The organism is Bacillus cereus group sp. Bc061 (genome assembly GCF_027715825.1).
Taxonomy (GTDB): Bacteria; Bacillota; Bacilli; order Bacillales; family Bacillaceae_G; genus Bacillus_A; species Bacillus_A paranthracis.
Genome location: NZ_JAQFTZ010000013.1, coordinates 1 through 57671 on the forward strand (window position 1 = coordinate 1; position 57671 = coordinate 57671).

Below are 57671 nucleotides of genomic sequence, written 5' to 3' on the forward strand. Positions count from 1 at the left end.
AGCGTTCATCCTGAGCCAGGATCAAACTCTCCAATAAAGTTAGTTTGTCTAGCATCTAAAATAAAAATTGACGTTTCACGTTGTTTGTTTCGTTCAGTTTTCAAAGAACTAAAAGCGGGTGAAGAGAATCGAACTCTCGACCAGAGCTTGGAAGGCTCTTGTTTTACCACTAAACTACACCCGCGTGGTCGGGAAGACAGGATTTGAACCTGCGACCCCCTGGTCCCAAACCAGGTGCTCTACCAAGCTGAGCCACTTCCCGTAATTGGCGCGCCCGAGAGGAGTCGAACCCCTAACCTCTTGATCCGTAGTCAAACGCTCTATCCAATTGAGCTACGGGCGCTTATTCATGATGTTTTTTCGTCGTTGTGTTTTGGCGACTCAATTATCTTATCATACTACATTTTCAAATGCAAGTACTTTTTAAAAGATTTTTTCGATGCGGCCGAGAGGACTTGAACCTCCACGGGGTTTCCCCCACTAGGCCCTCAACCTAGCGCGTCTGCCGTTCCGCCACGACCGCGCGGAAAAAACAAAAGTGAGCCATGAAGGACTCGAACCTTCGACCCTCTGATTAAAAGTCAGATGCTCTACCAACTGAGCTAATGGCTCGTAAATGGCTGGGCTAGCTGGATTCGAACCAGCGCATGACGGAGTCAAAGTCCGTTGCCTTACCGCTTGGCTATAGCCCATCGAAATGCTTATCTTATTTTCAAAGACAAATGTTATTGTACCATAATGACCAATAAAAAACAACTGCCAATTAGCAGAAGTTAAAATGGCGGTCCCGACCGGGGTCGAACCGGCGATCTCCTGCGTGACAGGCAGGCATGTTAACCACTACACCACGGGACCATTTAATCTTTACATTAATGTCATTTTACTTTTCATTATAATATTATGGTGGAGGATGACGGGATCGAACCGCCGACCCCCTGCTTGTAAGGCAGGTGCTCTCCCAGCTGAGCTAATCCTCCGGAGTGGTGACCCGTACGGGATTCGAACCCGTGTTACCGCCGTGAAAGGGCGGTGTCTTAACCACTTGACCAACGGGCCAATATGAATGGCAGAGAAGAAGGGATTCGAACCCTCGCACCGCGTTCGCGATCTACTCCCTTAGCAGGGGAGCCCCTTGAGCCACTTGGGTACTTCTCTGTATGGCTCCGCAGGTAGGACTCGAACCTACGACCGATCGGTTAACAGCCGATAGCTCTACCACTGAGCTACTGCGGAATAATAAAGACAATTTGTATCTTATAAAAATTCTCATCGTAAGTCAAGAAGTTTTTTCACAACATCTTGTACAAACGTGACATGTTTATAATATACTGGATTGCGTTTTCACTGTCAAGATGTTTTCTTTATCAAGATTAGTTTCCCTTTACACTTTCCGCAGACATATCTTTTTGTATTTATTTGACGCCTCCTTACATATTGAAGTGAGCATTCCATACATTCATACATATAAACCTTTTTTCCCTTCTCTTCATTTATCATTCGTTTACAAAAGCGTGGTGCATCAACTGCCTTTAATAATTCTCGAAAATCCTTATCCCGATGCTTATACCCTCTTCCCGCAATATGTAAGTGATAATGACAAAGTTCATGTTTAACAATCCCAACTAATTCTTCTTTCCCATACATTTCATAATATCGATAATTCAGTTCAATATTATGTGTATTCAACAGATAACGTCCACCAGTTGTACGCAACCTACTATTAAACATTGCTTTATGTAAAAACGGCATTCCGAAATATTGTAGTGATACTTCTTCCACTAGCCGCTGTATTTCTTGCTCATCCATTTTCATTCCTCCTAAACAAAAAAATATTTTTACACTTTTCTCCTCTCTTATACATATATTAAATAGTACATATACCCATCCTCATTCAAGAAGCGTGGTTTCTAAAAACATAGCAAAAATAGAAATCCACTCACCAACCTCTCATCAATAGTACTTTACATTTATGAGAGTAGGATTAAACAAGGAGGGATTCCTATGCCTACATGGCTCAAAAAACAAATGCAACGCGCATATTTTGAAAAAAACCGGTATCAAATTAAATTACTAAATGAATGCTGGTTTTATTATAGCAAAATACATCAAAGTTCCTAATCCATTACACGTTTTATCCTATAAAAAAAGAGCAGTTTCATCTGCTCTCTTCTCTTACTATTCAATCGGCAACATCGATAATGCAACGCGACCTTTTTTCGTATCAATATCATCTACCCATACTTTGACGATTTGTCCGACAGATACAACATCTAACGGATGCTTCACGTATTGTTTGCTTAGTTTAGAAATATGTACTAAACCATCTTGTTTCACACCTACATCAACAAAAGCACCGAAATCAACAACGTTACGAACTGTTCCTTCCAGTTCCATACCACGTTTTAAATCTTCTAACTTCAAAATCCCTTTTTTCAGAAGCGGTTTAGGCAACTCATCCCTCATGTCTCGCTCTGGACTAATGAGTGCATCTATAATATCAACTAATGTTGGTTCTCCAACTCCCGTTTCTTGCGACAACTTAGAAATCTCTACTTCTTCTAAACTCTTTTGTAATTGCGGTTGCCCTACGTCATCTTTCGATAATCCTAGACTCTTCAATAACAATTCAACATTTTTATATTGTTCTGGATGAATACCTGTACGGTCTAACGGATTTGCCCCTTCTAATATACGTAAGAAACCTATACATTGTTCATATGTCTTCGCACCTAGACGTGGTATTTTCTTTAAGTCTGTTCGTTTTGTAAATTTCCCTTCTTCTTCACGCTTTGCTACAATATTTTTCGCAACAGTTTTTGATAAGCCTGAAACATATTGCAGCAACGCAACTGAAGCTGTATTTACATTCACACCGACCTGGTTAACTGCTGTCTCTACTACAAACGTTAATGATTCATTTAATCTTTTTTGAGACACATCATGTTGATATTGTCCAACCCCAACTGATTTAGGATCAATCTTTACAAGTTCAGCAAGTGGATCTTGCAGACGTCTACCGATAGAAACCGCACTTCTTTCTTCAACCTGTAAATCTGGGAATTCCTCGCGGGCTAAATCAGAAGCCGAATACACACTCGCACCAGCTTCGTTCACAATAATATAGAAGACTTCTCGTTTCACATTTTGTAATACATCAACTATAAATTCTTCCGATTCTCTAGAAGCTGTACCATTCCCAATCGCAATCATTTCAACTTGATATTTATCTATAATAGAAAGAACTTTCGCTTTTGCATCTTCATATTTACGCACTGGTGGATGCGGATAAATAACATCAATATATAGAACTTTCCCCGTATCGTCTACGATAGCTAATTTACAACCCGTTCTATATGCAGGGTCTACAGCTAACACAACCTTTCCTTTCATTGGAGGTTGTAATAACAAATTACGTAAGTTCTCAGAGAAAATATGTATTGCTTGTTCCTCAGCTGTTTCTGTTAATTCTTTTCGAATCTCCCTTTCAATAGAGGATTGAATTAATCGTTTATAACCATCCTCAATTGCTAACTTTACATACTGTGCACTTTTTGAATCGTTATCACGAATTACTTTCTTATATAAGAAAGTTACTATCTCATCTACTGGCGGAACAACAGAAACTCTCAATATATCTTCTTTCTCACCGCGATTCATCGCTAATACACGATGCGGCACGACTTTCTGCAACGGTTCTTCATAATCGTAATACATTTCATATATATTTTTTTCATCTTTCTCTTCATCTTTTACAGCCGAAGACATAACACCTTTTCTAAAAGTAACATTCCGAATCCAACTACGATATGCTGCTTCATCTGAAACGATTTCTGCAATAATGTCTTGAGCACCTTGTAATGCCTCTTCTGCAGATTGCACTTCTTTCTCGGCATTTATAAACTCCATTGCCTTCTGATTCGGATCTTCTTTTGTATATAACAATAACCATTCAGCTAATGGCTCTAGTCCTTTTTCTTTTGCAATCGTTGCTTTCGTTCTTCTCTTCTCTTTATATGGACGATATAAATCTTCTACTTCTTGCAACTTTGTAGCTTTCACAATTTGCTGACGTAATTCTCCTGTCAGTTTCCCCTTCTCATCAATAAGACGAAGAACCTCTTCTTTTCTATCTTCAAGCTGCATTATATATTGCCATCTCTCTAAAATTGTACGAATTTGCACTTCATCTAAAGAGCCTGTCCATTCTTTTCGGTAACGAGCAATAAATGGAACTGTGTTACCTTCTTCTGTTAATTGAATAACATGACGAACTTGCTTTTCGGTAAAGCCTAATTCCTTCACTAACATTTTCATTAACGCTTGTCGATTATCTACCATTTCCATATACAACCGCAACCTCCTCTATAATAAAAAAAGTTGCCCTTCAAAGAGAGCAACTTAAACTGCCGATTTAAAAATCTATTAGTCCTAAACTAATTTGTAGCGCTTCATCTACACGAATCATCATCACTTCATCTAAGTGAGTGATTTTGTCCGTTAAGCGCTGCTTATCGATTGTTCGAATCTGCTCAAGTAAAATAACAGAATCTCTCTCAAAACCGTACTTTTTCGCATCAATTTCCACATGAGTGGGTAATTTCGCTTTTTGAATCTGTGCAGTAATAGCCGCTACAATCACCGTTGGACTAAAACGATTTCCGATGTCATTTTGAATGACAAGAACCGGACGAACGCCTCCTTGCTCAGAACCAACAACTGGGGAAAGGTCTGCAAAATACACGTCGCCGCGTTTTACAATCAAAATATTACCCCCCGCTAACTAAGCGTTCTACTGTATGAGCTGCTTCATACTCTGCTAAGAAAGCTTCAGATGCAATACCAAGATTAATTTTTCCCATTTCAATGTACCCACGTCGCATTGATTCATGTTGGTAGCGTTTCTTCGTCTTATGTTGACGCAATAACAGTTGTGTTGCCTGGCAAATTAGTTCATGGCGATTCTTATTCTCTTGTTTTCCAATTCCGTCCAATTCCGTTACCATTTGCTTTGGCAACCGAACCACGATTTCAGTAGTTACACTTGATTCGGACACAAAAATACACCTCCACCGTCAACTACACACCCAAATATATATATGACACCTATTGTAATAATACCATTGTATGGAGCCTGTTGCAAAGACTTCCTTATTCCTTGCTTATGTTTTCCAATTCACAAACAAAACATTCATATTCTTTTATTTTTTATCTCATTACAACAAGAAACGGAAGAGTTTCCACGTTAAATTATGTTAAAAGTAATGATAAGTAAAAAGCTTCTCGTCAAAAAACGAACTTATTCTTAGCCAACGAAAAGTCCTCTCACATGACAAGAAGCAAATCATACTACCTTCTATATATCATTCAAATAATTGATTACTTCCACAACTTTACCGTTCCGTATAAATATTCTCGGCACACGGAAACTAATCGTTGTAATAATTTCATAATTAATAGTACCTGAATATTCCGCAACCTCTGTAGCGCTAATATATTCATCTCCTTGCCTTCCAATGAGTGTAACTTTCGTACCAAGAGGCACTTTACAAGGAAGGTGAATCATGAATTGATCCATTGTTACTCGCCCTACAATCGGTACCCTTTTACCATTTACAAGCACTTCAAATCCTTGTAATCTTCTAAGCCAGCCATCTGCATAACCAATTGCAACGGTCGCAATCCATTCTTCCGTCTTCGTTCGATAAGTGACGTTATAACTAATTCCATCCCCTTTAATCACCTCTTTAATATGAGCAACTTTCGTATGCAATGATAGCGCTGGTTCTAATTTAAACGGTAAAAAAGGGCGTATTTCTACAGATGGAGATAACCCATACATCGCAATACCAATTCGTACTGCATTAAATGTAATCCCTTGAAAACGTAGCGTTGCAGCACTATTAGCTGTATGAACAAACTTAGGTTCCACTCCGAATTCTTTCAACCAACTTAACTGCTCCAAAAATGTGTTATATTGCTTATCAAAGTAAGAAGTCTCCACCTCATCTGCCGTTGCAAAATGCGTATAAACTCCTTCCAATTCTAAGAATGGTGCACCTTCTAAGCTTTTTAAAAATCCTTTTAATTCTTTACGTTCACGTATTCCAATTCTCCCCATACCACTATCGAAATTAATATGGTATTTCATCGTAGACGAACCATCCCAAAGTTTGATTGCTTCATCTACCCATTCCTTTTGAAAAACAGTTAATGCTACATCATTTTCAGCAGCTACATTTATATCACGAGGAGGAGAAGGACCTAACACTAAAATCGGCGCAGTAATACCAGCTCTTCGAAGCACTAAAGCTTCATCTAAGAACGCAACTGCTAACCTTGTCGCCCCCGCTTCTAATGCTGTTTTAGCCACCGGTACATAATCGTGCCCATATGCATTCCCTTTAACAACGGCAAAAATTTCTACATCACTCGGGATAAATTCTTTAATATGTGTAACGTTGTTATAAATGGCATCTAAATCCACTTCCACCCAAGTGTCACGGTAAAATGGCGCTTCTTCCATAAACACACTTCCTTATACACGATATGCGAAGCTTATTCTTTTATATGCTTCTTTTATGAAATCCACCCTTCAAACTAAGAAAAGACGTGGTGCACATATATCACCACGTCTAAGAAGTTTACTTCACTTGCTTCTCTGTAACTGAACGAGCAACCATTAACAGCTCCTTCGGCTCTAAACCTTTAGACACGAGCATATATTCTACTCCGTTATGCGACCACGTTAAAGAGTCTTTCGTCAATGCTCCAATTGTAAAGCCAAGATCAACCAATTCCCCGCTCACACTTATCGCTGACGAAGCCTCTGCAACTTTTGCCTTTTCTTGTATTAAAGTAAAGGATTTCTTACTTCCAGTGTATGTGAGTATCGCACGCTTGCCACTGTCTGTCTTCAACTCTTTTTCATCTTTCAAAGTCATACCTTGCGGCGTATCACGCGGATACAAAATAGCAAATGGTTTGTCTTCTTTCGCTGTCGTTTGAACATCTACTTGCGCTCTAGACATATTTTGCTTCGTATCAAATGCACCTTTATCAAATTTCGCATCAAATTTCACTTTAGAGAAATCTACTTTCACAAGAACATTTTGATCATTATCCATTAACTTCACCGAAACTGGTGTTAAATCACTTTTCTTCAATGTAATCTCTTGTCTCGGCAACATGTTTTGATGCTGATAGTTTGTTTTTGTTTTAAAGATATAATACTTATCTGTTTTTTCAAAAGTAAGGTTTTTCTTATCCTGCAAAATATCCCTCACAAGAGATTCGTATAAATAAGCCTGGCTACTATTTTGCGGCCAATCACTTTGGAAACGGAAACTCTTATTAAGCGCTGGCGTTAATACAAATACACCTTCTTCATTCCTTAAAATAATTTGACTTTGGTCTTTTTTCGCATTCTGCAAATTCACACGATAAAAAGAAGGTTCCTTATGCCATATTTCTACCTTATACTCCTGAGGCTCATTCCCTGTTTTAATAGATAATTTCGCTTCAGCTTGATAGCTTTTCAACCCTTTTACTTTCGCTTCTAAATCTCTCACAACATCATCTTGTTTCTTTTCCATACAACCGGCCAACACAAAAACGGTTAATAAACCGACAAGAACTAAAAACAGACGCCTTTTCATCACTTCAGCCCCTTTGCCCCTATAAATGAATGGAAGATGTACCTTCCTTATCGCTACCACAAATATATGAGACAAAGATATAAAATATGCAGACTAGCGTGACGAGCTTTCTAAAACAACTTGAGCAACAGCAAATTCCTTACTATGACTAATTGATAAATGAACAATATGCTCTGTACTTGTAATAAGAATCGGCTTCCCTCTATCATCATTTCTTACTTCAATATCTAAAAAACTCACTTCTTTCCCGATACCAGTTCCTACCGCTTTTGAATACGCCTCTTTCGCTGCAAATCTTCCAGCTACAAACTCTGTAAGGCGGCTTCCCTTCAGCCCCTTAGCAACATTACGTTCACTTTCAGTTAAAATACGTTCCATAAATTTAAGCTTTCCATCTATCATTTTTTCAATTCGATTCAATTCAATAATATCGATTCCAATCCCTACAATCATTTCAAAATCCCCTTCTTCTATTTAGCTTTCTTTTTTCATATTGTAAGAATAACAGAGAATCTTTCTGATGCAAAAGGAGTGATACTCACAATATGCTAATACCATCCGCCCGCATTTCCTTACAACCAATCGTCATCGCTTTACTTCTCGTACAATTAATCATGATTATATTAGGCGATTTTTTCCTCTTTCCTATGGCAGCTTCTAATGAATATATCGCTAAAGGAGAATGGTGGCGTCTCATAACTTCCCTACTCGTACATGTAGACTTACCACATTTTCTTTCTAATAGTATTTGTTTATTCGTCCTTGGCTCTTCTATTGAAAAACAACTAGGCCACTTTTCTTTCATCATTATTTTTTTCCTTTCTGGCATTCTCGGAAATATTTTCTCTTATCTTATTATGCCCCATGAATATATTCATACCGGGGCATCTGGTGGTATCTTCGGATTGCTAGGTGCACAGTTATTTCTAATGTATAGCCGCTATCGTTCTTCCAATCCAAGAGACATCGCTATTTTTTCAATCATGATATGTATATTACTACTATTCACTTTCTTCAATCCCTCTGCCAACCCTATCAGCCATTTAACAGGATTGATCATTGGTGGTATTTGCACCCCTTTATTAATAAAAAAACTCGATGGTGCAGAGCTCATTTAATATAAAAGCTCGCACCATCGATAATTTCCACATCTGTTTGTTCACTTAAATCCCTCATGAGTTGAAATAAAGACTCATCCTTCATCTTCGCTTCAATCATACAATCAATTTGTGGAACACTTCCCTTTATCTTTTTTAAAAAAGATAAAAAAGTATCTACATCAATAAAGTCCGCATGTGCTCTCGGGTCTTTTCCCTCTCTAGGACTAGAAATGTGCATTTTCACTGGTAACAAAGACGATTCCCACGTATGTACGACACGCGCCCAATCTTCATGCCAATCTTCTCGATCATGATTCATCATATGGTGATGTAAATCAAATACAACGGGAATGTCCAATTTTTCTCCTAAATATAATGTGTCCTCGAGCGTAAAAGTTGTATCATCATTTTCTAACATAATCATTTCCTGAATACCTCTTGGGACATTAGACCAATTCTCTATAAAACGCTCTAATGCAAGCTCTTTATCTTTATATCCGCCACCAACATGCATTACACATCGTTGCTTATGTTCAATCCCCATACCTTTTAATAATTTTCTATGCATCTGTAACGTCTTTACAGATTGTTTAAAAATATTCTCCTCGGGTGAATTAAGTACAACAAAATGATCTGGATGAAAATCAATACGCATATTCATTCGAATAGCGTAATCACCTAGCACTTTTAAATTTTCTTTTAAAGGGCGAATATAATTCCAATCTAACAACTCCTCATGATTCGCTAAAGGAATCAGCTTGGAACTAAGTCGAAAGAACGATATGTCATGTCCTTTATTATGTTTTAATAATCGTAAACAGTTTTCCAAATTCGAATTAGCAATTCTTTCAAGTTTACGAATCGCCGCTTCCCGATCATCTATTTTTTGAAACTGCGCGTACGTCATCGTTTGAGATGGAGATGCATTTTTCAAATGTACACTCATCGCGACATAGCCAAGCCTTACAAGCATGCGGCACCTCATTTCTACATAAGTTATTATGTAGTATGTACAATTACAAAAATAAAAAAAGAGAATGCCGGCAAAGGGCATTCTCTTTTTCATTATTAAGCTTGTGGCTTACGGCTATGATGTTTTCTTTCGCCGCGTCCGTTTGAAGATCCTGGGCGTCCTTGACCTTCGCCACGACGACCACGGTTGCCGCCATCACGATTGCGATCACGGTTACCGTCACGATTACGACCATCGCGATTGCGGTCACGGTTACGACCATCGCCACCGCGTCCATCACGACTACGATTACGGTTACCATCACGGTATCCGCCTCCGTTACCGCCGCGTTTTTTAGAACCGCCACCTCTTGCAACAACTGGTGGTTCTGATGTTAAAGCGATTGGAGTTGTATCTGGCTCTTTTGTCATCATTTTTAAAGCAGCAGCTACTACTGTTACAGAGTCGTTCTCTTCTAACATTTCTTCCGCAATACGCTTGTAGTATGCTAAGTTTTCATTTTCAATTGTGTTTTGAAGTTTTTCAGCGATTAAACGTTGTTGACCTTCTAGTGCCTCGTCAAGTGTTGGTGCATCCATGCGGTCCATTTTACGTTTTGTTGTACGCTCGATATTTTTTAATTGTCCAGATTCACGTGGTGTTACAAATAGCATTGCAATACCTTTTTTACCTGCACGACCAGTACGGCCAATACGGTGAACGTATGATTCTGGATCTTGTGGAATATCGAAGTTGTATACGTGTGTTACACCCGAAATATCAAGACCACGTGCAGCAACGTCTGTTGCAACAAGAACTTCAATAGAACCTTCTTTGAACTTACGTAATACAGACATACGTTTCGCCTGAGTTAAATCACCATGGATACCTTCCGCAGCATAACCACGTAAATTTAATGCTTCTGATAATTCATCAACACGACGCTTTGTACGACCGAATACAATCGCAAGCTCTGGAGATTGAATGTCTAATAAGCGTGTCAATACATCAAACTTTTTCTTTTCTTGCACTTCTAAATAGAACTGCTGAATGTTTGGCATTGTTACTTCTTTTGCTTTTACTTTAATGTGTTGAGGCTCAGTCATGAAACGCTCAGCAATACGACGGATTGGATCCGGCATTGTCGCTGAGAATAGTAATGTTTGGTGTGTTTCTGGCACATCTGTTAAAATTGCTTCAATATCTTCAATGAAGCCCATGTTTAACATTTCATCCGCTTCGTCAAGAACAACTGTCTCTACGTTTTGTAAGCGAAGTGTTTTACGGTTAATATGATCTAAAATACGACCCGGCGTACCAACAATAATGTGTGGGTGTTTTTTTAGAGCACGAATTTGGCGGTTAATATCTTGACCACCGTAAATTGGTAAGATACGAACGCGTTTATGTTTACCAATTTTGTATAGCTCTTCTCCAACTTGAATTGCTAATTCACGCGTTGGCGCGATAACAATACCTTGAACCGATTCTTTATGTGTATCCACTTTATCTAATAGTGGTAATCCGAATGCTGCTGTTTTCCCTGTACCTGTTTGTGCTTGCCCAATAATATCCTTACCTTGCAATGCATGTGGAATTGTTTCAGCTTGAATTGGCGTAGCCTCTTCAAAGCCCATACTTTCAACAGATTGCAGTAAAGAATCACTTAATCCTAATTCTCGAAATGTTGTCAATGTTACTTCTCCTTTTCTATCCTATACTTATCATTTAAAAAAAGGCGTTTTCCGAATTTGCGGAAAAGCCCTTTTCCTGAATGCTCACGTATATAAACGGGCGTATATTCTTCACGAAAATACTTCTAAACGTTATTACACTTTATCAATTATAAGTTTTGTATGTGTAAAAAGCAAACCCAACTGTTACCTTATTTTCATATTAAGAGTTTTTTTCTTCACTTTTATTTTTTTATATTTACTGTAAGCGCTTATTATAAGTTTCTTCTTTTTTCGTTGCTATCATCCCTATTTATATACACCAATTATTTCAACATCGTAATTACTTCTTCCAATTTCATACCGCGAGATGCTTTGACTAATACAACATCTTTCGCATCGACTACTGCTTGCAACTCTTTTACTAACTCTTCTTTATTATCATAAGCCTTTACACGTTCGTTAGGGAAATTAATTTTCGCTCCTTCAGCAATTTGAGCTCCTAATTTACCATATGTGAACACATAGGAGATTTTTGCTGGATCGATTAATTTACCTACCTCATAATGAAACTGTACTTCTTGATCTCCAAGCTCTAACATATCGCCGAGAACAACAATTTTTTTAGAGAATCCATCTAAACCATTCATTAGGTGGAATGCTGCTTCCATAGCTGTTGGACTTGCATTATAAGCATCGTTGATAATTGTTAATCCACTATTTGTTTTTACAATTTCCATACGCATGCCTGTCATTTGAAGTGTTACTAAACCTTCTTTCATCTCTTCCCACGTTACACCAAAATGTTTCGCAATTGCCATAGAAGCAAGCGTATTATACACATTGTGTTTCCCTAATACCGGTAGATAGAATGAAATGTTTTCTTCTCTATTCATTTTAAAGTGTGTCCCAGTTGCTTGTAACGTTACAGTCGTTGGATAGTAATCATTTGCTCTAGCATCACCAAACGTAACTGTTTCAGCTATTAAATTCATTTCAGGAACACGATTCGTTAATAATGGCTCATCTCCGTTATATACGAACACTCCACCTTCTTGTAATCCTGTCACAATTTCTAATTTCGCTTCAGCAATTGCCTCGCGAGAGCCTAAGTCCATTAAATGCGCTTCACCAATGTTCGTAATGATAGCTGCATTTGGACGAGCTAACTTAGATAAGAATTCAATTTCCCCACGGCTTGACATTCCCATTTCTAATACAGCTACTTCTGTATTTTCTTCTAAGTTTAAAATAGTAAGAGGTAGCCCGATATGATTATTGAAGTTTCCTTCTGTTTTTTGAACTTTGAATTTAGTCGCAAGAAGACTTGTTACAATATCTTTTGTAGATGTTTTACCGTTACTACCTGTCACACCAATCACTTTAACATCCAATTGGTCGCGATAGTTTTTTGCTAACATTTGTAATGCTGATAGCGTGTCTTCTACAAAAATAACCGGAAGATTCTCAGGTGGATTTGCTACATCTTTCATCCATAATGTCGCCACAGCTCCATTTTCAACAGCTTTATCTACAAAAGCATGTCCATCGAAACGTTCACCTTGAATCGGAACATATAAGTTTCCTTTTTCGATTTTTCTCGTATCAATAGACACTCCTTGTATAGTAATTCCCTCATACTGCTGTGCTAATCCCGTACCATTTGTCATTTGTTCTACTTGTTTTAACGTTCGATTTATCATAAAAACACTCCTTACATAGAGGAAGCACTATTCCTTCGAATAGTGCCTCCTCCTTTTTTTGTTAGATTGTATATTTAATTTTTTGTTTTTCTTCGTGACGCTCCATTGCTAAACGAATTAGCTCTTCAATTAATTCCGGATACGGTAATCCAGTATGTTGCCATAGTAGAGGGAACATACTAAACGGCGTAAATCCTGGCATCGTATTCACTTCGTTAATATATACTTCTCCATCTTTCGTTAAGAAGAAATCAGCTCGCGTTAAGCCAGCACCATCTAACGATTGGAATGCAACAATCGCATCTCGCTTAATAACATTAGACTCTTCTTCTGTCATTTCAGCTGGAATAATTAACGCTGTATCACCATCGATGTATTTCGACTTATAATCATAGAAGTCTTTTTTAGGTACGATTTCACCTACAACTGAACATTTCGGTTCATCATTACCTAGTACACCAACTTCTACTTCACGTCCAACGATATTTTCTTCCACAATAATTTTACGGTCAAATTGGAATGCCTCTTCAAATGCATTCTCAAGTTCTTCACGATTTTTACACTTATTAATCCCAACACTTGAACCAAGGTTTGCTGGTTTTACGAAACAAGGGTATCCTAATACTTCTTCTACTTTTTCATATGCTGTTTCACGATCTTTTTCCCATCCGCTACGAATGAATGATGCATATTTCGCTTGTTTTAATCCAGCTTCTGCGAAAATGTTTTTCATAACAACTTTATCCATACCAGCAGCAGATGCTAGAACACCATTTCCTACATAAGGAATATTCATTAATTCTAATAATCCTTGTACCGTTCCATCTTCACCATTTGGTCCATGTAGTAATGGGAAAATAACGTCGATAGCATTTTCCTCAGCATTTGCAGATGGAATGATTTCTGTGCTTAATGATAGCGGAGAAATCGCATTTTCTGCACCGCTCATTTTTAGAACTTCAACATCTGTTACTTCACCTTCAATACGCTCACCGCGTACCCATTGACCTTGTTCTGTAATATAAATTGGATGAATCTCGAATTTATCTTGATTTAATGCTTTAATAGCAGCAAGAGCCGTTTGTAGCGAAACTTGATGCTCAGCTGATTTTCCACCATATAATAAACCTAATTTAATTTTTGTCACTGAAATCACCCTAACCAATTGTTTTCATTTTTCTATTTTAGCACTTTTTATAAAAATAGGTAGTTCCTATTTGAAATAAAATGCAACTTCCACAAATAATTAAATGACACCACTTATTGGTTTTCTATACTTTTTCCACTTAACTTTCTTGATAAATATATAAAGTGAAACTTTAATCAGTGGGGGGCTTCATCCCCTACTGATTATTAGTTGAACCAATCGGACTTTAATGGGCAGCCCGACCCCCACCTAAATTCCTTGCTTTCGCTGAATTTTGAGGTGGGGGTCTTACTGCCCATTAAAGTGGGATAAAATTGCAATCCAACCTAGTTATGTACCTAAAATATGTAGAAATCCCCTTTTTGTGTATGTCATCTAATTATTAAGAAGATTGTTTGGTTAGTGTGCTTTTTTGCCTTTGTTCAACGAGACGGTCTAAAGAAATATATACAATACCTGCAACTACACAACCGACAGCTAAAATTGTAAATAAAAAGTGGCCAAGTAATCGGTCTAATAAAAAACCTCCAAGAAGTGGGCCGAATGCACTTCCTGTAATCCACTGCAAACTTGCAGCTCCCATATAAGTCCCCCTCAAATGCTCAGGAGCCAAATTCGCTACAAACGTCATCTGTACAGGCGACATAATCATCTCACCTAACGTATATATGGCATATACAAACAGTAACGTTATTAAAATAATCGTAGCATTTGTATCAAGTCCTCCAAACCACTTCGGTAACCACCCTATAAAAAATAACCCAATCCCAAACAAACATGCACCATATAACATCGTCTTTCCAACAGGTTTATCTGTGACCCATTTTGAAATTTGAAATTGGAACAACACAACTAATAGTCCATTTAAAGCCATTAAATATGGATATGGATTGTTAGTTCCAAAAATACCTTTCATTTCATTGTCAAAGTGCAGTGGCAACATGCCTTCTGTTTGAGAAAATCCCATCGAAATAATGATACCTGCTAATAAATAAATCATGAGTGCCTTATCTCGCAATACAATTTTCCACACTGCTCCTGATTCTTTTTCTGTATCACCTTCTTTATTCGTACTCTTTGGCATTGTCTCTTGAATAAGGACGAATACAAGCAATGCATAAAATAACATCGTAGATGCGGCAATAATAAACACAAGGTTCTTCGATAACATAACTACTGAAGCCCCCATTATCGGACCAATTGCAGCACCTATATTGTGCCCCATTCGCAATAGACCATATGCTTCTGTTCTTTTTTCTGGCGCCGTTACATCCGCAACCATCGCTGATGCAGCTGGATGAAATAACGAATTACTTAATCCTAAAAAAACAGATAAAATCGCATATGGAATAAATCCTTCTATAAATAAAAAACCGAGCATGAATACTGCATTGCTCGCCATCGAAAATATCATAATCGGTTTTCTTCCATATATATCAGCAATTCTTCCCCCTATAATTGATCCAAAGCTGGCAGCAATTGGAGACAGTGCCATAATCACTCCGACCTGTAATAATGAATCTACCTTATCTTTTAAATATAATGCAAAAAAAGGCATCAACATCATCATTGCAATTCCATTTAACGTCTCACCAATAAATCGAATCCATACGTTACGGTCCATCTCCCTTAACTCACGCCACGTATTTTTCATTATTTCACCCCTTTTGTTCAACAATAATTATCTTATAACAAGTTCAGAAGAATGTAAATTTTCAAAATTAAAAATCCATTCTAACAGAATTAGAATGGATTTTTCTACTTATAAATTGGCTGCGTCGTCTTCTTCTTTACTATTATTTAAAGCACTATGTTTTCGGCTATATAAGAAGTAAACCGCAATACCGATAATCATCCATACACCAAAACTAATCCAAGCCGTCCCGGATAATTGAAGCATTAAGTATAAACAAAAAATTACCGTTAACGCTGGTAAAAATGGTACAAGCGGCGCCTTAAATGCTCTTGGTAAATCAGGATGCGTTCTTCTCATTACAATAACAGCTACAGCTACAAGTGCAAAGGCTGACAATGTCCCCATATTTACAAGATGCGCTAACACATTTAAATCTATTAATCCTGAAATAAGTGCTGCAATAATTCCCGTTGTCCACGTATTTAAAAACGGTGTTTTAAATTTCGGGTGAACTTTAGCAAGACGTTTCGGCAACAATCCATCTCTACTCATTGCATATGAAACTCGTACTTGCCCATACATCATAACTAACATTACTGTTGTGATTCCTGTAATTGCGCCTACTGAAATTACTCCCGCTAAACTATCTTGTCCAATAAATTGAAGTGCAAAAGCGACTGGATCTGATATATTCAACTGCCCGTATGGAACAATTCCTGTCAAAATAAGCGAAACGATAATATAAAGAGCCGTACAAATTAATAAAGATGCAATAATACCAATTGGTAAATCACGTTGTGGACGTTTCACTTCTTCTGCTGCCGTTGAAACTGCATCAAACCCTATAAATGCAAAGAACACTGTAGCAGCTCCAGCCATTACACCATCTAAGCCAAATGGCATAAAAGGCGTCCAGTTTTCAGGTTTCACATAATTAAAACCAGCAAAGATAAAAATAAGAACAACCGCTAGTTTAATAAATACCATAATATTATTTACACGTGCACTTTCACGAACACCTCTAGATAAAAGAACTGTCATCACTAAAATAATTAGAACTGCTGGCAAATCAATTATTCCACCCTTTCCTGTACCAGGGGCTGAGGAAAGAATGGTAGGAATATGAATTCCAAATCCCTTTAATAAAGATTGGAAGTACGCGGACCAACCATTTGCCACAGCAGAGGTTGCAAGTAAATACTCAAGCATTAAGTCCCATCCAATTAAAAATGCGAATACTTCTCCCATCGTCGCATATGTGTACGTGTACACACTGCCTGAGACAGGAACTGAAGAAGCAAATTCAGCATAACAAAATGCAGCAAAGGCACATGCTAACGCGGCTATCGCAAATGATAATATAATAGCTGGTCCAGAATGTTTCGCTGCTACCACGCCCGTTAGAACAAAAATACCCGTTCCAACAATTGCCCCGATTCCAAGCATCGTTAAATCTAGTGCGCCCAATGTTCTTGCTAACGTCTTTTGTTTACTCTCTTGCATTAACTTTGCAATAGGCTTCTTTTGAAAAATTTGCTTCATAGCATGCTCCTCCAAGTTTTAAATTTTCTGAAAATTTTTAATTCGCTTTTTCATTTTACTCATAGTACTTTTTCCAGTCAATACTTTTGTCGAAATAAGTAGAAACTCTTATGAATATGCACGATTTTTATCATTCTTTCTATATATCTTTCTATAACTTTTTTTGGTATTATTATACATGTCGATTCCATGAAAAAGGCATGCTCTGTTATTGAGCATGCCTTTTTTACTTATTTCACAGTATATGATCCCTCTTCAATCCAGCTATACATATATTTTTCATCTTCTGTTTCATGTGCTTGTTTTACAATACGAAGCGGACGGAATGTGTCTATCATAACAGCTAATTCAAGCGTTTCTTTTTTCCCTATACTCGCCTCTGTTTTCCCAGGATGTGGCCCGTGAGGAATGCCGCTCGGATGAAGTGTAATAGACCCTTCCTCCACACCTTTTCGGCTCATAAAGTTACCTTCTACATAGTACAGTACTTCATCACTATTCACGTTACTATGATAATACGGTGCCGGAATAGATTCTGGATGATAGTCATATAAACGTGGTACGAAAGAACAAATAACAAAATTGTGACCCTCGAACGTTTGATGTACTGGAGGTGGCTGATGAATACGACCTGTGATTGGCTCAAAGTCCTCAACATTAAAGACCCACGGATATAAATAACCATCCCAACCAACAACGTCTAACGGATGATGTCCTAAAACATGTTTATGCATATATCCCCTCGACTTTGTCATTACGACAAATTCACCTTTTTCATCATACGTCTCTAATTTTTCAGGACCACGAATATCTCTCTCACAAAACGGGCTATGCTCTAACAATTGTCCATATTCATTACGATAGCGACGCGGTGTTGTAATTTGACTATTTGCCTCTACAACAAGAAACTTAGTCTCTCCTTCATCTGGAATAACACGATAGATCGTTCCAATTGGAATTGTTACATAATCGCCCTTTCGATAATGAATCGTTCCAAACATCGTTTCAATTTTTCCTGTTCCGTAATGGACAAACAACATTTCATCGCCATCACCATTACGGTAGAAATAGTCCATTTTTTCTGTTGGGCTCACTACTCCGATTAATAAATCCTCATTCCCAAGTATAAAGTTTCTTCCGCTTACTGCATCACCACTTTTTTTATTTTCTTTCGTGCGAAAGTGACGATGAGAAAGAGCAACATCTTCTTCATACTGCAACTGACAAGAATGAGATAATGCCGCATGCCCTACTTCCGTTGGCATATAATGATGATACAAAATAGATTGCGTACCAGAAAAACCTTTTGTTCCCATTACCTGTTCACGATAAAGTGATCCATCTTTTTTACGGAATTGTACATGTCGTTTATGAGGTAGCTCCCCCATGTGACGATAAAACATGCTCATCACCTGCTTCCTTTTCTTTTTTGACCGTATTACGTAATGTACCTAAACCAGTAATCGTAAGCTCTACCACATCACCATCTTGCAGCCACTCTTCTGTACCCAGTTCTAAAATACAACCTGTTCCTACTGTTCCAGAACCAATCACATCGCCTGGATATAACGTAACATCTTCCGAAGCACGTTCAATCATTTCAGCAAATGTATAGTAAATATCTCGAAAGTTCCCTTTTGATAATAGCTTTCCATTTACATGAGCAGTCATCTCTAACTCATAACGGTCACCATTACGATAAATATCTAGTTCCTCTTTCGTAACAAGGTACGCTCCTAATGAAGTTGCAAAATCTTTTCCTTTCGCTGGACCAAGTCCTACCTTCATTTCTGTTGCTTGTAAGTCCCTTGCACTCCAATCATTCATAATACAATAACCAAAAATGTATTCCTCTGCTTGCTCACGAGAAATATTTCTTCCTTCTTTCCCAATTACGCAAGCAATCTCTAACTCATAATCAAGTTTTTTAGATTTCTTCGGACTAATTACAACATCATCTGGACCAATTACAGCACGATGGTTCGTAAAATAAAAAACCGGGATATCGTACCATTCAGGTACAACATCTAACCCTCTTCGGCTACGTGCCGTTTTTACGTGCTGTTCAAATGCATAAAAATCCCTAATACTACTCGGATTAGGAATCGCTGCTGCTAATTGCACTTCCTCTAAAGAATATATGCCCTTTTCCGGATTATTAATATTACGCAACACTTCTACATACTCATCCGCTTTCTCTAAAAAGGCGAACATAGAAGAAGGTAATTTTCCACCACTAGCAAGATTCATATCGATTACTTTGTCACCTTCAAGCCATCCAGCTCGCATTTCTTTTGAAGGAAGACGAAATGTAACGAATTTCATCCTAATTCCTCCTTATGAAAATGAAATTTCCACCAGCAAAAGAATGATTGCTGGTGGATATAAATTTTATAAATTCCCGCGACGCTCTTGTTCTCTTTCAATTGATTCGAATAACGCTTTAAAGTTTCCTTCTCCAAATCCACGAGAACCTTTACGCTGAATGATTTCAATAAATAAAGTTGGACGATCTACAATTGGTTTCGTAAAGATTTGTAGTAAGTATCCTTCATCATCGCGATCTACTAAAATCTTTAATTCTTTCAACTTATCAATTTCCTCATCAATTTTTCCAACTCGTGCAGTTAATTCATCATAATAAGTATCTGGTGTATCTAAAAACTCCACACCATTTGCACGTAGCGCTTCTACTGTTTTAACAATGTCATTTGTTAGTAAAGCAAGATGCTGTACACCTGCTCCATTATAGAACTCTAGATATTCTTGAATTTGTGATTTTCTCTTTCCATCCGCTGGCTCGTTAATAGGGAACTTAATACGACTTCCATTTGTCATAACCTTCGACATTAATGCTGAATACTCTGTACTAATATCATCATCATCAAAATGGATCATTTGTTTAAAGCCCATAACGTTCTCGTAATAACTAACCCACTCTTCCATCTTTTCAACATTACCAACTACATGGTCTACAGCAATTAAACCTGACTCTTCAAATGGAATATCAAACTCAGCCTTTTGGAATCCTGGCATAAATGTCCCTTTATAATTTTTACGCTCTACAAGCGTATGAATTGTATCACCATACGTACCAATAACTGCTTTTTTCAATGTACCGTTCTCATCTGTTAACTCTACAGGCGGAGCAATTGCGACGGCACCACGTTTCACCGCTTCTGAGTATGCTTTATCAACATCGTCAACAAGTAATGCCACATCTTTCACGCCATCACCATGAGTCTTTACAAACTCTGCAATACGATTGTCACTACTTAAAGCCCCAGACACAACGAAACGCATATTTTTTTGCACAAGAACATAAGATACTTTTTCACGATTACCAGTTTCTAATCCAGAGTAAGCCACAATTTTGAATCCGAATGCTCTCGCAAGATAGTAACTTGATTGCTTTGCATTTCCTACGTAAAATTCCAAATGATCTACATCACGTACTGGAAAAAAGTCCTCCATTTGTGCAGCTAGCGTATCCATAGATTTTTGTTTCATAAAATCCTCATCCCCCTGTAAATAGATTAAATGGTTCATACTTAAAACCAACCGAAAACGCTTCCAACATCAATTGATAGAAATTAGTTAGCAAGCTAACAAATTCTGACCTTTAAAATTTTCTATCTTTTCTGTCAAATTCCTCTTTTTTTCTTACATATAAAATTCGACTTTTTTCTCTTTAAAATAAAGGGGGCTATTCATACTTGAAGGGATATATAGAAGAAAAATAAAAAAGACTCCAACATATTAATTACTTACTAATATGCTAGAGTCTTTATTTTTTTTGAATGATTGTATTTATATGTCTCATACTAATACTTTTGCAAGGAATAGAATAAATGATGTTAATACTACCGCTCCACCTAATGATCCTAATAAATCTGTTTTTGTTACTTGTAACACTTGCTCACCGTTCATATTCCTCATTCTCCTTTCATTTTGTATAATGTAAAACTTCTATTATACTAATACACTTGATAGAAATACGATTAATGCTGTTAATACTACCGCTCCACTTGCTGATCCTACGAAGTCACCTTTTGTTACTTGTAATACTTGCTCTTTCATTTTGCATTCTCCTCTCTTTTTCTTTTTACAAAACCTCTATTATACTAATACGCTTGATAAGAATACGATTAATGCTGTTAATACTACTGCTCCACTTGCTGATCCTACGAAGTCACCTTTTGTTACTTGTAATACTTGCTCTCTCATATCTTTCATTCTCCCTTCTTTTTTCCTTTGTTACAAAACTTCTATTATACTAATACGCTTGATAGGAATACGATTAACGCTGTTAATACTACTGCTCCACTTGCTGATCCTACGAAGTCACCTTTTGTTACTTGTAATACTTGCTCTTTCATTTTGCATTCTCCTCTCTTTTTCTTTTTACAAAACTTCTATTATACTAATACGCTTGATAAGAATACGATTAATGCTGTTAATACTACTGCTCCACTTGCTGATCCTACGAAGTCACCTTTTGTTACTTGTAATACTTGCTCTTTCATATTATGTATCCTCCTTTTTAATAAGTTATCTATATGTAATTTCTAAGAAATGTTTATTTCATAGTTTTTATGTTGACGTTACATTAAATTTAATAACGTAACGTTTGTAACATTAATGTAACATAACTATTGTTACGTTGCAATATAATTACGTAAATTTTATTACACTTTTTTTACGTTTTTTTATAAACACCTTCAAAAACCTTGATTTAATGCATTTTCTACTAAATCCATATTTGTAACATTCATGTAATATTACAGTCATATAACGAAACATCCCTACACCTACCTCTACTTTTGTTACAAAGTAAGATAAATCTTTCATTAATAAAGTGGAATCTATCAAATTCTTACTGATAGTTCATGAGAGATAAAATACAATCTTTCCAAGATAAGTTTATATGTTTCCTTTATATAACTATGTATAATAAGAACAAAGAGGTGGTCATTTTGAAATTAATCGCATTAGATATGGATGGTACACTACTATCATCTAATCTTGAAATCTCCAAAGAGAACTTACAAGCTATCCAAACTGCAAAAGAGGCTGGTCATATTGTCATGATTTGTTCTGGCCGTGCAAAAGAGGATGCTTTGAAATTATTGGAAGAGTATAAACTATCTCTTCCAGTTGGAGCAAGCAATGGGGCAATTGTTTATGTGGATGGAGAAGTAATTAACTCGCGTTGTATACAAAACGACAAAGTGTACAAACTTGCAAAATTACTAGAATCTGAAGGCTTTCCTTATAAGCTATATACAAATAAAGGAGTTTATTCTCCATATACATGGCAAGATCAAGTTATGCAAGCGTTCGAAGAAAATAAGCATGCACTAGATGTTACGCTTGAGGAACTTGAAAGAATTACAGAAAAACAAAAGAAATCAAACTTAATTACTGATTTCCAAAAAATAGAAGATGTTGTAAATAATCCAGAATTAGAAATATCTAAATTCTTTATTTTGACATTTAACGCAGGGCATCGCGCACAGCTATTAAGTATGTTACAAGAAGATACTGATATTATGGTTACAGCATCTGCTCCTACTAATTTAGAAATTATGGACAAGAATGGACATAAAGGAAATGGACTGAAACAAATGGCAGCCCATTTTAATATACCAATTGAAGATACAGTTGCTATCGGTGACAATTTTAACGATGTACCCATGTTAGAAGCAGCTGGTTTATCAGTTGCAATGGGAAACGCTGAAGAAGATGTAAAAAAACTATGTGATGTTGTAACATTAACAAACAATGAACATGGTGTTGCTCATGCAATCGAACAATTTGTATTGAAACAAACTTCATCTAGTAAATAAAAAAAGGACTCTTTCTATTTGAAAGAGTCTTTTTCTTTTATACATGATGACAAGCAACAAAATGCTCCTCACCAACATTACGAAATTCAGGTACCGTTTGTTTACAAATATCTGTTGCAAACGGGCAACGTGTATGAAAACGACACCCCGAAGGTGGATTCGCTGGACTTGGAATGTCACCCTCTAGTATGATTCTCTCTCGCTTCACTGTTGGATCTGGTATTGGAACAGCGGATAACAATGCTTTCGTATACGGATGAAGTGGATTCGTAAATAACTCATCACGCGGCGCTGTTTCCACAATCGTTCCTAAATACATAATTCCAATCTTCGTACATAAGTGCTCTACTACGCTTAAATCATGTGAAATGAACAAATAAGATAATCCCTTTTTCTCCTGTAGCTCACTAAATAAATTAATGATCTGTGCTTGAATAGATACATCTAATGCTGCCACAGGTTCGTCAGCTACAATAAATTCTGGGTTTAATACCATAGCTCTTGCAATAACGATACGTTGGCGTTGTCCACCCGAAAATTCATGAGGGTACCGATCAATATGATATGGGGCTAAGCCACATAACTCTAATACTTCTGTCACTTTTTCACGAACACTTTCTTTCGTCGCTAATCCGTGAGCTAACATCGGTTCACCAAGCGCTTCCCCAATTCTCATTCTCGGATTTAATGAGCTAAATGGATCTTGGAAGACAAGTTGCATATTAGGACGATGTTTTCTCAATTCTTCCTTAGATAAAGAGTGAACATCTTGCCCTTTAAACTTCACTTCCCCTTCCGTTTTTTGGACGAGACGTAAAATTGTTTTTCCTATCGTTGTTTTTCCGCTTCCCGATTCACCAACGAGGCCGAATACTTCACCTTTATTAATAGTAAAACTTACTCCATCAACTGCTTTTACATGTCCAACCGTTCTACTAAATATGCCGCCTTTAATTGGAAAATATGTTTTTAAGTTTTTTACTTCTAATAATGGTTCACTCATTGTTTCGCACGCTCCTCATATAACCAGCAAGCAACTTTATGATTCTCATCATGTACATTCAAACTTGGCGCTTCTTCTTTACATATTTCCATACAATGCTCACAACGGCCGCTAAAGTAGCAAAACTCATCCAAACCAACTAAATTAGGAACTTGCCCTGGAATAGAATATAGTTTATCTATTCGTTTTCCCATCACTGGTTTTGATTTTAACAAACCTTTCGTATACGGGTGTTTCGGATTTTGGAATATTTCTAGTACCGGTGCTTCTTCAATAACTTTCCCGCCATACATAACGACAACATAATCAGCCATTTCCGCTACGACACCTAAGTCATGTGTAATTAATAAAATGGATGTTTTAAATTCCTTTTTTATTTGCCTTAATAAATCTAATATTTGAGCTTGAATCGTAACATCAAGAGCCGTTGTCGGTTCATCAGCAATTAATAACTTAGGATTACAACTAAGTGCAACAGCAATCATAATACGTTGTAACATACCACCGCTCAGTTCGTGTGGATAAGAATGGACGATTTCATCCGCACGAGCTATGCCGACTTTACGAATTAACTCAATCGCCTTCTTATATGCTTCATTTTTACTAAGTAATTCATGCTCCCTTAACGTCTCTACAATTTGTTCCCCTACAGTAAAGACTGGATTTAGCGATGTCATCGGTTCTTGGAAAATCATCGCAATATCATTCCCTCGTAAACTACGAAGCTCTTTTTCTTTCATTCCTAAAAGACTTTTTCCTTCATATAAAATGTCTCCGCCTACTACACTACCTGATTCAGCAATAAGTCCCATAATAGATAAAGCCGTTACACTTTTCCCGCAACCAGATTCACCTACAACACAAACAGTTTCACCTTCTCGAACAGAAAAACTAACATGATTCACAGCTTTTACTGTTCCTTCTTCTGTCTGAAAGTGTGTTTGTAAATCTTTTAGCTCTACTACTGCTTTACTCATATTCCCTCACCTACCGTCTCATCTTTGGATCTAACGCATCACGAAGTGCATCACCAAGTAAATTAATGGATACAACTGTTATAAAGATTGCAAAACCAGGCGGAATCCATAACCATGGGCGCTTTTGAAAATCAATTAATGAGTTCGCTGCACTAATCATATTCCCCCATGATGGTGTAGGTGGGACAACGCCGAGACCTAAGTAGCTTAGTGCGGACTCACTTAAAATAGATCCAGCCACGCCCAAAGTTGCTACAACAATAAGCAACGGAAAGACATTAGGAATTAAATGATGAATAATTTTTCGAGAATCCTTTAATCCTAATACATCTGCTGCTTGCATAAATGCTTGCTCCCGCAATGTTAAAATTTGTCCTCTCACAAGACGAGCAAGTCCTGGCCATCCTACTAAACTTAAAATAATCATAATGACATATAGACGATAATCAGATGGTACTTTCCACTCTGATAAAATCGCTCCCATTATAATAAGTAACGGTAATCCTGGCATCGACATTAAAATATCGGCAAGACGCATAATAATATTATCAACGATGCCGCGATAAAATCCTGCAATAGCCCCTAATACAGCTCCTAATATCACTGATAAAACCATAGAAGCCAGGCCAATCGTTAATGAGATTCGTCCTGCTTGCATAAGCCTCGTTAAAATATCTCTTCCCAATTGATCTGTACCGAGCCAATGAGAAAAACTAGGTGGTTTGTTAATTAACGTAACTTGTATTTTTCCTGATGCATACGGCGAAAAAAATGGTCCTATAAAACAAAATAAAAACATAAAAATTAATGCATACAATCCTACTAGTGCCATCTTATTTTTCTTTATTTTTTTAAGAGCTTGTCGCCACGGTGATGATTCATTTTTTCTTCTCTTTTTCTCCTTTTTTTCTGTAATCACTGTAATAGTTTCCATCCCATTCCCCTCCTTACTTCAACCGAATACGTGGATCAACAACTGCATATACAATGTCCGCTAAAAAGTTTGAAACAATTGTTAAACAAGAAAGAAACATCGTAAATGCCATTAATACTGTATAATCACGGAAATTAAGTGCCTCTAATTGAATGTTACCAATACCTGGCCAGTTAAAGATTTGTTCAATAATAATCGCTCCTGAAAATAAACCTGGTAATTCAAATGCTAATAAAGTAATCGCCGGTAAAATCGCATTTTTTAATGCATGCTTATAAATAACGATCTTCTCTTTTAAACCTTTTGCTCGTGCGGTTCGTATGTAATCTTGCCTTACAACTTCTAACATACTAGTTCTAAAATAACGAGTTAATGAACCTACACCTAGAAGAGTCAAGATAAATACTGGTAAGATCATATGCTTTGCTACCTCTATTACATAAGCAAACCCTGTTGAATTACTACCAACATCAATCATCCCACCTATCGGTAATAACTTAAAATCAACTGCAAACACTTTAATTAAAAACAAACCGATAAAAAAAGAAGGAAACGACATTGCTGCAAAAACACCAATTGTTACAAGTTTATCGAATAAAGAATGTTGTTTCGTCGCCGAGAATACGCCAATAATAAGTGCAATTAGCCAAATGAAAAATAATGCAATAACTGCCACACTAAACGAATTCCAAATAAACTTATTTAATAGTGACGTTACAGGTTCTTGGTATTGAAGCGAAAAACCAAAGTCTCCTTGCAACGCATTACCTAACCAATGAAAATAGCGTTCGACAATTGGTTTATTCAATCCATACAATTCCCTAAGCTCAGCCGCCCTTTCCGGTGTAATCTTTGGATTTGAATCAATATAATCACCCGGAAGAAGCGCGAACAGGAAGAAGATAATAATTGATGTTCCAAACAGTGTAGGAATCATTTGTAGCAACCTGCGAACAATATATGTTTTCACCCTTTTTCTCTCCAATCTAATGCTTAAAATAGAAGAACATTTTTTCAAATCGGCACATTTCTAACCGAATGAAAAAATGTCTTCTACTTTCACATTCTTCTCGTTATTTTTCAAATGATAATACTGGTAAATTTGCGCTAATACTATTGTATTTCTCAGGATCAATTCCTTTTATATTCCCGTTATAACCAGTAATTGTTCTACGATAGTTTAATAAAATTACTGGTGGATCATCACTTAATTCTTTATAAAGTTCTTTATAGATTGGTTTACGTTTTTCAATATCTACAGTTTCAATACCTTTTTGAATTAACTCATCTACTTTTGCATTTTTATAACCAAGACTCTTCTCATTAGCACCTGATAAATATTCACCAACTGTTTCACTTGGATCACTTGTAATTGGTGTAGCAACAGAGGCTAAATCATAATCACCTTTATTAACTTTTGAAAGCATCGTATTAAAGTCCATAAATTCAGGATTAAACTCTACACCTATCTCTTTATAATTCTCTTTCGCAATCGGAATTAATAAATCACTATCTTTAGCCGAACTTGGGCCAAAATAAGAAAGCTTTAATTTTTGACCATCTTTTTCACGAATTCCATCCGAGCCAACTTTCCATCCTGCCTCATCTAATAACTTTTTCGCTTTTTCTTTGTCATACTCATATTTATTAACACCTTCTTCCGTATAAGCCCAAGAAGTCGGATGGATTGGTACATTGGCTACTGTACCGTATCCTTTTAACGCTGTATCAACATATTTTTTACGATCTAATCCGTAAATAAGTGCCTGGCGGACCTTCTTATCCTTTAAGTACGGCTTATTATTATTCATATAAATATAACTAAATGACGGTGCTGTTTCAATTTGGATATTTGCAAATTCTAAAGCCTTTGCCTGTTCAAGAACTTCGTCACCAGTACCTAAGCCAGTATGGTCTACTTCACCTGTTTGGAATAGTTGAAGTTTCGTATCGCCAGAAGTAATTTTATAAATGAAGTTTTGAATTTTTGGTTTACCCGCATAGTAATTTTCATTTGCTACAAAACGAACTTCTTGACCTGGGATATACTTTTCAAATTTATATGGACCCGCAGCTAGCGGTTTTCCATACAACTCTTTTAAATAATCCAAACTTGTATTTTGTTTGTAATCTTTTCCGTAATAAGCCTTTGATAGCACAGTACCACCTAAAACAAATATAGCTTGTGAATTAACTTTTTCAGTCGTAACCTTAATTGTTTGTGGATCAACAACTTGAATGCCTTCAATTGAAGTTGCTGTTCCTTCTTTATATGCCTTACCACCTTTAACCGCATATTGAGAGATGTCTACTTCACCCTCATACGCCTTATCATGTAAAAGCGTCAATGTGAACGCTACATCATCCGCTGTTAATGGTGATCCATCGCTAAATTTTAAATCTTTACGTAAATGGAATGTATATGTTAACTGATCAGAAGAAATGTCCCACTTCTCAGCTAATTCTGGAATTGGTTTCCCTTGTTTGTCGGTTGATACAAGAGATGCAAAAATAACTGAAGTGACATTTCCATCCCAACCATTTTGTTGGAAATATGGTAAAAATACGCCGCCTGGTTTATTAATCCCAACTACTAACGTATCCTTTCGATTTTTCGCTTTATCTGGCACTTTCGTTTTATCTTTCGCAGCAATCTTTTCAATTTTTATATTTTTCAAATCTTGCTGTTTAACCGGTTCCGTAGAAGCAGTATCTTCCTGTCCCCCACAAGCAGATAACACAAGCGAACTACTCAATAATACCGAAAATACACCAGCCCATTTTTTTGTCTTTTTCTTCATTGTCCCCACCCTAACTTTTTAATAGTGATACCCTTTGAACTTATTACCTTATGTATGCCTCCCACAGCAACATTTATAGCCAATCGGAAAAGTCGGTTTTAATCGTAAAAAAATAGATGTTTTTGAGGGGTAACAATCCTATTCCGACCTTTCCGGTAGACTTTATGGTTATTAGCTTATATCTTCCGTTATATTTTGTCAATTCTTTCTAAATAAATATTTTTAAAATTTTTCAAAAATTATTATTCTATCTTTAATTTAGGTAAACTTAACAAGATACCGTTATAGTTATCTTCTTGCAATCCTTGAATGCGCGCATGATGTGCAGACACAACCTTGCTATTATTTAAGAAGATTACAGGTGGATCTTCACTTAACTCCTGGTACAACTTTTTATAAATTTCTTTTCGTTTTTCAATATCTAATGTTTCTAGTGCCTGCTTCGCTAATTCATCTACTTTCGGATTATGGTATCCATCATAGTTTCGTTTACTTGTTGAAACAAACTCTTCAATCGTTCCACTCGGATCATCAATCATTGGCGTAGATACCATCGCTAAATCATAATCACCTTTTATCACTTTTGAAATCATCGTATTAAAGTCCATATATTCTGGATTAAACTCTACACCAAGCTTTTTATAATCCTCTTTCATCACCGGGATCATTACATCATTTATTTTACTTGCAGAAGAAGCAAAATAACTTACCTTCAATTTTTGGCCATCTTTTTCGCGAATTCCATCTGAACCAACTTTCCATCCAGCCTCATCCAATAATTTCTTTGCTTTCTCTAAGTTATACTCATATTTATTAATCCCTTCTTCTGTATACGCCCAAGAAACTGGCGTAATCGGTACATTAACGAGTGAAGCATAACCTTGGAAATACGTATCAATAACTTTTTGACGCTCTAATCCGTAAATAAATGCTTGGCGGACACGCTTATCTTTAAAGTATGGTTTCTTATAATTCATTTTAATGTAACCATAAGAGCTTCCTGTATATACATTAATATTGGCAAAACCTAAATCCTTTAACTGTTCAATCGTCTCCGTGTTTGTCGTAAAACCATCATAATCTACTTCCCCAGCTTGAAATTGTTGTAGCTTTGTATCACCTTTTGAAATTTTATAAATAAAGTGCTCAATCTTCGGTTTTCCTTCAAAATAATTTTCATTAGCTACAAATCGAACCTCTTGACCAGGAATATATTTATCTAACTTATAAGCTCCTGCTCCCATCGGTTTTCCATACAACTCTTTTAAATACTCTAGGTGCCCTTGTTTATACTCTTTCCCGTAATAAGCTTTAGATATAACTTCTCCACCGATTAATGATAGTGTTTGAGCATTTACCTTTTCAGTCGTAATCGTAATTGTTTTCGGATCAATGACTTGAATTCCCTCAATAGAGGTTGCCTTTCCTTCTTTATACGCTTGCCCACCCTTTATTGCTGTTTGACTTATATCAGTCGCTCCACTATAAGTTGGATCGTGTAATAGCGTTAATGTAAATGCTACGTCATCTGCAGTTAGTGGTGATCCATCACTAAACTTTAAACCATCTTTCAAATAGAACGTGTATGTAAGCTGATCCTCCGAAATATCCCACTTCTTCGCTAAAATTGGAATTGGTTTTCCTTCCTTATCGAGTCCAACAAGAGGTGCAAAGATAGCTTGCGTTATATTACCATCCCATCCATTCTCCATAAAGTGCGGAAGGAATATCCCTCCAGGACTCGGCATTCCAACTACAAAAGTATCTTTTCTTTCTTTTGCTTTTACGGGACTTTTTGCTTTGTCGCTTGCCTGAATAAATTCATCTTTTACTTTCGGGACGTTCCTGGCCTCGTTTGTACTCGCTTCCTCTTGACCACATCCGGCTAGTAATACTGATACACTCAAAAATGTAGCAATTGCTCCTTTAAAAACATTTTTCATTGCACTATCACCTTTACCTTCCTAATTTTTAACGATGTAGGAACATAGGACTCCTTTCTGCAACTATATTTATTATTCCTATAAAAATAGTATGAATTAATTTCAAGATTATTCCTTTCCTTTAAACATGTCAACCGTTCTCTTTTATTTCGTATTAAAAAATTAAAAATTCACTTCTATTCGTTCCGTATGAAACATAGAATACTAATAACCAATTACCAAAAAGGGGGCGAAAACATGGACAACCTATTCCAATACGTCCTTCACTACGTATTATTAACAATTATGATAGTCGGGGCGCTATTACTATTCCCGTTCTTCCCAAAGTTCGTCCTCTTTTTAGCTTTTTTTATGATGCTCGGGATTGCTATTATCATTTCAACAAGGGAAGATACGACACAAAAAGAAAACAGAGTTCAGCGTGTAAAGCTGTAACTCTGTTTTTTTCAGTCGTAACGTATTCTTGTTAAACTAATTATGAAAAAGACTCCTGCAAATAAAATGAGTATACCAATATATCCTCCTATATCTGCCAATGTACCTCCCCTTACAATTAACTCAGTAAAGCCACGCATCGCCCAAGTTTGCGGAACAAAATTTGCTGCCGTCTGCATCCATGCTGGTTCAATTTCAATCGGCCAATACAGGCCACCAATCATGCATGTTGAAATCACAACGATATTACCTAATGCAGACTGTTGTTCTGTTGTTTTCACGATACTTGCTAATAATAAGGCTAGACCAATGACAGCTAATAATAATACGGAAACGAGTATAATAACCCCTAACAAATTTCCCCACTGCACATTAAATAAGGAATTCGTTAATATCATTAGAACACCAAATTGAATCCATCCTATTAAGAAGAATGAAAGGATATATCCCGTTAGTATTTGAACTTTTGAAACTGGTGCTTCTAATAAACGAGACCAAACACCAAGTTGTCTAGCTTTCAAAATAGTCCCCGTCGCACTTAACATAACAATCATAACGAATAGAATTGAAAATCCCGCTGCTCGCCCTGTAACGTTATTTAACTTTTGATCATCATGTGAAATTGATTCTTTTTGAATCGAAGCAGGTTCTACTTTTGTATAGATTTCTTTATACATAGGTTCCCACGAAGCGTTACTTTTCTTCTCAAAATCTCTCGCTGCACTAACTTCTATCTCCATTTTTTTTAATGCACTTGCCAATACTTGCTCTACAGAAGTTCCACCAGTAAAATCAGCACTAGCTTGAAACTGAATATTTTCTACCCTTCCATCTAACATATTCTTTTGAAAGTCTTTCGGAATAAGAACTATGCCGGATGATTTTTTGTTTTCAATCTTCTGTTTGCCTTCCTTATACGTTACCTTCTCTATAGAAATTAAGTCACTTTTCTGTATGTCCTCGTAATACTTGCTAGATAATACAGAACCATCTTCATCTACTAAGCTAACATTTACTTTCTTATTCCCACTTCCACCTAAAAGTCCGCCGAAAATGAGTGTAAAAATAATAGGCATTCCAAACATAAGTATATAACTTTGTGGTTTTATTAAAATTTGTTTTAACTCTAGCCAACAAAGTGCCCAAACCTTCTTCATCATTTCTCCCTCCTATCTCGTACGTAAACGTAATGTCCCTATCATAACGGAGACAATTCCTGCACCACATAAACTAAAAATAACAGGGAGTAACACATCCCAAGATGTTCCCGACATAATATTTAAAAAGCTTGTAAGTGCCCATTTATTCGGAGCAACATTCGCAATGGTTTGAAGTGTATCAGGGAATACGTAAATTGGTAACATCGATCCTCCTAATATAGCGAGTATTTGAATACCGATTCCTCCCATTACATCTGCCGTTTTTTCCTCACGAATAAAAGCGGCAATTAACATAGATAAACCCGAAACACAAATTGCATAAGACATTCCCACCGCTACTATTTGAGATAAGTCTCCGCCCCATTCCACATGAAACATAAAGTGTGTAGCAACTATAAATATCCCAAATTGTATACAAGCAAATAATAATGTACCTAAAAACTTCCCGAATAAAATTGAAAATGAACTCGTCGGTGTACTGAACAAACGTGCCAACGTCTCAGTTCGTTGCTCTGTTACAACTGACTTTGCACCTACTGTTATGTTATATAGTAAAAACATGACTAACATCGCTGCGGCATAATATTGCATCGCTGCAACTGTTTTTTTACCTATCGTTCCTTTTTCAATGTTATATGCACCCGAAGTTGCTACTGTTTGTAAATCTCCACTTACTTCTTTTGCAACTTGTTCCACATTACTATGCTGAGAATTTGCTAATTCCGTCACAACACTTTTAGTAGATACCGCAACTGTTTGAACACGCTCTGAAAAAGAGCGGACCATTGATTCAGCGATTTTCGCTTGTATATCTTTTGATGGGTCTATAAACACCTTTGGTTCTTTTAATTTTCCATCTTGTACTTGTTCGCTCCATTTATTCGGGATGACGATTCCCACATCGATTTTCTTTTCCTTTAACATATCTTCAAGCTCTTCCTGAGAATTAACTATCTTTACTTTCACATCATCTTTTAATTCTTTAGATTGCAATACGTCTTTTTGAAAGACATCTGCAAACTCATCATTTCCTACTTGATAATAGCCAATCACTGTTTTGGGTAGTCCACCATTATCAAATATATTACTTAACGCTGAACCTAAAATCGCTGTTAATAAAAGCGGCATAATTAACATCATCATAAATCCGCGCCGATCAATTAAACGTATTTTTAAATCTTTCCATGCAATAATAAAACTTTTCATCTCGCACTAACCTCCTTAATCACGAAGTGAACGTCCTGTTAATTGTAAAAAGAGTGCCTCTAAATTCGGTTCTTGCACTTCAAGCTTTAAAATTTGAGCGTTGTTCTCCACAACTACTGACACAACTGTACCAATGGACTCACCACCATTTAGCCCAATATCAATCGTACTATTATCTTCATCAAAAATAATTCGTTCAACAACAGAGAGTGCTTTCAACTTTTGTAGCAGTTCCGTACTATAACGATTTAATTGCAATCTCACTATAAACCCATCCGCCAGGCGATTACATAGTTCCCTTTTCGTTCCTAATGCAATTACCTTTCCATGATCAACAATTGCAATTCTTTCACATAAATACTCTACTTCTTCCATGTAATGACTCGTATAAATAACTGTCATCCCTTTTTCATTTAACTTTTTAACAGTCTCTAAAATATGGTTTCTCGATTGCGGATCAATCCCAACTGTCGGTTCATCCATAATTAACAACTCTGGCTCATGCATAAGTGCTGCACCAATATTAATACGCCTTTTCATTCCACCTGAAAATGTTTCAATTTTATCTTTTCCACGGTCCTGTAAACCGACGTAAGCTAATACTTCCTCCGCTCGTTCTTTTGCAATTTTCCCATTTAAACCGTACATTTTTCCCCAAAAAACCAAATTTTCCTTCGCTGAAAGTGTTGGATAGAGCGCAATGTCTTGTGGAACAATACCAATTTTCTTTTTCGCCTCTAATGGATATTCTTTTACTGATTTCCCACCAACTTTTATATCACCACTGTCGTATGAAATTAACCCGCAAATCATTGATATCGTCGTTGATTTTCCCGCACCATTTGGACCAAGTAATCCAAATGTTTCCCCTTTCTTCACCTCAAAAGAAACATTCTTTATAATTTCCTTCTTACCAAATGATTTCGTAATATGATCTATGACTAACATACTGATTCAGCCCCTTTGCATTCATCTACACTTTCATTGTAGAAAAATTTCTTCTTCTCTCCATCATCCTTGAGATAGAAATACAAAATAAAAAAGCAGCAAATTCTGCTGCTTTTTCACACTTATATATGCCAAAAGTCATGTGTACATCGTGATGCCATACCTTACTGCGTATATGGCTGCTTGCGTTCGATCTCTCAGTTCTAACTTACTAATTAAATTAGAAACATGATTCTTAACAGTTCCCTCTGTAATAAATAACTTTTCCGCAATCTCTTTATTATTTAACCCAAGTCCAATTTCCCTTAAAACATCTACTTCTCGCTCAGTTAATTGCGCTAATTGTTCTGGTGTGGTGCACTCTACTGCTACTTTTGTCTTTTTTAATTCTTTTATGATTTGCGCTGTTATATCCTGAGGAAGCACAGCCCCTCCACTATGCACCGTTAAAATTGCTTGAGCGATTGCATCTGTCTCCATGTCCTTCAATAAATAACCACTTGCTCCTTGCTCCAATGCTTCAAAGATAAGCTCACTATCACTAAAAGTCGTCAACATAAGTACCTTTATATGAGGGAACTGTTCTCTAACTAAACGTGTTCCTTCAACACCATTCATACGGGGCATCCGAATATCCATCAAAATAATTTCAGGATGTAACTCTTTCACCTTTTGTATCACTTCGTCTCCATCTGTAGCAGTTCCCACTACTTCAAGTTCCTGACGTAAATTTAATAACATCGCTAAACCATCACGAATGAGTGATTGATCATCAACAATCATAATCCGAATCATACAGTTCCCCCTATTAACCACGTTTTCTCCTGAAGTGGAAATTCAATCTGTAACCGAAAGCCTTTTTCTATCTCACTCTCAAATTGAATAGTTCCACCATGTTCCTCTACTCGTTCTCTCATATTAAGTAAACCAAAACCTGGGCTTACCTCGTTAACTCCCACGCCATTATCCAAAATACATAGTTTAACTTGTTTCGCCGAACAAGTTAAACTCACTTCACATAAGCTCGCCTTGCCATGCCGCTTTGCATTTGTTAAAGACTCTTGCATAACCCGGAGCAGTGTAGGTTGTAGTGACAGCGGAATCACAACCGGATCTCCTTGTAATTGAAACGATACTTGTACTTTCGTCGCTTTAGAATATCCATGTAACATTTCACGCATATTCTCTATTATGTTCCCTAGTTTACCTTCTTCTTTTAAGGCATGTACAGACGCTCTCACCTCTTGAAGTGATTTCCTGGCTAGCCCATGACATGTATGTAAAACCTCTTCCGTAGCGTCCGACTTTTGTTTCCACAAAGCCTCTGCCAGTTGTAATTGGACAAGTAAGGCTGTCATATTATGACCGACAGTATCATGAATTTCTCGGGCAATATCATTTCGCTCTCGAACGGCTGTCAATTCTTCTACCTCTTTGGCATATAGACGTAATTGTTCATGCGCTTCTTTTAGAGCTGTATGAGACAATGTCAATTCCTCATATTGTTCATCTACCATTTTCCGAGCAGCTGTAAGTTTTTTTATTAAGCTTCCAGCTAAAGCACTAAAAACGATGAACATAAAATTAATGGAATTACTCTCCAATTCTAAACTACCTGTATGTTGATACGCATGTAATATATTTATAAACCAACAAAGAAAGAAAAAAGTAATAAAAAAGTACGTCATGCTTCTACGAAACTCATGAATAAATAGCCCTACTGCATCAATTCCAAATATAATTAAATATAAACATGTCTCGGGAAATAAAAAACCTAATAAAGCTGTGACTATCCCATTTGCTAATAGTGTATAAAAACCAAGTTTTTTACCTCCATTCACTTTTACTAGCAAAATATGATTCACAATATAAATAAAAAGTGCTGTACCTACAAAAAATTGCAAATATGCTGTTTCACGTGAAACATGGTTTGCATAAACAAAACAAATCATGACGATTGTAATAATTCGCGCGTATCCTAACATAAAATTCTCCTCACATTTTAATAACCTAAAGTGCATCTCTTCATTATAATAACAAGAAAATTATACCAATTACTTCTCTTTCCTTACACACAAAAAAAAGCAAGCCCCCCTCAAAACATGAGAAAACAACTTGCTCTTTCATTCTAATCTCTTTACTCCATGATATTCTCTAAAGCATTATATAAATCCGCTCGTAACAACTCTTTCTTCGTTTTTTCTTCATACAACTGTTCAAGCATTTCAACATCAACTACATGTTCCATCTTACACTCAAGTGTATATATATCTTCTTCAACATGCATTAATTCGGTTTCAATCTCCTCAATATTCCTAACTTCTTTCTTTTTTACAGAGACTGTTTCAACACTTTTTCTTCCTTGGCGTTGCTGCTTTATTACTTGTGTCTCGAGCTTTTCCTCCCACTTTTGACGCGCCCATGCATAGTTCCCTGCAAACTCAAATAATTTACACTCATCAATCCAATACGTCTTTTCAAATAACTTATTTAAAAAATAACGATCATGTGAAACAGCTAAAATCGTCCCATTATATTGTTCAAGAGCTTCCTCTAAAACTTCTCTTGATTCAATGTCGAGATGATTTGTCGGCTCATCTAAAATTAAAAAATTGATATCTTGATACATAAGTTGTGCAAGTCTTAACCTCATTTTTTCTCCACCGCTCAGTTGCGTTACTTTCTTAAACACCGCTGGACCATAAAATAAGAACTTAGCTAATATATGTCTCGCTTCTCCCTCTGTTACAGCTACACATTCCCTGAAAGCCTCCAATACATTACTCTTCATATTTCCGTACGCATGCTGGGATAAATAACCGATTTTCACACTACTTCCAATTCGAATTTCTCCAGCATCTGGTTCTATTTCTTCTAATAATAACTTTAATAGCGTTGTCTTTCCTGTACCATTACGACCAACGATAGCCGCACGCTCTTGAAAACGAACATGTAAATTTGCTTCGTTAAATAAAAGATGTTCAGCAAATCCTTTACTCACTTCTTTCATTACAACAACATCTTTTCCACTTCTCTCTTGCCCTTCAAACTGAAGTCCCATTTGTTTTGGTTCTAAAATAGGTTTCTTTAGTTTCTCCATACGTTCCAGTGCACGTTCCATACTTCTCGCTCTCTTATGCAATCCTTCATTCGGAGGATTCGCCTGATTTGCCCATTCACGCAGTCGCTTAATTGCTTCTTTCATTTTCTTTATTTTCTTTTGCTGTTCTTGATAAGCCTGAAACTCCTGAAGCAACCTTTCTTCCTTCTCTTCAACAAACCGAGAATAGTTTGTATGATACACGTGAATCTCTCCATCTTCTAAATCAAAAATCTTCGTTACAACTTCATCAAGGAAATAGCGATCATGTGAAATAATCATAACTGTTCCGTTGTATTCTTTTAAAAATTGCTCTAACCATTCGACTGCAAATAAATCTAAATGATTGGTTGGTTCATCTAATAAAAGTAAATCTGGTTTCTGCAACAGCATGTATGCAAGGCTTACTTTTGTTTGCTCCCCACCACTTATCTCCACAAATGATCGTGGGAATAGTTCTGTCACCTGTAAACCATTTGCTACCTTCATAATGTTCGCTTCGATTTCATAACCACCAAGAAACGCAAACTTTTCTTGGATGATTCCGTATCTTTCCATTAATTTTTGTAAAACAGAAGATTCCTGTTCTTCCGCCATATCTTTTTCTAAAGTACGCATTTCTCTTTCTAATTCCTTTTCTATTTTAAAAGCGGAACTCAATACTTCATATACAGTCATACTCTCATCAAATTTCGGAATTTGTGCCACATGACCAATACGTGTACCTTTCTTCATATGAATGGCCCCTGCATCCAAACTTTCCATTCCAGTTAAAAGCTGAAAGATTGTTGTCTTCCCACTACCGTTACGACCAACTAATCCAACACGTTCACCATTCTTTATTTCAAGCGATATATTTTCAAATATGATGTTTCCACCAAAAGATTTCGTTACATTATTTACACTACAAATTGTCATTTTCCGTACTCCTTTCAATATAAAAAACCATGGGAAAGAAACATTCCCCATGGTTTTCGGCATAGAAAAAGGAAGCTAAATAGCTCCCTTTTCACACGTTTATTAAAAATGGGTGAAGAGATTTCTATCGTTCTATAGCTACTATGCAATTGTTAAAAAAGGACAGACGTATCCCGTTAACAACTACATCATGAAAAATCGCACGACAAAAATAGATAAAATCTAAAAATTTGGCACGTGCAGCTAAAGAACGTTTCATCTCATTCACCTCTTTCGTACGGAATTTAATACTTACTTCTTTATTATACTTTCCCATTTCATGTTTGAATAGTCATTTTTCTGAAAATAATGAAGATAGACTAAACATTTCAATAAGTGACATCAAATCTTACAAAACTGTTATGTTCACGTAATGGAAAGCGATAGTACGAAAAGATGCCTCCCTATACAATAAAGATGTAAACAAAAGAGACAACAAAAGGAGGAAACAATCATGATGAAAGAAATCATAAAAGCAATCTTTGAGGTATTAGTGAACGGACAAGCAGTTGTAAAAGAACTAAATGAACTATAAAAAGGAGTGAAAGAATATGATGAACATGGTAAAAATGATTTTACACGCTCTAGTTGATGCAAAAGCAGTTAGCCAAGAATTAAACCAACAATAAAAAGGGGTATGTGAATATGAAGAAAGCCATTTTTGTAATCGCAAGTACAGCAATTGCCTTATACACAATAAAAAATAGAGAAAAGAAGTATAATAAAAACGAGCTATATTATCCATACACATTATTAAAGAAAAAATAAAAGACAAGGTACCCTATCTTAATGAGGATATCTTGTCTTTTATTTTTTATATTCCCTTTAAAGGATTTTCTTCTCCTTATCCCGAATGTATTAAGCGGGATTTTTACACATATTTTAAAGGGGCATATATACAAATGGATACACAACAACTATACTTTTTAAACGATATTGGCAAACAAAAACCAGAAAGCATCCGGAATAGAAGCGCTGCATGTCCTTTTTGTGACAGAGAAAATTTAACGGATATTTTAGCAATTGAGGGCTCAATTATTTGGCTAAAAAACAAATTTCCTACATTAAAAGATACATTTCAAACGGTGCTAATCGAAACAGATAATTGTGAAGACCATATTGCGACATATACAGAAGAACATATGAAATCGCTAATTCGTTTCTCCATTAAACATTGGTTAGATTTACAGAAGAATGAAGAATTCACATCTGTAATTTTATACAAAAATCATGGTCCATTCTCAGGTGGAAGTTTGCATCATGCACACATGCAGATTATTGGAATGAAATATGTAAACTACCTCGATAACGTAGAACACGACAACTTCCAAGGCGTAATTGTTCAAAAGAACGAACACATTGAACTCAATATCTCAGATCGTCCTATTATCGGTTTTACTGAATTTAATATCATTATCGAAGATATTGGATGCATAGATGAACTAGCAACTTATATTCAGCAAACTGTACGTTACATACTGACAGATTTCCATAAAGGATGTAGTAGTTATAACTTATTCTTCTATTACTTAAACGGAAAAATCATTTGTAAAGTTGTTCCTAGATTTGTCGTTTCACCGTTATATGTAGGATATAAAATACCGCAAGTTTCCACCAAACTAGAAGACGTAAAAATACAACTAGCAGCGTATTTCACAAAACAAAACGACGCGATTATCCACAAAAAATAGAGTAGGTATCAAAAACCTACTCTTTAATTACACCTTTATTTCGATAGTACACATCTTCTAATCCGATGTTATACTTCATATTATTATCCGTCCACTCTGGCCCTAAATTCCCTGGCCATCCAGATGTATTTGCTATATATTTTAATAATGCAAAATCCGTCAAACCTTTTTGCACCCCGCGCTTATATCCTTTCATTAAATGCGGCATTGCAATTTGCGCATTTGTACGTGGATCTTTCAGCTCGTCATCCGTTAAATGATCCGGTGCAAGTCCACCACCGCGATGCAATTGAAACAATCCGAATGAAGTTCCGTTATCTCCAACACTTCTTGGATTTAATCGACTTTCATGTTCGGCAATTGTAAGAGGTATCCATTCTGGAAGATTGACTTTCTTTGCTTCCTCTATAATAATTTGTTTCATCTGTTTTGCTTCTTCTGAGTCAACATAGCTTGTCTCATTTACTAATTTGCCCATTCCTTCAGACTTTCCTTGGAAGTATAAGTACACTCCAAGAACAACTAAAAATCCTACAAAGAATTTCTTCACTACCTCTACCTCTTTCTCCGCTGAAATTTGTCCCCTTTCAGCCTTCTTCCCTTTACAATTACCCACATTCTATCATTCTCTTACTCTTTTATCATAGCAAATAACTATACATATTATCATCATGCTTTAGACCGATTTTGTGAAAAAACAGCTGGTAAATACGTGAAAAAATGTAACTTTCATAGACTACAACGTATTTCTTGTATATAATTTTAAATTGAACTCTACATATAGAATAGGAGCAGACAAAATGAAAAAGTGCATAATACTCTTGTTCAGTATTTTACTTCTTATACCTATCCACATCTCTGCACAAACGTCATCAAAACCAAAAGTACTTGTTTTATATAGTACAAAAGACGATAAGATTACAAGTAATATTCAAATCCTTAATACTCAATTAGGCCATTTTACAAACGATATAACTACGAAAAGTTTAAACAAGGCTAATGAACTCACTCATTCATCCTCTTATACACATATCGTCTATATCGGTGAACAAAAAGAAGAGCTTTCTACTGAAGCAAAGCAACTTCTAGAAACTTTCTCCGGCCCGGTATTAGTTCTAGGACAAAATGTTGAACAATTATCTAATCGCTTTTCTTTCATTACCCTAAAGGATGATGATATACGAGCTAATAAAATCGAATATCCAAGTAATAAATTAAAAAACACTCTAGAAGAAGAACGTTTGATTCAATCGTTTGATACAAACGGAACTGTTCTTGCTAACGCTTTAAGTTCAAATAGCAAGAATCCATTAATCGTTCAGCATGAAACATCTTACTACGTTGCTACACCACATCTTTTTGATTGGATGTCTCATTACGTCGGCGAAATGTTATTTTCTTACTTTGAACAAAAGCCAACGAAAAATAAAGTGGAAGCTTATTTACGTCTTGAAGACGTTCATCCAGCCGCAGATATAAATCAATTAAAAGAAATTGCTGAATTATTAAAAGAGAAAAAGATGCCATACATGATCACTGTTATTCCTGTATATACGGATCCAGAAACAGGTAAAACACTACATTTAAAAGATAAACCTGAACTAGTCGATCTTTTACGCTCTATGCAAGATGATGGTGCAGCAATTATTATGCATGGTTATACTCACCAATTTTATGATAGTGAAACTGGTGAAGGTTTTGAATTTTGGGACGTAAAAACAGACCAACCAATTCGTCAACCGAAGCATGAAAAACCAAAAACAAAAGATGATTTCCCTAATATAGAGGCATATAATACATACGTAAAAAAAGGGGAAGAATTTGAAGAAAAATATACGACTGATCATATTGAAAAAGGCATTCAAGAACTTGTAGATGCCAAACTATATCCGGTCGCATTTGAAGCACCTCATTACACGATGTCTCAAAAAGGATATGAAATATTATCAAGATACTTTTCAACTTATGTAGGACAACTACAGTTAAGTGACACAACTTGGAAATCTATGCACTCTCCTGCATACAGAAGTACACCATCATTTTTACATGGCATGAAATTAATGCCTGAAACAGTTGGATTTATCGAAGAAGATAAACCACACGCTATTGCTAAAATGAAAGCAAATGCTGTATCTGTTGCCAAATTATCCGATGGAGTTATTGGTGCATTCTATCATCCTTACTTAGGTGTAAAACCATTAAAAGAAGTACTAAAGGATCTAGAAAGTATTCCAAATATAGAATGGATTGATTTACAAAAAGAAACAAATGAAGTGAAAATGAAAGATATTCATATCACTACTAATAAAGACGGCATTCACGTTGAAAAACCAACAAGCGCAAGTGACATAATAGATTATATAAAACAATATGGATTCTTCCTTATACTCGGTTTCCTCGTCATTGTCTTTCTCTTATTATTAAGACGTGCGAAAAAATTAGAATCCTAATACAAAACCACCAAGCAAAATGCTTGGTGGTTTTTTTAACTTAAACCAAAACGTGGCATATTATTAATAACCCATTGATTATGTTCATAAATAAATTCAACTTCTACTGTTTCCGTTACATTATCATAGTCATTATACGTTTCAACCTGCGCTTTTATTTTCCCATCCTTTAACTCAGCAGAAATAATTTTTGTAAATTTAGTTGCTGCTTTTGACCCTGGATCTCCAATAGCATAGTGCATTTTTCCATTTAACTCTTTAATATATTTACTCTTCATATACTCTGCTATAAATGATTTTGAGAAGTACGTAGATAGCGTAGTCTCTAAATTATCTTTCTTATTATAAATAGGGTTCACTAATTCCCCGTATGAAAAATCCCCTACTCGTTTTGGGTTTCCTGTTAGTGCAGCCATTTGAACATTAGTCAGTTCCTTCTGTGCATTCCATACTTTCTGTAACATAACGTTATCTGCTAGCTTCTTATCTTTTACTTCATTTGATTTCTTTGTATCCAAATTCATGATAGTTCCATTATCCGTATAGAGATACATATCTCCTGCTACAAAATATAAATAGGATTTAGTTGGTTCAAACGCTTTATTATAAATTACTTTTTCATTTCCACCATTTATTTTCTTCTTATATACTCCATCCTTTTTTAAATAATAAAAAGTATCCCCTTTCACATTCATCTGCAAGGCATCCTTTACCAATAACTTTTCATTATTTTGTTGAACGTCTATTTCATATATGCCATGCTCAGCTTCATTTGTTTCAAAAGGTAACGAAAAGTCGACAACAGCATATAATTTTTCATTATTATACGTAGCACTAGATATTGTTGCATAATTTTCTTTTGACCAAGTTTTATTATCCTTTGTCATTTGTGTTCCACGATTTTTATTCCAATGTAGAATACTATCATCTATCGTTCGAGACCAACCAGAATTTTTAAATACCGCTTCTTCTTCCTGTCCCGTCTTCAAATTGATTTTTGCGATCCCTACAATATCAAAACCACCATGCTCAGAATATTTTTTCGGATAAAATAAAGTTTGATCTTTTATATAAACATAATTTGTATCCGCTTTTAACGTATCTAACTTTTTATTAGATATATCATACTTCATTAGAGAAGATACTCCCGCGTTCTTCTCTTCATCCGTATGAATAAAATATAAAGCTTTGTTTTTTATATTTATGTAAGAAGCATTTACACCTTCCACTACACGTTCCGAAGTCTGAAACTGATCTTTCGTACGATAAATGCCTCCTGTATTTTTATCACCATTTACAGAATAGTAAATCCAACCTTTACTCTCTGCCATCTTTCCTTGGTTAGAGATGTTTCCAACCAAATTCCCGTTTTTCTCATTTTCTTTCATCTGTTTTTCAACTACTGGATCAATTTGTACTTCTTTATTTTCTTGTGTGGCATTTGAATTTATAGTCTTTTTTTCTGTTTCACAACCAAACGCTACAAGTGAAAGTGCACCAACCATAATTGTAATAGCTATTTTTTTATATGCTTTCCCCATTTTCTCCCCTACTTTCTTCATCAAATTAAATACATCACAAATTATAGAAAATATTAGAAAAAATATCCATAAAAAAGAGATAAGAGAAACTCTCCTATCCCTTCAAATAAAGTGAAATCTTAATCATTCAGGGTCTTAATTTCTGGAAAATAGCGGGGTAAAATTGAATCGTATTTTCATATATCGTTTCTGCAACCTTATCAACAGCTACGTTTTTTATAACACTAATTTCCTTTAATACCTCTCGAATCATTCTCGGATGTGTCATAACACCCTCTTGAAATTCCCACGGTCCATCTGTTTCTACCATCATATATTCAAGAGGATAATACGAAACAATTTTTCTAATCTTCTCCTTATGTAAAACATCTGGCGTGATAGAAATGTAATAACCATTCCTCATCATCCGTTTCATTGTTGTTTCACTTCCTTTAAACCAATGAAAGTGTGCACGTGAAACTTTATATTTCTCCAGTAAATCACATACAATATCAGCGTCTTCATACACTGCATGTAATATAATTGGTAAATCATATTTACTAGCTAGTTCAACAAACCGTTGTAACACTGATATATACGAATTGATAGCAATGCGCTCATCTTCTTTTCTTAAATAATACGGTAAGCCAACTTCACCAATCGCAACTATATCATCTACATGCTCTTCAATTAATTTATAAATTTGCTCACATTCTTCTTTATGAATCGGTTGCTCCGGATGAAAACCTATTGCTGGATGTACAAAAGGATATAGTTTTGCTAAAGATAAAGTTTCTTTACATGATTGATAATTCATAGATACTGCAATAAGCCCCTTTATCTCTTTACTATGTTCCACATCTTTAAGTAATTTACTTTTCTCTTCATCCTTATATTGGTCAACATGTATATGACTATCAATCCACTTCACCTTTATTCCCCCATAAAAAAAACAAGAAAGGATCTCCCTTCTTGTTTTGTCATCTATATTATTTAACAATTAAGTTTGTTATGATATCAAATAACCCAATACATACTACGGCAACAGTAAAGTAGCTACAGAAATCTTTAATTGGAAACTTCACTACTTCTTCTTTACGCATCCCATTCTTCTCCCTTCTTACTATATCCCTAATTATTTTTATCTATTTGTATCTATTATGCAAAAAATATGACAAATTTACTATCGAATTAACTTACGTAAACCTTACAATGTTGTAAGGTTTATAAAAAAGGCCCCATCTACATACAGATGAGGGCTATTAAAAAGTAGTTGGTTTTTCATTCTTCATTACATTACAAACAGAAAGTAATATAGTGAGACTTTCTAATTACACTATATGAAATTCAATAGCTTTTAACTATCGAATTACATTACAGAAGACTTACATGTTTGTAAGCTAGGTGTAATGTAATTCGATAGTTTCCCTTATCAATATTTCGTACAATAAATTTAGAAAGTAAGCCAAATAAGAAGAACACTCACATAACCAAATTGCATTGTTAGTAGCCACTCTTCTTATACCTTTCACTCATGCTACTACAATGTACCCCCTTCCCCTTTATATAATAAAAAAAGCCTTGGTCCATATGGACCAAGGCTTTTTCACATACACTAAAATACCCCTACCTAGTATTTTTATTTTCGACAAAAAATAGGTGGGGGTATAATCCGCTATCTCATCGCTAAAAGTTTACTCTTTGCATTAATAGGAATATTTACAGCTTCAATTTCTTCAATCGACTCGCCGTAGCGTCCTTTTGCGTACACCTTTAATGTTTCATCTCTCTTTAACATATGCTTAACAGTCTTCTTTATTTTTTGTTCTCTTCCACGTTCGTCAAATGCAATAAATTCATATTCATACCACTCATCGCCAATATGCTGACCAATTGTATTCACAACCGTATAGTATTCTTTCGTCTTATAAAATGGATTATATTTATCGATAACCGGTCCAAGTTTCGTAGGTAGTAACATTATTACTATGACTATCATCGCTATTATAGTAGTGATCATTTTTTTCTTCATAATAAACATTCCTCCTCTGCAGGATATATATACATCCATTTTAAAAAGAAGGAATATAATCTACTATTGAATCTCATTACATTACACTTACATTTTTGTAAGAATTAAAAAAAGGTGAACGAATTTACTCGTTCACCTTTTAGCTCGCTTTAAAGCCCCCACCAAGTACATCACGTACATCATGGATAACGACGAAAGCATCGTCATCTACTCGACTAATAACTTGCTTTAACTTAACAAGCTCTTGTTTATTAATAACAACATATAAAACTTCTTTATTTTTACCAGTATATCCGCCGCGCCCTTCTAATACAGTAACGCCGCGTGTCATGTTTTTCGTAATAGCCTCACGTATTAACTCTGGTTGATTTGAAATAATTGTAACAGCCGTTTTTGTGTCCATTCCTTCTACAATGAAATCAATTACTTTCGCTCCGATGAATACTGCAACAAGTGTGTACATCGCTTTTTCTTGCCCTATTATAAATACGGAACCAGCAATTACAACGATATCAATAATAAGTACACCTTTACCGACGCTCCAACCTAAATATTGATTTGCTAACCGTGCTAAAATTGCCGATCCCCCTGATGTACCTCCAGCTTTGAACATACAGCCTAATCCGATACCGACAAATACACCAGCAAATAGTGCCGCTAATAAAGTATCACTATTTACATGATACTCAATATGTTCCGTAACATATAAAAACAAAGATGTTTCTACAATCCCTAAAATTGTATAAACCATCGTTTTCTTATCAAAAAATTTATAACCAACAGCTAGTAAAATTGCATTTATAGCAAAGTTCACAACCCCTGGTGACCAATCAAATAAGTAGTACGTAACAACCGTTAAACCAATAATTCCACCTTCCGATAAACGGTTTGGAATTGCAAAGTAATTAATACCAATTGCGAATAATAATGAACCAATTGTAATTAGTGTTATTTCCTTTATACGTTGATTAACCATAGTTCATACCCTCCCCCCATTTGACATTGTATCACTATCTCCTAGAGGTTTAGAAGTTGTTTTTATTCCGCATTTTACCTCACAAAGACCAGGATATTATGTTTAAACAGAGGGGTGATTAATTATTCACATTTGCTCTAACTATACGGACAAATTGCTCCACATTCCCCTTCTGAATATACTTAGCTCGGATGGTTTCATGATTACAAATAAATTCGAAATACGGGCGAAAAACTATGCTATCTATATGCAAATATGAGTACTCTTTAAATGTTGAAGGATAGTATGGAAATTTTCCGTAAAACAGGAGACGTCTAGTAGTCGCAACAAAAATCCCATGTTGATAACATAACGTGAAATGATCCTTCTCAAAAACCCCCACCACAAAGGCTAAAACATTTTCGTCATTCCCTAAAAACTTTTTTATACTTAATAAAAGTTCATTCATGCATTTCCCTCCAAATACTATTTTTGAAAAGAATCCATGGATTGTTACAAACCGGTTTAACCCCTTTATAAAGTATGAAACGCGTTTCCTGTCAAAGGTATTTCAAAAAAATAATCCGTTATGCACTTATACACATAACGGATTAAAACTACACTGTAGATCGCTCCACAAGTTCATATGGAATTTCCACCTTTTCTTGTTTAGAACTTTCAGCATTTGTTTGCCGATAAAACATTTCAAAGGCTTTTTTACCTATTTCCTTTAAATTTTGATCAATAGTTGTAAGTTGTAACACTTGCGAAATAGGTTGGTTATCAAATCCAATAATCGCTAAGTCTTCAGGAACTTGAATACCTAATTTTTCAGCTTCCGTCATAACCCCAATTGCAACCTCATCTCCTGCTACTATTAATGCTTCAGGAAGATGCTGCATCTCCTTTAATTTATGAGCCACTCTCACACCATCTTCTAACGTAAAACATTCTGTGAAAATCCATTCTTCATTCACTTCTTCATCTATAGATTGCAATTGACGCTTATACACATCAAAACGCTTTTGACTACTCGGTCCTAGCTTTCTCCCCGTGCAATAACCAATTTTTTTATAACCTTTTTCAATAAGGTGATTCATTCCTAGCTGGAAAGCTGCCGAATGATTTGTATATACACTTGAGATATTTGAAATATCATTGTCTTCACAAGCAATGATTGTGCCGTATGAAGCATACGGTTCTATCATTTCCCAATCATTTGCACGTGAACAAATAATAAGGCCATCTAATTGTTTCGTTTTTAACATATGTAAACTTTTCATTTCTTCTTTTTTATTATAGTTTGTTTGGCAAAGTAGCACCTTGTAGTTATGAGTTAACGCTCCCTCCATCATTCCCCCTACCATTGCATCGAAGCTCGGGTGATTAATGTAAGGGAGAATTACACCAACAATATTCGTCTTTCCTTTTGATAAATGAACAGCATTTGCGTTTTGTGAGTAATTCAACTTCTCAACTATCTCTATAACCGCTTTCCTTTTTTCTTCACTTACATACGGATGATCATTCAATACTCTCGAAACAGTCGTAACTGAAACTCCCGCCATCTTTGCAATATCTTTAATATTAGCCATACATTCACCTCTACTTTTAAATTAATAAATTCCATGAACATATGTCAAACCTTCTCATCATTACACCTTCATTCATTTTTCTTACAAAAGTGTAATTTCCCTGTAAGCTAATTCGATAGTTACTCTCTGCTATTTTTCATACAATTAAGTCAGAAACAGGGCAACCATTATTCGAAAAGGAGCGGATTTATATGATGAACAAAATGAAATCAAACAATTTTTTAAATACAATGAGCATGGTATTTTCCGCTCTTATCGATGCAAAAGCTGTTGCTTCTACATTAAACAAGTAAGGAGAATATATTATGAATAACATCACTTTTAACAAATTAGATTTTTTAGGACTGGCTAGTGGCTCGATTCTTCTTACTGCTTTTATTTACGCCACTACGCTTGTATAAATTTTGTGTCCCCTTTCCCCTTTATCCCACTTTAATGGGCAGTAAGACCCCCACCTCAAAATTCAACGAAAGCAAAGAAGTTAGGTAGGGGATCAACTGCCCATAAAAGTCCGATTGGTGAGGGCTAATAATCAGCGGGGGATGAAGACCCCCCACTGATTAAAGTTTCACTTTATTATAAATAGTAATAGAAAAGACGACCGTCTATGCCCGGTCGTCTTTTCTTACTTTTGATTTGATTCCAAAGCTTCCTTTAGCTCCTCAAACTTCTCATTTAATTGGTCGGTCATCATTTTCATAGCTGTTTTCCGATCTATTTGTTCTTCAGCATCAATTTGAATCGGATCTCCAAAAATCAATTGTGCCTTTTTCCCCTTTATTAATTCTTTTACACTTGATGGACCAACATAAGCTGCTGGTATTAATGGAACGTTAGAACGCATCGCAATTGTCACAGCACCAGCTTTTAACGAAACATCTTCTGTCGATCTCGTTCCACTTGGGAAAATCCCTACCACTTTTCCTTCTTTTAATAAGCGTGATGGAATTTTAAGTGTACTCGGTCCTGGATTTGCACGATCTACAGGGAATGCATTTACATTTTTAAAGAACCAATTTTTGAATTTCCCTTCAAATAATTCTTTTTTGGCCATGTAATGAATTTCCGTCGGGTACATCCCTGTAGCTAACATTAATACATCCATAAAACTTGTATGTGTACACGCAACAACATACGGGCCACCTTCTGGTAGCTTTTCTCTTCCTTGCACTTCTACTTTCCCAGCTGTTTTAAATATATATTTCAACAAAAATGTAATTGGTTTATACATTGGTTTCGTTCCTTTCTGAACATCCGAAGTATAGTCATTTTCTTACCTTAATTATAACACTAAGTTATAGGAGTTGGTAATAAAAATGAGTATTAATTGTTAAATTTCAATTCTTACAAAAGTGTAATTTTCTTGTAAGCTAATTCGATAGTTACTTCTTGCGATATTTCATACAATTAAGTCAGAAACAGGGCAACCATTATTCGAAAAGGAGCGGATCAATATGATGAACAAGCTGAAAACGAACAATCTTTTAAATACAATGGGCATGGTATTTTCCGCTCTTATCGATGCAAAAGCTGTTGCTTCTACATTAAATAAGTAAGGAGAATGCATCATGAATAACATCACTTTTAACAAATTAGATTTTTTAGGATTAGCTAGCGGCTCTCTTCTTCTTACTGCTTTTATTTACGCTGCTACGCTTGTATAACTTTGTGTCCCCTTTCCCCTTTATATAGAAAAAGACGACCGTCTATGCCCGGTCGTCTTTTTAAATGTTTCTTTCTTTTAACTCTTTTAAAAGCTCTATCATTTCAGCTTGTTGTTTTATCTTCTTACGACCATTTCGATTAATTGCTGCAAGCTCACAAGCAAATCCGACGGCAAAGAAAAACAATAAACTTTCTAACATGTAAAATCCTCCAATTGCCTATTAAACAGCTTGACGTAATTGCTCTTCTTCTAAAATTCTCTTGTTGATATTTTCTTCTTTCCTCTGACAAACATTATTACGAATAAGTGCCGCAATAACAAGTAAAGTCCCTACAATATCAAACATTGTTATTTGATATCCTTGCATCATCATAATAACTAAAGTTGTAATTGGTACAAAATTAATAAATAAAATCCCATTAATGGACGATAAAATTTTCACACCATAGTTCCAAGCTAGTAACGCTACTATTCCTGGTAATGTCATCATAAATAATAAATCGTATTTCACAATAAAAATCGTTCCCATACTCGGAACTGAAACATATCCAAACGCCGTTATAATTATCGTTATAATTCCTGTAACGGTCGTACCGAATACACACGTCAATGTAGAGTAACGTAATGTCGACCAATCGCTACACGTTTGACCACCCATCGTATAAATAACCCAACCTACAACTCCAACAAATATACATGCTAGTGAAAACATGTTATCTTTCAATGTTAAAAAGAAACTCATATCACCTTTTGTAATAACAAATAAAGCCCCTACAAAAGCGATAATCATGCTCGTTATCATATATTTTTTCGGTTTTACATGCTTATATCCCCATAAAATACAAATAGAAATCATCGGCATAAGTGCTTCCATAATGGAGGCTACCATCACACCTGATTTTCCCATTAACATTTGACCTAAAAATACAAGTACATTATATACAGTAAACGCCATCGTTCCGAAAAAGACGAGTAACTTTCCTCTTCCCTCTAAACGAAATGCCCGTTTTCCTTCTTTCATTAACAACAATACAATCAGCATTATCGCCACCGCTCCATAGCGAATAAGCGAAAAGTAAAATGGATCTATGTATTCTAACGCATGATCAGCAACTGGAAACATTGCTCCCCATGACATACTTGCAATTAAACACGCTAAAGCGCCTATTATCATTTGACCTTTTCTCACCGCAATCCCCCACTTCTTTCTATTTGCACAAAGAGAATTGTAAAAGAAAAAATATATCACGTAAAATGATTCAAAATGATGTTAACTATCATTTATAATGATAGTTAACATCAAGGAGGATCGTATTATGGAATTAAGAGATTTACAAATCTTCCAGAGCGTTGCTGACCAAGGTAGTGTAAGTAGCGCAGCAAAGGAATTAAATTACGTACAATCAAATGTAACAACGCGTATTAAACAACTGGAGAACGAGCTGAAAACACCGCTCTTTTATCGTCATAAACGAGGCATGACTTTAACAGCTGAAGGAAGAAAAATGCTCGTTTATGTTAATAAAATTTTGCAAGATGTTGAGGAGCTAAAACAAGTATTTTTAGATAGTGAAACACCCTCTGGCATATTAAAAATCGGTACTGTCGAAACAGTAAGTACATTACCTACCATTTTATCTTCTTACTATAAAAGCTATCCGAACGTCGATTTATCATTACAAGCAGGTTTAACAGAAGAATTAATTAGAGAAGTACTCGATCATCAATTAGACGGTGCTTTTATATCAGGGCCAATAAAACATCCCCTTATTGAACAATACGATGTTAGTACAGAGAAATTAATGCTTGTAACACAAAATAAAGCTTTTCATATAGAAGAATTTACAACAACGCCTTTACTCGTTTTTAACCAAGGATGTGGATACCGTTCCAAACTAGAACGATGGCTGAAAGATGAAGGTTTGCTACCAAAAAGAATTATGGAATTTAATATATTAGAGACTATATTAAACAGTGTTGCACTCGGCCTTGGAATTACGCTCGTACCACAGTCTGCTGTCCACCACCTTTCTAAAGCAGGGAAAGTACATTGTCATGCAATCCCTGAAAAATACGGCAGTATTTCAACGGTTTTCATACGCCGCAAGGATAGCTATATGACAAATTCAATGCGTAGCTTTTTAAAAACAATCGAAGAGCACCACCACATTAATATGCTTTAAAAGACATTCTTACACGAATGTCTTTTTTTCTTACAAAAGTGTAAGTCTTCCGTAAGCTAATTCGATAGTTGCAGGCGATCATATTTCCTATAATTAAGATATAAAGCAGGGCAACAACAATTCGAAAAGGAGCGGATACGCATGATGAACAAAATGAAATCAAACAAATTTTTAAATACAATGGGCATGGTGCTATCCGCACTTGTCGATGCAAAAGCTGTTGCAACTACATTAAACAAATAAGGAGAGATTATAATGAACAACATTACATTTAACAAATCAGACTTTATCGGACTTGCAAGTGGAGCGACTCTTCTTACAGCTTTCATTTACACACTTGCTAAAGGTCTTGTTTAACACTTTGTTTCCTCAAACCCCTTTATATATAGAAAAAGCTGCTCGTCTTATAGACAAGCAGCTTTTTAGTTTGTTTCATATATAGTTTGACCTGTTTTCGTCATATCATATCCGCCAATCGCTTTTAGTTCATTATGAAATTCTTCCGATTGCAGAATGTCTTTTACAACTTCGATCAGCTTTTCATTTTCTTTATTCTTCAAAATCACTAAATCATACTGCTCTTTCATGATTGGAATAAAATCTACATTTACAATTTGCGAAAACTTTTCTGATCCTACTCCCACATCAGCTTTCCCATTCGCCACTTGCGTGGCAACACCAAGATGATTCGACTCTTCCCATTCATATCCACTAATATTCTCTTTATTTAACTTTTGAATGCGCAATTGTTCATCCACTAGTACCCTAATACCAGAACCTTTTTCTCGATTTACAAATCGTATAGATGAATGAGATAAATCAGCCCATGTTTTTATATTTTTTGGATTTCCCTTTTGCACATAAAACCCAACGTTCCTTGCTAATAAATTAATCATCGTACATGGTTGTCCTACTAAAATACGTTTTACGTAAGGAACATTATATGTACCCGTTTCGCCATCAAACAAATGCAAGCTAACGATACTTCCTTCTCCTTGATACATTTTTACTAGGCTCGTTAAACTACCTTGATATGCCCTTAATATATTTGAACTTGGCAGGCGATTTTCTATACGTTTTGCCAACATGTCTAACGTTAGTTCTTGTCCACTAATAATACATGTATTCGAGATACTATTACTGTCATTCTTTACAGAAGTAACTTGTACGTTACCTGTTTTCATTTGCTTAATATATTGTTCTAAATCTGCTGCATCAATGCGCATCTGTCTACCAATTCTATAAGAAGGCAGTTCTCCTTTTTTAATTAAATCGTATACAGTTAATTTTGATACTTTTAATCGCTTCGCTACTTCTTCCGTTGTGTAGGAATGATGATCCATAGACGATTCCTCACTTTCTTTCTTCATTGTAACAAAGAAAAGAATATTTCTCCTATATTTTAAAAATAACTACATCGTTCAAATTATATTCAATTATAACTAGTTATATTTAGTTATATTTAGTTATAATTAATTATGTCAAAACGAAAGGGGATTTTTTATGAATAAGTTTACATTACAATCCATCGGGGCACTTATCCTTTCTTTTCTTCTTATATTTAGTGTTGCATGTACAAGCGGAGAGAAGAAAGAGAAATCAACCGCTAAAGAAGGAAAAACGGTTGAACTTACTATATCAGCAGCTGCAAGCTTACAAGATGCGCTAAAAGAAATTGAAACAAAATATAAAGAAAAAGAACCTAATATTAAACTTTCTTTTAACTTCGGCGCTTCTGGTGCACTTCAACAACAAATCGAACAAGGTGCACCTGCTGATTTATTCTTCTCAGCAGCCGAAGATAAATTCCAAACTCTCGTTAAAAAAGGATTCATTAATGAACAAGAGGGGAAAAATCTCCTTGGAAACGAACTCGTTCTAGTCGTCCCAAAAGATAGTTCTCTTACAAAAATTCAAGATTTAAAAGATGAAAAAATAAAAAAAATCGCACTTGGTACACCTGAATCTGTACCTGCGGGAAAATACGCAAAAGCTTCTCTCACACATGAAAATCTTTGGAATGACATTCAAAATAAAGTCGTATTTACAAAAGATGTTCGCCAAGTGTTAACATATGTAGAAACAGGTAATGTTGATGCTGGTATTGTATACAAAACAGATGCTCTTATTTCAAACAAAGTAAAAATTGGTGAGACAGCAGCGGCTACTTCTCATGAGCCAATTCACTATCCTTTAGGTGTTATAAAAGAATCTAAACACAAGAAAGAGGCGACTTCATTTTATGAGTATTTGCAGTCAAAAGATGCACAATCTATCTTTAAAAAATACGGATTTACAGTCCTATCATAATTGCCATGAGCTTTGATACTATTTTATCACCAATCTTTCTATCTTTACGAGTAGCTGCATGTGCCACCATTATCGTTACCATTTTAGGAACGATAATCGGACGAGCGCTAGCACGCTCCTCATGGAGATATAAAGTAATATTAGAAACTATTTTCTTACTACCAATGGTACTTCCGCCAACTGTAATCGGCTTTTTTCTCATTATCATTTTTGGAAATAACAGTCCTATTGGAACGTGGATAGAATCAATATTTCAGCAATCTATTATGTTCACATCTACTGCTGCTATCATTGCTTCTACAGTTGTTGCATTTCCGCTTATGTACCAATCAGCAAAAACAGGATTTTCTATCGCGAATGTACAAATTGAAGAAAGTGCTCGTGACCTTGGTGCAAGTGAATATCAAGTTTTTCTACACGTCACACTTCCGCTTGCATTTCCTGCCTTACTAAGTGGAATGATTTTGAGCTTTGTTCGTGCGCTTGGTGAGTTTGGTGCTACGCTCATGTTTGCCGGAAACATTCCTGGTAAAACACAGACTATCCCAACTGCCATTTACATGGCCATTGATGCAAGTAATATGCAGCTCGCCTGGACACTAGTAGTTATCACTATTAGTATGTCCCTCCTATTTTTGCTATGTATTCAGCTTATTAATAAAAGAATTACTAACTCTTAAGGCAGCTCTTTTTGAAGCTGCTTTTTTATTTCTTAGGAAATAAAAATATACCACCGGGAAATAACTGAATTTTAAATTTTATTTAAATATACATTCTATTTGAATTTACTTTCTAAAATAGGCAATTTCCTGTTATTATATGGAGGTGTTTGAAAAAATGAAGAAATGAAAACGCATTTATATCGTGAATTCTTCATCCTGTTTTAGCGATCGGTAATCTTCTACTCTAGTAGTGGGGCATTACCGATCGTTAGAACGATATGTAATTATATTGGTATAGCAAAACGAAGGGAGTCTTGTAATGGACATTTTATTAGCGCTTCTTCCTGCAATTGCATGGGGAAACATCTTATTAGTAAGCGTAAAAATGGGCGGTGGTGCATATAGCCAAACGGTAGGTATGACAATCGGTGCTCTATTCTTCGCAACAATTATGTATGTATTTACTCAACCAGCTTTAACAATGACAATCTTGATTGTTGGTTTTATTTCAGGTTTATTCTGGGCTTTAGGACAAGTAAACCAATTAAAAACAGTTGAAAAACTAGGCGTTTCAACTACTGTAACAATTTCTACTGGTATGCAACTTGTTGCAACTTCTATCTTTGGGGTTATCGCTTTCCGTGAGTGGACTACTACTACAACGATCATTCTGGGGACGATTGCAATCCTATTAATCGTAGTTGGTGTTGTATTCACATCATTAGATGATAAAGAAAATGCTCAGCCACCAGGACAATTGAAAAAGGGACTTCTTACTTTAATTGTTTCTACTTTTGGCTATCTTGTATATGTAATTATTATTCGTTGGTATAACATCGATGGTTGGTCTGCTATTTTACCACAAGCAGTTGGTATGTTTGTTGGTGCGGTTGTACTGACATCTAAACATAAACCATTTAACAAATATGCAATCCGTAACGCTTTATCTGGTTTACTATGGGGAACTGGAAACTTATTCTTACTTCTTTCATTACCACGTGTCGGAGTAGCAACAAGCTTCCCATTATCTCAAACTGGAATCGTTATCTCAACATTTGGTGCGATTGTCTTCTTAGGCGAAAAGAAAACGAAACGTCAATTGATCTTTATTGCATTAGGTAGTGTTTTAATTATCGGCGGCGCTGTATTACTTGGTATGACAAAAGCATAAACTTATAATCTATTAAAAAACCCCTGAGGCACATATGCTTCAGGGGTTTTTTAATTCTAATTATTTTCTAGATATAATTATTTGTATGTTTTTGGCCCTTATAATTATTCTTCCACTCTAGCAAACCCGCTACACATATAAAGAGATTAATAACAGCTAATATTAGCATAACATATAACCCAGTGGAGATATAAATTGAAATACTAACTACATTATATAAAATCCATAAATGCCAGTTTTCTAGGATTTTTCGACTTAGCATAAATTGAGCTACTAATCCTAGTACAGCATTTAAAGCGTCTAAATATGGACTTGCTGATTCTAAGTAATGGACTTGATAATACCCCCAACCAATCCATGCAACTAAAATAAAGATTATATAAAAAATCCAACCTTGCAAATCTAAACGAACTGTTGCTTTTACCTCTTCCTCCCCACTACGTGCAATCCAATGATACCAACCATATACATTAAATATAAATTGAAAACCTGCCAATACTGCCATTGCATATAAACCTTGTGTAATAAAAATATACAGAAATACCGCAACGGTAATCATACCGAATAAAAAGTTGGATACTTTTTCTCTTGCTAATAGCCAAACATTAATAATTCCCATGACCGATGCAAAGATTTCAATATAGCTCGATTGAATATACAATCCAACCAATACACAAATAATACTAGTAATGAGTAAAAAGAGCGGACTTCTAAT

Annotated in this window: 60 protein-coding genes and 11 tRNA genes (1 of these 71 running past the window's edge); 14 read left to right on the top strand and 57 right to left on the bottom strand. The window is 35.7% G+C overall.

The annotated features are described in order from the left end of the window. Window positions 1-113 precede the first annotated feature (113 nt). The 12 genes from PDQ40_RS25080 to PDQ40_RS25135 all read right to left on the bottom strand — a co-directional run bounded on the left by PDQ40_RS25080 (window position 114) and on the right by PDQ40_RS25135 (window position 1806). A tRNA-Gly gene (locus PDQ40_RS25080) sits at window positions 114-184 on the bottom strand. Between the two features lies 1 nt (window position 185). Further along, window positions 186-262, bottom strand: a tRNA-Pro gene (locus PDQ40_RS25085). A 4-nt stretch (window positions 263-266) separates the two neighbouring features. Then, window positions 267-343 (bottom strand) — tRNA-Arg (locus PDQ40_RS25090). Window positions 344-440: 97 nt separating this feature from the next. Continuing rightward, window positions 441-523 (bottom strand) — tRNA-Leu (locus tag PDQ40_RS25095). Between the two features lie 16 nt (window positions 524-539). Further along, window positions 540-612 (bottom strand) — tRNA-Lys (locus PDQ40_RS25100). A gap of 5 nt (window positions 613-617) precedes the next feature. Further along, a tRNA-Gln gene (locus tag PDQ40_RS25105) sits at window positions 618-692 on the bottom strand. 87 nt (window positions 693-779) lie between these two features. After that, window positions 780-855 (bottom strand) — tRNA-Asp (locus PDQ40_RS25110). Between the two features lie 46 nt (window positions 856-901). Continuing rightward, window positions 902-977 (bottom strand) — tRNA-Val (locus tag PDQ40_RS25115). A 4-nt stretch (window positions 978-981) separates the two neighbouring features. Then, window positions 982-1056, bottom strand: a tRNA-Glu gene (locus tag PDQ40_RS25120). A gap of 8 nt (window positions 1057-1064) precedes the next feature. Next, window positions 1065-1155, bottom strand: a tRNA-Ser gene (locus tag PDQ40_RS25125). Between the two features lie 3 nt (window positions 1156-1158). After that, window positions 1159-1233, bottom strand: a tRNA-Asn gene (locus PDQ40_RS25130). Window positions 1234-1347: 114 nt separating this feature from the next. Continuing rightward, window positions 1348-1806, bottom strand: a complete 459-nt coding sequence (locus PDQ40_RS25135; protein ID WP_000344246.1) for a SprT family protein — start codon at window positions 1804-1806, stop codon at window positions 1348-1350. Between the two features lie 195 nt (window positions 1807-2001). Between PDQ40_RS25135 and cmpA the strand changes: the two genes are divergently transcribed. Next, window positions 2002-2118: a cortex morphogenetic protein CmpA gene (gene cmpA, locus PDQ40_RS25140; protein WP_001143642.1), complete on the top strand. Its 117-nt coding sequence runs from the start codon at window positions 2002-2004 to the stop codon at window positions 2116-2118. Between the two features lie 57 nt (window positions 2119-2175). On the opposite strand, the gene PDQ40_RS25145 is transcribed toward cmpA, so the two are convergent. The 6 genes from PDQ40_RS25145 to acpS all read right to left on the bottom strand — a co-directional run bounded on the left by PDQ40_RS25145 (window position 2176) and on the right by acpS (window position 8108). After that, the gene (locus PDQ40_RS25145; RefSeq protein WP_000426229.1) at window positions 2176-4344 is read right to left on the bottom strand and encodes a Tex family protein; all 2169 of its coding nucleotides are present in this window, start codon (window positions 4342-4344) and stop codon (window positions 2176-2178) included. A gap of 67 nt (window positions 4345-4411) precedes the next feature. Further along, window positions 4412-4762: a type II toxin-antitoxin system endoribonuclease NdoA gene (gene ndoA / locus PDQ40_RS25150; RefSeq protein WP_000635963.1), complete on the bottom strand. Its 351-nt coding sequence runs from the start codon at window positions 4760-4762 to the stop codon at window positions 4412-4414. A gap of 4 nt (window positions 4763-4766) precedes the next feature. Further along, entirely contained in the window at window positions 4767-5054 is a 288-nt protein-coding gene (locus PDQ40_RS25155; RefSeq protein ID WP_000004570.1) for an antitoxin EndoAI, read from the bottom strand. Window positions 5055-5353: 299 nt separating this feature from the next. Next, the gene (alr, locus tag PDQ40_RS25160) at window positions 5354-6523 is read right to left on the bottom strand and encodes an alanine racemase (RefSeq protein WP_000390604.1); all 1170 of its coding nucleotides are present in this window, start codon (window positions 6521-6523) and stop codon (window positions 5354-5356) included. 118 nt (window positions 6524-6641) lie between these two features. Then, window positions 6642-7592: a LolA family protein gene (locus PDQ40_RS25165; RefSeq protein ID WP_025991724.1), complete on the bottom strand. Its 951-nt coding sequence runs from the start codon at window positions 7590-7592 to the stop codon at window positions 6642-6644. Between the two features lie 156 nt (window positions 7593-7748). After that, the gene (gene acpS, locus PDQ40_RS25170) at window positions 7749-8108 is read right to left on the bottom strand and encodes a holo-ACP synthase (protein WP_000635037.1); all 360 of its coding nucleotides are present in this window, start codon (window positions 8106-8108) and stop codon (window positions 7749-7751) included. A gap of 92 nt (window positions 8109-8200) precedes the next feature. On the opposite strand from acpS, the gene PDQ40_RS25175 reads away from it, so the two are divergent. Continuing rightward, window positions 8201-8773 carry a rhomboid family intramembrane serine protease gene (locus tag PDQ40_RS25175; protein ID WP_000906924.1) on the top strand — a complete coding sequence of 191 codons (573 nt, stop codon included), beginning with the start codon at window positions 8201-8203 and terminating at the stop codon, window positions 8771-8773. Here PDQ40_RS25175 and uvsE read toward each other — a convergent pair. The 14 genes from uvsE to PDQ40_RS25245 all read right to left on the bottom strand — a co-directional run bounded on the left by uvsE (window position 8766) and on the right by PDQ40_RS25245 (window position 21934). Beyond that, window positions 8766-9728, bottom strand: coding sequence for a UV DNA damage repair endonuclease UvsE (gene uvsE, locus PDQ40_RS25180; protein ID WP_000961149.1), 963 nt, complete (start codon window positions 9726-9728; stop codon window positions 8766-8768). The genes PDQ40_RS25175 and uvsE overlap by 8 nt on opposite strands. Window positions 9729-9823: 95 nt before the next feature. Beyond that, window positions 9824-11401 (bottom strand): DEAD/DEAH box helicase, encoded by a 1578-nt coding sequence (locus PDQ40_RS25185; RefSeq protein WP_000206582.1) that lies wholly within the window; start codon window positions 11399-11401, stop codon window positions 9824-9826. Between the two features lie 305 nt (window positions 11402-11706). Next, entirely contained in the window at window positions 11707-13083 is a 1377-nt protein-coding gene (gene murF, locus PDQ40_RS25190; RefSeq protein ID WP_074543892.1) for a UDP-N-acetylmuramoyl-tripeptide--D-alanyl-D-alanine ligase, read from the bottom strand. A 61-nt stretch (window positions 13084-13144) separates the two neighbouring features. Continuing rightward, window positions 13145-14230 carry a D-alanine--D-alanine ligase gene (locus tag PDQ40_RS25195; RefSeq protein WP_000161445.1) on the bottom strand — a complete coding sequence of 362 codons (1086 nt, stop codon included), beginning with the start codon at window positions 14228-14230 and terminating at the stop codon, window positions 13145-13147. A gap of 382 nt (window positions 14231-14612) precedes the next feature. After that, a complete protein-coding gene (locus PDQ40_RS25200) occupies window positions 14613-15884 on the bottom strand; it encodes an MDR family MFS transporter (protein ID WP_000799737.1) in 1272 nt (423 codons plus the stop codon). A 108-nt stretch (window positions 15885-15992) separates the two neighbouring features. Then, a complete protein-coding gene (locus tag PDQ40_RS25205; RefSeq protein WP_000809368.1) occupies window positions 15993-17408 on the bottom strand; it encodes an amino acid permease in 1416 nt (471 codons plus the stop codon). A 230-nt stretch (window positions 17409-17638) separates the two neighbouring features. After that, a complete protein-coding gene (locus PDQ40_RS25210; protein WP_000499916.1) occupies window positions 17639-18811 on the bottom strand; it encodes a homogentisate 1,2-dioxygenase in 1173 nt (390 codons plus the stop codon). After that, a complete protein-coding gene (locus PDQ40_RS25215) occupies window positions 18777-19733 on the bottom strand; it encodes a fumarylacetoacetate hydrolase family protein (RefSeq protein ID WP_000674031.1) in 957 nt (318 codons plus the stop codon). Before PDQ40_RS25215 ends, PDQ40_RS25210 begins: the two co-directional genes overlap by 35 nt. 66 nt (window positions 19734-19799) lie before the next feature. Further along, window positions 19800-20918, bottom strand: coding sequence for a 4-hydroxyphenylpyruvate dioxygenase (gene hppD, locus PDQ40_RS25220; protein ID WP_000810913.1), 1119 nt, complete (start codon window positions 20916-20918; stop codon window positions 19800-19802). Between the two features lie 309 nt (window positions 20919-21227). Continuing rightward, the gene (locus tag PDQ40_RS25225) at window positions 21228-21347 is read right to left on the bottom strand and encodes a DUF3948 family protein (protein ID WP_001993573.1); all 120 of its coding nucleotides are present in this window, start codon (window positions 21345-21347) and stop codon (window positions 21228-21230) included. Window positions 21348-21380: 33 nt separating this feature from the next. Continuing rightward, window positions 21381-21488, bottom strand: coding sequence for a DUF3948 family protein (locus PDQ40_RS25230; protein WP_000664237.1), 108 nt, complete (start codon window positions 21486-21488; stop codon window positions 21381-21383). A gap of 39 nt (window positions 21489-21527) precedes the next feature. Continuing rightward, window positions 21528-21644, bottom strand: coding sequence for a DUF3948 family protein (locus PDQ40_RS25235; RefSeq protein ID WP_073536510.1), 117 nt, complete (start codon window positions 21642-21644; stop codon window positions 21528-21530). A 35-nt stretch (window positions 21645-21679) separates the two neighbouring features. Then, complete coding sequence (locus PDQ40_RS25240; protein WP_000664237.1) at window positions 21680-21787, bottom strand: DUF3948 family protein; 108 nt, start codon at window positions 21785-21787, stop codon at window positions 21680-21682. Between the two features lie 39 nt (window positions 21788-21826). Beyond that, the gene (locus PDQ40_RS25245) at window positions 21827-21934 is read right to left on the bottom strand and encodes a DUF3948 family protein (protein WP_000664237.1); all 108 of its coding nucleotides are present in this window, start codon (window positions 21932-21934) and stop codon (window positions 21827-21829) included. A gap of 450 nt (window positions 21935-22384) precedes the next feature. On the opposite strand from PDQ40_RS25245, the gene PDQ40_RS25250 reads away from it, so the two are divergent. Beyond that, window positions 22385-23257, top strand: coding sequence for a Cof-type HAD-IIB family hydrolase (locus PDQ40_RS25250; RefSeq protein ID WP_000766404.1), 873 nt, complete (start codon window positions 22385-22387; stop codon window positions 23255-23257). A 37-nt stretch (window positions 23258-23294) separates the two neighbouring features. On the opposite strand, the gene PDQ40_RS25255 is transcribed toward PDQ40_RS25250, so the two are convergent. From PDQ40_RS25255 to PDQ40_RS25280, 6 genes are all read right to left on the bottom strand, one after another. Continuing rightward, window positions 23295-24260: an ABC transporter ATP-binding protein gene (locus tag PDQ40_RS25255; RefSeq protein WP_001294516.1), complete on the bottom strand. Its 966-nt coding sequence runs from the start codon at window positions 24258-24260 to the stop codon at window positions 23295-23297. Further along, the gene (locus PDQ40_RS25260; protein WP_000030784.1) at window positions 24257-25237 is read right to left on the bottom strand and encodes an ABC transporter ATP-binding protein; all 981 of its coding nucleotides are present in this window, start codon (window positions 25235-25237) and stop codon (window positions 24257-24259) included. The genes PDQ40_RS25255 and PDQ40_RS25260 overlap by 4 nt, the downstream gene beginning before the upstream one ends. 10 nt (window positions 25238-25247) lie before the next feature. Further along, window positions 25248-26171 (bottom strand): oligopeptide ABC transporter permease, encoded by a 924-nt coding sequence (opp4C, locus tag PDQ40_RS25265; RefSeq protein ID WP_270691721.1) that lies wholly within the window; start codon window positions 26169-26171, stop codon window positions 25248-25250. Window positions 26172-26184: 13 nt separating this feature from the next. Beyond that, window positions 26185-27141, bottom strand: coding sequence for an ABC transporter permease (locus tag PDQ40_RS25270; RefSeq protein WP_270691722.1), 957 nt, complete (start codon window positions 27139-27141; stop codon window positions 26185-26187). 103 nt (window positions 27142-27244) lie between these two features. Continuing rightward, window positions 27245-28972: an ABC transporter substrate-binding protein gene (locus tag PDQ40_RS25275; protein ID WP_061185328.1), complete on the bottom strand. Its 1728-nt coding sequence runs from the start codon at window positions 28970-28972 to the stop codon at window positions 27245-27247. A gap of 242 nt (window positions 28973-29214) precedes the next feature. After that, complete coding sequence (locus tag PDQ40_RS25280; protein WP_076856207.1) at window positions 29215-30915, bottom strand: ABC transporter substrate-binding protein; 1701 nt, start codon at window positions 30913-30915, stop codon at window positions 29215-29217. 237 nt (window positions 30916-31152) lie between these two features. On the opposite strand from PDQ40_RS25280, the gene PDQ40_RS25285 reads away from it, so the two are divergent. Next, on the top strand, window positions 31153-31350 hold the full coding sequence (locus PDQ40_RS25285; RefSeq protein ID WP_000369262.1) for a hypothetical protein: 198 nt from the start codon (window positions 31153-31155) through the stop codon (window positions 31348-31350). Window positions 31351-31361: 11 nt separating this feature from the next. Here PDQ40_RS25285 and PDQ40_RS25290 read toward each other — a convergent pair whose 3' ends face one another. The 7 genes from PDQ40_RS25290 to PDQ40_RS25320 form a co-directional block, all read right to left on the bottom strand. Next, on the bottom strand, window positions 31362-32507 hold the full coding sequence (locus tag PDQ40_RS25290; protein WP_061185326.1) for an ABC transporter permease: 1146 nt from the start codon (window positions 32505-32507) through the stop codon (window positions 31362-31364). 12 nt (window positions 32508-32519) lie between these two features. Further along, window positions 32520-33716 (bottom strand): ABC transporter permease, encoded by a 1197-nt coding sequence (locus tag PDQ40_RS25295; RefSeq protein WP_061536081.1) that lies wholly within the window; start codon window positions 33714-33716, stop codon window positions 32520-32522. A 15-nt stretch (window positions 33717-33731) separates the two neighbouring features. Further along, complete coding sequence (locus PDQ40_RS25300; RefSeq protein WP_000960160.1) at window positions 33732-34664, bottom strand: ABC transporter ATP-binding protein; 933 nt, start codon at window positions 34662-34664, stop codon at window positions 33732-33734. 138 nt (window positions 34665-34802) lie between these two features. Next, window positions 34803-35459 (bottom strand): response regulator, encoded by a 657-nt coding sequence (locus tag PDQ40_RS25305; RefSeq protein ID WP_000619343.1) that lies wholly within the window; start codon window positions 35457-35459, stop codon window positions 34803-34805. Further along, complete coding sequence (locus PDQ40_RS25310; protein WP_061130865.1) at window positions 35456-36649, bottom strand: sensor histidine kinase; 1194 nt, start codon at window positions 36647-36649, stop codon at window positions 35456-35458. Before PDQ40_RS25310 ends, PDQ40_RS25305 begins: the two co-directional genes overlap by 4 nt. Window positions 36650-36801: 152 nt before the next feature. Further along, window positions 36802-38682 carry a ribosomal protection-like ABC-F family protein gene (gene abc-f, locus PDQ40_RS25315; protein ID WP_061536082.1) on the bottom strand — a complete coding sequence of 627 codons (1881 nt, stop codon included), beginning with the start codon at window positions 38680-38682 and terminating at the stop codon, window positions 36802-36804. 124 nt (window positions 38683-38806) lie between these two features. Then, a complete protein-coding gene (locus PDQ40_RS25320; protein WP_000830642.1) occupies window positions 38807-38941 on the bottom strand; it encodes an RAxF-45 family protein in 135 nt (44 codons plus the stop codon). Window positions 38942-39360: 419 nt separating this feature from the next. On the opposite strand from PDQ40_RS25320, the gene PDQ40_RS25325 reads away from it, so the two are divergent. Continuing rightward, on the top strand, window positions 39361-39489 hold the full coding sequence (locus PDQ40_RS25325; RefSeq protein WP_001996537.1) for a hypothetical protein: 129 nt from the start codon (window positions 39361-39363) through the stop codon (window positions 39487-39489). Window positions 39490-39623: 134 nt separating this feature from the next. Next, window positions 39624-40412 carry a DUF4931 domain-containing protein gene (locus PDQ40_RS25330; RefSeq protein ID WP_061536083.1) on the top strand — a complete coding sequence of 263 codons (789 nt, stop codon included), beginning with the start codon at window positions 39624-39626 and terminating at the stop codon, window positions 40410-40412. 16 nt (window positions 40413-40428) lie between these two features. Here PDQ40_RS25330 and PDQ40_RS25335 read toward each other — a convergent pair whose 3' ends face one another. After that, window positions 40429-40962, bottom strand: coding sequence for a transglycosylase SLT domain-containing protein (locus PDQ40_RS25335; protein WP_000713259.1), 534 nt, complete (start codon window positions 40960-40962; stop codon window positions 40429-40431). Between the two features lie 250 nt (window positions 40963-41212). Between PDQ40_RS25335 and PDQ40_RS25340 the strand changes: the two genes are divergently transcribed. Continuing rightward, window positions 41213-42862, top strand: coding sequence for a DUF2334 domain-containing protein (locus tag PDQ40_RS25340; protein ID WP_000710537.1), 1650 nt, complete (start codon window positions 41213-41215; stop codon window positions 42860-42862). Window positions 42863-42897: 35 nt separating this feature from the next. Here PDQ40_RS25340 and PDQ40_RS25345 read toward each other — a convergent pair whose 3' ends face one another. The 6 genes from PDQ40_RS25345 to PDQ40_RS25370 all read right to left on the bottom strand — a co-directional run bounded on the left by PDQ40_RS25345 (window position 42898) and on the right by PDQ40_RS25370 (window position 48964). After that, a complete protein-coding gene (locus tag PDQ40_RS25345) occupies window positions 42898-44403 on the bottom strand; it encodes a DL-endopeptidase inhibitor IseA family protein (RefSeq protein WP_000513821.1) in 1506 nt (501 codons plus the stop codon). A 127-nt stretch (window positions 44404-44530) separates the two neighbouring features. Then, window positions 44531-45313 (bottom strand): TatD family hydrolase, encoded by a 783-nt coding sequence (locus tag PDQ40_RS25350; protein ID WP_000871072.1) that lies wholly within the window; start codon window positions 45311-45313, stop codon window positions 44531-44533. Window positions 45314-46057: 744 nt separating this feature from the next. Then, entirely contained in the window at window positions 46058-46414 is a 357-nt protein-coding gene (locus PDQ40_RS25355) for a YxeA family protein (protein ID WP_000728419.1), read from the bottom strand. Window positions 46415-46553: 139 nt separating this feature from the next. Beyond that, window positions 46554-47390: a YitT family protein gene (locus PDQ40_RS25360; RefSeq protein ID WP_000248051.1), complete on the bottom strand. Its 837-nt coding sequence runs from the start codon at window positions 47388-47390 to the stop codon at window positions 46554-46556. A 118-nt stretch (window positions 47391-47508) separates the two neighbouring features. Beyond that, complete coding sequence (locus PDQ40_RS25365) at window positions 47509-47838, bottom strand: PH domain-containing protein (protein ID WP_001004212.1); 330 nt, start codon at window positions 47836-47838, stop codon at window positions 47509-47511. A 148-nt stretch (window positions 47839-47986) separates the two neighbouring features. Further along, window positions 47987-48964 carry a LacI family DNA-binding transcriptional regulator gene (locus PDQ40_RS25370; RefSeq protein ID WP_001273908.1) on the bottom strand — a complete coding sequence of 326 codons (978 nt, stop codon included), beginning with the start codon at window positions 48962-48964 and terminating at the stop codon, window positions 47987-47989. Window positions 48965-49269: 305 nt separating this feature from the next. Here PDQ40_RS25370 and PDQ40_RS25375 point away from each other — a divergent pair, with 305 nt between their 5' ends. Continuing rightward, complete coding sequence (locus PDQ40_RS25375; RefSeq protein ID WP_001060001.1) at window positions 49270-49365, top strand: DUF3948 family protein; 96 nt, start codon at window positions 49270-49272, stop codon at window positions 49363-49365. A 224-nt stretch (window positions 49366-49589) separates the two neighbouring features. Here PDQ40_RS25375 and PDQ40_RS25380 read toward each other — a convergent pair whose 3' ends face one another. Next, the gene (locus tag PDQ40_RS25380; protein ID WP_000277774.1) at window positions 49590-50195 is read right to left on the bottom strand and encodes a lysophospholipid acyltransferase family protein; all 606 of its coding nucleotides are present in this window, start codon (window positions 50193-50195) and stop codon (window positions 49590-49592) included. A gap of 337 nt (window positions 50196-50532) precedes the next feature. On the opposite strand from PDQ40_RS25380, the gene PDQ40_RS25385 reads away from it, so the two are divergent. Continuing rightward, complete coding sequence (locus PDQ40_RS25385; RefSeq protein WP_001060007.1) at window positions 50533-50628, top strand: DUF3948 family protein; 96 nt, start codon at window positions 50533-50535, stop codon at window positions 50626-50628. A 60-nt stretch (window positions 50629-50688) separates the two neighbouring features. Here PDQ40_RS25385 and PDQ40_RS25390 read toward each other — a convergent pair whose 3' ends face one another. Next, window positions 50689-50829, bottom strand: coding sequence for a YrzO family protein (locus PDQ40_RS25390; protein ID WP_270691723.1), 141 nt, complete (start codon window positions 50827-50829; stop codon window positions 50689-50691). 21 nt (window positions 50830-50850) lie between these two features. After that, window positions 50851-51819 (bottom strand): DMT family transporter, encoded by a 969-nt coding sequence (locus tag PDQ40_RS25395; RefSeq protein WP_001225439.1) that lies wholly within the window; start codon window positions 51817-51819, stop codon window positions 50851-50853. Window positions 51820-51946: 127 nt separating this feature from the next. Between PDQ40_RS25395 and PDQ40_RS25400 the strand changes: the two genes are divergently transcribed. Continuing rightward, window positions 51947-52813, top strand: a complete 867-nt coding sequence (locus PDQ40_RS25400) for a LysR family transcriptional regulator (RefSeq protein ID WP_000423059.1) — start codon at window positions 51947-51949, stop codon at window positions 52811-52813. 255 nt (window positions 52814-53068) lie between these two features. After that, window positions 53069-53170, top strand: coding sequence for a DUF3948 family protein (locus PDQ40_RS25405; protein WP_001060016.1), 102 nt, complete (start codon window positions 53069-53071; stop codon window positions 53168-53170). Between the two features lie 65 nt (window positions 53171-53235). Here the strand turns inward: PDQ40_RS25405 and PDQ40_RS25410 are convergent, their stop codons facing one another. Next, window positions 53236-54183 (bottom strand): helix-turn-helix transcriptional regulator, encoded by a 948-nt coding sequence (locus tag PDQ40_RS25410; protein WP_000712209.1) that lies wholly within the window; start codon window positions 54181-54183, stop codon window positions 53236-53238. A gap of 133 nt (window positions 54184-54316) precedes the next feature. Between PDQ40_RS25410 and modA the strand changes: the two genes are divergently transcribed. The 3 genes from modA (at window position 54317) to PDQ40_RS25425 (ending at window position 56956) form a co-directional block, all read left to right on the top strand. Further along, window positions 54317-55123, top strand: a complete 807-nt coding sequence (gene modA / locus PDQ40_RS25415) for a molybdate ABC transporter substrate-binding protein (protein ID WP_001032220.1) — start codon at window positions 54317-54319, stop codon at window positions 55121-55123. A gap of 5 nt (window positions 55124-55128) precedes the next feature. Beyond that, a complete protein-coding gene (gene modB / locus PDQ40_RS25420) occupies window positions 55129-55803 on the top strand; it encodes a molybdate ABC transporter permease subunit (protein WP_001996525.1) in 675 nt (224 codons plus the stop codon). A gap of 301 nt (window positions 55804-56104) precedes the next feature. Continuing rightward, window positions 56105-56956: a GRP family sugar transporter gene (locus tag PDQ40_RS25425; protein WP_000353544.1), complete on the top strand. Its 852-nt coding sequence runs from the start codon at window positions 56105-56107 to the stop codon at window positions 56954-56956. Window positions 56957-57023: 67 nt separating this feature from the next. On the opposite strand, the gene pnuC is transcribed toward PDQ40_RS25425, so the two are convergent. Next, window positions 57024-57671 carry the 3' portion of a nicotinamide riboside transporter PnuC gene (pnuC, locus tag PDQ40_RS25430; protein ID WP_270691724.1) on the bottom strand. The gene runs 3 nt beyond the window's last position, so 648 of the gene's 651 nt are visible here — the last part of the coding sequence; its start codon lies beyond the right edge, outside the window — the gene reads right to left on this strand; its stop codon occupies window positions 57024-57026.

Bases quoted from the DNA above. Each gene is read 5' to 3' on its own strand.
- PDQ40_RS25300 (WP_000960160.1), bottom strand. From the start codon at position 34,664: ATGTTAGTCATAGATCATATTACGAAATCATTTGGTAAGAAGGAAATT.
- uvsE (WP_000961149.1), bottom strand. From the start codon at position 9,728: ATGCTTGTAAGGCTTGGCTATGTCGCGATGAGTGTACATTTGAAAAAT.
- PDQ40_RS25330 (WP_061536083.1), top strand. From the start codon at position 39,624: ATGGATACACAACAACTATACTTTTTAAACGATATTGGCAAACAAAAA.
- murF (WP_074543892.1), bottom strand. From the start codon at position 13,083: ATGATAAATCGAACGTTAAAACAAGTAGAACAAATGACAAATGGTACG.
- acpS (WP_000635037.1), bottom strand. From the start codon at position 8,108: ATGATTGTAGGGATTGGAATCGATATTATTGAATTGAATCGAATTGAA.
- PDQ40_RS25285 (WP_000369262.1), top strand. From the start codon at position 31,153: ATGGACAACCTATTCCAATACGTCCTTCACTACGTATTATTAACAATT.
- PDQ40_RS25355 (WP_000728419.1), bottom strand. From the start codon at position 46,414: ATGAAGAAAAAAATGATCACTACTATAATAGCGATGATAGTCATAGTA.
- PDQ40_RS25365 (WP_001004212.1), bottom strand. From the start codon at position 47,838: ATGAATGAACTTTTATTAAGTATAAAAAAGTTTTTAGGGAATGACGAA.
- PDQ40_RS25275 (WP_061185328.1), bottom strand. From the start codon at position 28,972: ATGAAGAAAAAGACAAAAAAATGGGCTGGTGTATTTTCGGTATTATTG.
- PDQ40_RS25255 (WP_001294516.1), bottom strand. From the start codon at position 24,260: ATGAGTGAACCATTATTAGAAGTAAAAAACTTAAAAACATATTTTCCA.
- abc-f (WP_061536082.1), bottom strand. From the start codon at position 38,682: ATGACAATTTGTAGTGTAAATAATGTAACGAAATCTTTTGGTGGAAAC.
- PDQ40_RS25205 (WP_000809368.1), bottom strand. From the start codon at position 17,408: ATGAAGCAAATTTTTCAAAAGAAGCCTATTGCAAAGTTAATGCAAGAG.
- PDQ40_RS25280 (WP_076856207.1), bottom strand. From the start codon at position 30,915: ATGAAAAATGTTTTTAAAGGAGCAATTGCTACATTTTTGAGTGTATCA.
- PDQ40_RS25165 (WP_025991724.1), bottom strand. From the start codon at position 7,592: ATGGAAAAGAAACAAGATGATGTTGTGAGAGATTTAGAAGCGAAAGTA.
- PDQ40_RS25175 (WP_000906924.1), top strand. From the start codon at position 8,201: ATGCTAATACCATCCGCCCGCATTTCCTTACAACCAATCGTCATCGCT.
- PDQ40_RS25225 (WP_001993573.1), bottom strand. From the start codon at position 21,347: ATGAGGAATATGAACGGTGAGCAAGTGTTACAAGTAACAAAAACAGAT.
- PDQ40_RS25360 (WP_000248051.1), bottom strand. From the start codon at position 47,390: ATGGTTAATCAACGTATAAAGGAAATAACACTAATTACAATTGGTTCA.
- PDQ40_RS25230 (WP_000664237.1), bottom strand. From the start codon at position 21,488: ATGAAAGAGCAAGTATTACAAGTAACAAAAGGTGACTTCGTAGGATCA.
- PDQ40_RS25290 (WP_061185326.1), bottom strand. From the start codon at position 32,507: ATGAAGAAGGTTTGGGCACTTTGTTGGCTAGAGTTAAAACAAATTTTA.
- opp4C (WP_270691721.1), bottom strand. From the start codon at position 26,171: ATGGAAACTATTACAGTGATTACAGAAAAAAAGGAGAAAAAGAGAAGA.
- PDQ40_RS25260 (WP_000030784.1), bottom strand. From the start codon at position 25,237: ATGAGTAAAGCAGTAGTAGAGCTAAAAGATTTACAAACACACTTTCAG.
- PDQ40_RS25390 (WP_270691723.1), bottom strand. From the start codon at position 50,829: ATGTTAGAAAGTTTATTGTTTTTCTTTGCCGTCGGATTTGCTTGTGAG.
- PDQ40_RS25245 (WP_000664237.1), bottom strand. From the start codon at position 21,934: ATGAAAGAGCAAGTATTACAAGTAACAAAAGGTGACTTCGTAGGATCA.
- PDQ40_RS25135 (WP_000344246.1), bottom strand. From the start codon at position 1,806: ATGGATGAGCAAGAAATACAGCGGCTAGTGGAAGAAGTATCACTACAA.
- PDQ40_RS25320 (WP_000830642.1), bottom strand. From the start codon at position 38,941: ATGAAACGTTCTTTAGCTGCACGTGCCAAATTTTTAGATTTTATCTAT.
- PDQ40_RS25215 (WP_000674031.1), bottom strand. From the start codon at position 19,733: ATGAAATTCGTTACATTTCGTCTTCCTTCAAAAGAAATGCGAGCTGGA.
- PDQ40_RS25370 (WP_001273908.1), bottom strand. From the start codon at position 48,964: ATGGCTAATATTAAAGATATTGCAAAGATGGCGGGAGTTTCAGTTACG.
- PDQ40_RS25385 (WP_001060007.1), top strand. From the start codon at position 50,533: ATGAATAACATCACTTTTAACAAATTAGATTTTTTAGGATTAGCTAGC.
- modB (WP_001996525.1), top strand. From the start codon at position 55,129: ATGAGCTTTGATACTATTTTATCACCAATCTTTCTATCTTTACGAGTA.
- PDQ40_RS25200 (WP_000799737.1), bottom strand. From the start codon at position 15,884: ATGAAAAATACGTGGCGTGAGTTAAGGGAGATGGACCGTAACGTATGG.
- PDQ40_RS25305 (WP_000619343.1), bottom strand. From the start codon at position 35,459: ATGATTCGGATTATGATTGTTGATGATCAATCACTCATTCGTGATGGT.
- PDQ40_RS25295 (WP_061536081.1), bottom strand. From the start codon at position 33,716: ATGAAAAGTTTTATTATTGCATGGAAAGATTTAAAAATACGTTTAATT.
- PDQ40_RS25380 (WP_000277774.1), bottom strand. From the start codon at position 50,195: ATGTATAAACCAATTACATTTTTGTTGAAATATATATTTAAAACAGCT.
- hppD (WP_000810913.1), bottom strand. From the start codon at position 20,918: ATGAAACAAAAATCTATGGATACGCTAGCTGCACAAATGGAGGACTTT.
- PDQ40_RS25405 (WP_001060016.1), top strand. From the start codon at position 53,069: ATGAACAACATTACATTTAACAAATCAGACTTTATCGGACTTGCAAGT.
- PDQ40_RS25145 (WP_000426229.1), bottom strand. From the start codon at position 4,344: ATGGAAATGGTAGATAATCGACAAGCGTTAATGAAAATGTTAGTGAAG.
- PDQ40_RS25240 (WP_000664237.1), bottom strand. From the start codon at position 21,787: ATGAAAGAGCAAGTATTACAAGTAACAAAAGGTGACTTCGTAGGATCA.
- PDQ40_RS25210 (WP_000499916.1), bottom strand. From the start codon at position 18,811: ATGTTTTATCGTCACATGGGGGAGCTACCTCATAAACGACATGTACAA.
- cmpA (WP_001143642.1), top strand. From the start codon at position 2,002: ATGCCTACATGGCTCAAAAAACAAATGCAACGCGCATATTTTGAAAAA.
- alr (WP_000390604.1), bottom strand. From the start codon at position 6,523: ATGGAAGAAGCGCCATTTTACCGTGACACTTGGGTGGAAGTGGATTTA.
- modA (WP_001032220.1), top strand. From the start codon at position 54,317: ATGAATAAGTTTACATTACAATCCATCGGGGCACTTATCCTTTCTTTT.
- PDQ40_RS25235 (WP_073536510.1), bottom strand. From the start codon at position 21,644: ATGAAAGATATGAGAGAGCAAGTATTACAAGTAACAAAAGGTGACTTC.
- PDQ40_RS25410 (WP_000712209.1), bottom strand. From the start codon at position 54,183: ATGAAGAAAGAAAGTGAGGAATCGTCTATGGATCATCATTCCTACACA.
- PDQ40_RS25425 (WP_000353544.1), top strand. From the start codon at position 56,105: ATGGACATTTTATTAGCGCTTCTTCCTGCAATTGCATGGGGAAACATC.
- PDQ40_RS25310 (WP_061130865.1), bottom strand. From the start codon at position 36,649: ATGTTAGGATACGCGCGAATTATTACAATCGTCATGATTTGTTTTGTT.
- PDQ40_RS25400 (WP_000423059.1), top strand. From the start codon at position 51,947: ATGGAATTAAGAGATTTACAAATCTTCCAGAGCGTTGCTGACCAAGGT.
- PDQ40_RS25345 (WP_000513821.1), bottom strand. From the start codon at position 44,403: ATGGGGAAAGCATATAAAAAAATAGCTATTACAATTATGGTTGGTGCA.
- PDQ40_RS25375 (WP_001060001.1), top strand. From the start codon at position 49,270: ATGAATAACATCACTTTTAACAAATTAGATTTTTTAGGACTGGCTAGT.
- PDQ40_RS25340 (WP_000710537.1), top strand. From the start codon at position 41,213: ATGAAAAAGTGCATAATACTCTTGTTCAGTATTTTACTTCTTATACCT.